At 69.7% G+C, this 56977-nt stretch carries 52 protein-coding genes, 1 tRNA gene and 1 pseudogene (1 of these 54 cut by a window edge); 16 read left to right on the top strand and 38 right to left on the bottom strand.

Annotated features, from left to right (window positions below):
* Window positions 1-890 carry the 5' portion of a methylmalonyl Co-A mutase-associated GTPase MeaB gene (gene meaB / locus ACZ7L9_RS17495; protein WP_471416040.1) on the bottom strand. The gene continues 67 nt to the left of window position 1, outside the view, so only the first 890 of its 957 coding nucleotides appear in the window; the start codon lies at window positions 888-890; its stop codon lies beyond the left edge, outside the window.
* 101 nt (window positions 891-991) lie between these two features.
* Window positions 992-2191, bottom strand: coding sequence for an acetyl-CoA C-acetyltransferase (locus tag ACZ7L9_RS17490; protein WP_471416039.1), 1200 nt, complete (start codon window positions 2189-2191; stop codon window positions 992-994).
* Window positions 2192-2326: 135 nt separating this feature from the next.
* On the opposite strand from ACZ7L9_RS17490, the gene mce reads away from it, so the two are divergent.
* The 7 genes from mce (at window position 2327) to ACZ7L9_RS17455 (ending at window position 11981) form a co-directional block, all read left to right on the top strand.
* Window positions 2327-2755: a methylmalonyl-CoA epimerase gene (mce, locus tag ACZ7L9_RS17485; protein WP_266748626.1), complete on the top strand. Its 429-nt coding sequence runs from the start codon at window positions 2327-2329 to the stop codon at window positions 2753-2755.
* Window positions 2756-2918: 163 nt separating this feature from the next.
* Entirely contained in the window at window positions 2919-6743 is a 3825-nt protein-coding gene (gene scy, locus ACZ7L9_RS17480) for a polarized growth protein Scy (RefSeq protein ID WP_471416241.1), read from the top strand.
* Window positions 6744-6928: 185 nt separating this feature from the next.
* Entirely contained in the window at window positions 6929-7867 is a 939-nt protein-coding gene (locus tag ACZ7L9_RS17475) for a coiled-coil domain-containing protein (protein WP_266748623.1), read from the top strand.
* A 97-nt stretch (window positions 7868-7964) separates the two neighbouring features.
* Window positions 7965-8957, top strand: coding sequence for an ABC transporter ATP-binding protein (locus ACZ7L9_RS17470; protein ID WP_471416038.1), 993 nt, complete (start codon window positions 7965-7967; stop codon window positions 8955-8957).
* Window positions 8958-8962: 5 nt separating this feature from the next.
* A complete protein-coding gene (locus tag ACZ7L9_RS17465; RefSeq protein WP_471416037.1) occupies window positions 8963-9742 on the top strand; it encodes an ABC transporter permease in 780 nt (259 codons plus the stop codon).
* Window positions 9743-9948: 206 nt separating this feature from the next.
* Window positions 9949-11103 carry an ATP-binding cassette domain-containing protein gene (locus ACZ7L9_RS17460; RefSeq protein ID WP_471416036.1) on the top strand — a complete coding sequence of 385 codons (1155 nt, stop codon included), beginning with the start codon at window positions 9949-9951 and terminating at the stop codon, window positions 11101-11103.
* The gene (locus tag ACZ7L9_RS17455) at window positions 11100-11981 is read left to right on the top strand and encodes an ABC transporter permease (protein ID WP_471416035.1); all 882 of its coding nucleotides are present in this window, start codon (window positions 11100-11102) and stop codon (window positions 11979-11981) included. The genes ACZ7L9_RS17460 and ACZ7L9_RS17455 overlap by 4 nt, the downstream gene beginning before the upstream one ends.
* A gap of 45 nt (window positions 11982-12026) precedes the next feature.
* Here ACZ7L9_RS17455 and ACZ7L9_RS17450 read toward each other — a convergent pair whose 3' ends face one another.
* The gene (locus ACZ7L9_RS17450; protein ID WP_471416034.1) at window positions 12027-12356 is read right to left on the bottom strand and encodes an ATP/GTP-binding protein; all 330 of its coding nucleotides are present in this window, start codon (window positions 12354-12356) and stop codon (window positions 12027-12029) included.
* A 210-nt stretch (window positions 12357-12566) separates the two neighbouring features.
* Between ACZ7L9_RS17450 and ACZ7L9_RS17445 the strand changes: the two genes are divergently transcribed.
* Entirely contained in the window at window positions 12567-13610 is a 1044-nt protein-coding gene (locus ACZ7L9_RS17445) for an LLM class flavin-dependent oxidoreductase (protein ID WP_471416033.1), read from the top strand.
* A gap of 406 nt (window positions 13611-14016) precedes the next feature.
* On the opposite strand, the gene ACZ7L9_RS17440 is transcribed toward ACZ7L9_RS17445, so the two are convergent.
* Window positions 14017-14409: an SCO5389 family protein gene (locus ACZ7L9_RS17440; protein WP_030971516.1), complete on the bottom strand. Its 393-nt coding sequence runs from the start codon at window positions 14407-14409 to the stop codon at window positions 14017-14019.
* Window positions 14410-14669: 260 nt separating this feature from the next.
* Between ACZ7L9_RS17440 and nucS the strand changes: the two genes are divergently transcribed.
* Complete coding sequence (gene nucS / locus ACZ7L9_RS17435) at window positions 14670-15341, top strand: endonuclease NucS (RefSeq protein ID WP_266748611.1); 672 nt, start codon at window positions 14670-14672, stop codon at window positions 15339-15341.
* 128 nt (window positions 15342-15469) lie between these two features.
* Here nucS and ACZ7L9_RS17430 read toward each other — a convergent pair whose 3' ends face one another.
* From ACZ7L9_RS17430 to ACZ7L9_RS17420, 3 genes are all read right to left on the bottom strand, one after another.
* Window positions 15470-17998 (bottom strand): ATP-binding protein, encoded by a 2529-nt coding sequence (locus ACZ7L9_RS17430; RefSeq protein WP_471416032.1) that lies wholly within the window; start codon window positions 17996-17998, stop codon window positions 15470-15472.
* Between the two features lie 230 nt (window positions 17999-18228).
* A complete protein-coding gene (locus tag ACZ7L9_RS17425; RefSeq protein ID WP_250967584.1) occupies window positions 18229-18552 on the bottom strand; it encodes an STAS domain-containing protein in 324 nt (107 codons plus the stop codon).
* Window positions 18553-18787: 235 nt separating this feature from the next.
* Window positions 18788-19636 carry a 3-hydroxyacyl-CoA dehydrogenase family protein gene (locus tag ACZ7L9_RS17420; protein WP_471416031.1) on the bottom strand — a complete coding sequence of 283 codons (849 nt, stop codon included), beginning with the start codon at window positions 19634-19636 and terminating at the stop codon, window positions 18788-18790.
* A 291-nt stretch (window positions 19637-19927) separates the two neighbouring features.
* Here ACZ7L9_RS17420 and ACZ7L9_RS17415 point away from each other — a divergent pair, with 291 nt between their 5' ends.
* Window positions 19928-20500 carry a cob(I)yrinic acid a,c-diamide adenosyltransferase gene (locus ACZ7L9_RS17415; protein ID WP_471416030.1) on the top strand — a complete coding sequence of 191 codons (573 nt, stop codon included), beginning with the start codon at window positions 19928-19930 and terminating at the stop codon, window positions 20498-20500.
* 78 nt (window positions 20501-20578) lie between these two features.
* Here the strand turns inward: ACZ7L9_RS17415 and ACZ7L9_RS17410 are convergent, their stop codons facing one another.
* On the bottom strand, window positions 20579-21121 hold the full coding sequence (locus ACZ7L9_RS17410; protein ID WP_471416029.1) for a hypothetical protein: 543 nt from the start codon (window positions 21119-21121) through the stop codon (window positions 20579-20581).
* Window positions 21122-21272: 151 nt separating this feature from the next.
* On the opposite strand from ACZ7L9_RS17410, the gene ACZ7L9_RS17405 reads away from it, so the two are divergent.
* From ACZ7L9_RS17405 to ACZ7L9_RS17395, 3 genes are all read left to right on the top strand, one after another.
* Window positions 21273-22469: a sensor histidine kinase gene (locus ACZ7L9_RS17405; RefSeq protein ID WP_471416028.1), complete on the top strand. Its 1197-nt coding sequence runs from the start codon at window positions 21273-21275 to the stop codon at window positions 22467-22469.
* Window positions 22466-23116: a response regulator gene (locus tag ACZ7L9_RS17400; protein WP_471416027.1), complete on the top strand. Its 651-nt coding sequence runs from the start codon at window positions 22466-22468 to the stop codon at window positions 23114-23116. The genes ACZ7L9_RS17405 and ACZ7L9_RS17400 overlap by 4 nt, the downstream gene beginning before the upstream one ends.
* 168 nt (window positions 23117-23284) lie before the next feature.
* A complete protein-coding gene (locus ACZ7L9_RS17395) occupies window positions 23285-25156 on the top strand; it encodes a glycosyl hydrolase family 18 protein (protein WP_471416026.1) in 1872 nt (623 codons plus the stop codon).
* Window positions 25157-25256: 100 nt separating this feature from the next.
* On the opposite strand, the gene ACZ7L9_RS17390 is transcribed toward ACZ7L9_RS17395, so the two are convergent.
* The 25 genes from ACZ7L9_RS17390 to ACZ7L9_RS17270 all read right to left on the bottom strand — a co-directional run bounded on the left by ACZ7L9_RS17390 (window position 25257) and on the right by ACZ7L9_RS17270 (window position 51385).
* Complete coding sequence (locus tag ACZ7L9_RS17390) at window positions 25257-25703, bottom strand: DUF2550 domain-containing protein (RefSeq protein ID WP_384454268.1); 447 nt, start codon at window positions 25701-25703, stop codon at window positions 25257-25259.
* A 141-nt stretch (window positions 25704-25844) separates the two neighbouring features.
* The gene (locus ACZ7L9_RS17385) at window positions 25845-26219 is read right to left on the bottom strand and encodes a F0F1 ATP synthase subunit epsilon (protein ID WP_471416025.1); all 375 of its coding nucleotides are present in this window, start codon (window positions 26217-26219) and stop codon (window positions 25845-25847) included.
* Window positions 26220-26330: 111 nt separating this feature from the next.
* Window positions 26331-27773 (bottom strand): F0F1 ATP synthase subunit beta, encoded by a 1443-nt coding sequence (gene atpD, locus ACZ7L9_RS17380; protein WP_471416024.1) that lies wholly within the window; start codon window positions 27771-27773, stop codon window positions 26331-26333.
* A complete protein-coding gene (locus ACZ7L9_RS17375) occupies window positions 27773-28687 on the bottom strand; it encodes a F0F1 ATP synthase subunit gamma (protein WP_471416023.1) in 915 nt (304 codons plus the stop codon). The genes atpD and ACZ7L9_RS17375 overlap by 1 nt, the downstream gene beginning before the upstream one ends.
* A gap of 3 nt (window positions 28688-28690) precedes the next feature.
* Window positions 28691-30262, bottom strand: coding sequence for a F0F1 ATP synthase subunit alpha (gene atpA / locus ACZ7L9_RS17370; RefSeq protein ID WP_471416022.1), 1572 nt, complete (start codon window positions 30260-30262; stop codon window positions 28691-28693).
* Between the two features lie 138 nt (window positions 30263-30400).
* Entirely contained in the window at window positions 30401-31216 is an 816-nt protein-coding gene (locus ACZ7L9_RS17365) for a F0F1 ATP synthase subunit delta (protein WP_471416021.1), read from the bottom strand.
* Complete coding sequence (locus ACZ7L9_RS17360; protein WP_471416020.1) at window positions 31213-31758, bottom strand: F0F1 ATP synthase subunit B; 546 nt, start codon at window positions 31756-31758, stop codon at window positions 31213-31215. The genes ACZ7L9_RS17365 and ACZ7L9_RS17360 overlap by 4 nt, the downstream gene beginning before the upstream one ends.
* Window positions 31759-31796: 38 nt before the next feature.
* Window positions 31797-32024: an ATP synthase F0 subunit C gene (gene atpE / locus ACZ7L9_RS17355; protein WP_030386954.1), complete on the bottom strand. Its 228-nt coding sequence runs from the start codon at window positions 32022-32024 to the stop codon at window positions 31797-31799.
* A 72-nt stretch (window positions 32025-32096) separates the two neighbouring features.
* A complete protein-coding gene (gene atpB / locus ACZ7L9_RS17350; protein ID WP_471416240.1) occupies window positions 32097-32933 on the bottom strand; it encodes a F0F1 ATP synthase subunit A in 837 nt (278 codons plus the stop codon).
* Between the two features lie 210 nt (window positions 32934-33143).
* A complete protein-coding gene (locus ACZ7L9_RS17345; protein WP_471416019.1) occupies window positions 33144-33581 on the bottom strand; it encodes a hypothetical protein in 438 nt (145 codons plus the stop codon).
* Window positions 33582-33843: 262 nt separating this feature from the next.
* Window positions 33844-35229, bottom strand: coding sequence for an MraY family glycosyltransferase (locus ACZ7L9_RS17340; protein WP_471416018.1), 1386 nt, complete (start codon window positions 35227-35229; stop codon window positions 33844-33846).
* Window positions 35230-35321: 92 nt separating this feature from the next.
* Window positions 35322-36587, bottom strand: a complete 1266-nt coding sequence (locus tag ACZ7L9_RS17335) for a serine hydroxymethyltransferase (RefSeq protein ID WP_471416017.1) — start codon at window positions 36585-36587, stop codon at window positions 35322-35324.
* 156 nt (window positions 36588-36743) lie between these two features.
* Window positions 36744-37385 carry an arsenate reductase/protein-tyrosine-phosphatase family protein gene (locus tag ACZ7L9_RS17330; protein WP_471416016.1) on the bottom strand — a complete coding sequence of 214 codons (642 nt, stop codon included), beginning with the start codon at window positions 37383-37385 and terminating at the stop codon, window positions 36744-36746.
* Window positions 37382-38029, bottom strand: a complete 648-nt coding sequence (locus ACZ7L9_RS17325) for an L-threonylcarbamoyladenylate synthase (RefSeq protein WP_471416015.1) — start codon at window positions 38027-38029, stop codon at window positions 37382-37384. Before ACZ7L9_RS17325 ends, ACZ7L9_RS17330 begins: the two co-directional genes overlap by 4 nt.
* Before the next feature lie 64 nt (window positions 38030-38093).
* A complete protein-coding gene (gene prmC, locus ACZ7L9_RS17320) occupies window positions 38094-38939 on the bottom strand; it encodes a peptide chain release factor N(5)-glutamine methyltransferase (RefSeq protein WP_471416014.1) in 846 nt (281 codons plus the stop codon).
* A 40-nt stretch (window positions 38940-38979) separates the two neighbouring features.
* A complete protein-coding gene (prfA, locus tag ACZ7L9_RS17315; RefSeq protein WP_471416013.1) occupies window positions 38980-40056 on the bottom strand; it encodes a peptide chain release factor 1 in 1077 nt (358 codons plus the stop codon).
* 153 nt (window positions 40057-40209) lie between these two features.
* Window positions 40210-40434: a 50S ribosomal protein L31 gene (gene rpmE, locus ACZ7L9_RS17310; protein WP_073214489.1), complete on the bottom strand. Its 225-nt coding sequence runs from the start codon at window positions 40432-40434 to the stop codon at window positions 40210-40212.
* A gap of 187 nt (window positions 40435-40621) precedes the next feature.
* A complete protein-coding gene (locus ACZ7L9_RS17305) occupies window positions 40622-41725 on the bottom strand; it encodes an LCP family protein (RefSeq protein WP_471416012.1) in 1104 nt (367 codons plus the stop codon).
* A gap of 420 nt (window positions 41726-42145) precedes the next feature.
* Window positions 42146-44173 carry a transcription termination factor Rho gene (rho, locus tag ACZ7L9_RS17300; RefSeq protein ID WP_471416011.1) on the bottom strand — a complete coding sequence of 676 codons (2028 nt, stop codon included), beginning with the start codon at window positions 44171-44173 and terminating at the stop codon, window positions 42146-42148.
* Between the two features lie 386 nt (window positions 44174-44559).
* Entirely contained in the window at window positions 44560-45477 is a 918-nt protein-coding gene (gene thrB / locus ACZ7L9_RS17295) for a homoserine kinase (RefSeq protein ID WP_471416010.1), read from the bottom strand.
* A 402-nt stretch (window positions 45478-45879) separates the two neighbouring features.
* Window positions 45880-46950 carry a threonine synthase gene (gene thrC, locus ACZ7L9_RS17290; RefSeq protein ID WP_471416009.1) on the bottom strand — a complete coding sequence of 357 codons (1071 nt, stop codon included), beginning with the start codon at window positions 46948-46950 and terminating at the stop codon, window positions 45880-45882.
* 6 nt (window positions 46951-46956) lie between these two features.
* Window positions 46957-48306: a homoserine dehydrogenase gene (locus ACZ7L9_RS17285; RefSeq protein WP_471416008.1), complete on the bottom strand. Its 1350-nt coding sequence runs from the start codon at window positions 48304-48306 to the stop codon at window positions 46957-46959.
* Window positions 48307-48433: 127 nt separating this feature from the next.
* The gene (gene lysA, locus ACZ7L9_RS17280) at window positions 48434-49825 is read right to left on the bottom strand and encodes a diaminopimelate decarboxylase (RefSeq protein ID WP_471416007.1); all 1392 of its coding nucleotides are present in this window, start codon (window positions 49823-49825) and stop codon (window positions 48434-48436) included.
* A 26-nt stretch (window positions 49826-49851) separates the two neighbouring features.
* Complete coding sequence (gene nrtL, locus ACZ7L9_RS17275; protein ID WP_471416006.1) at window positions 49852-50847, bottom strand: ArgS-related anticodon-binding protein NrtL; 996 nt, start codon at window positions 50845-50847, stop codon at window positions 49852-49854.
* Window positions 50848-50902: 55 nt separating this feature from the next.
* Entirely contained in the window at window positions 50903-51385 is a 483-nt protein-coding gene (locus tag ACZ7L9_RS17270; protein ID WP_471416005.1) for a response regulator, read from the bottom strand.
* A gap of 173 nt (window positions 51386-51558) precedes the next feature.
* On the opposite strand from ACZ7L9_RS17270, the gene ACZ7L9_RS17265 reads away from it, so the two are divergent.
* Together ACZ7L9_RS17265 and ACZ7L9_RS17260 are read left to right on the top strand one after the other, a co-directional pair.
* Window positions 51559-51630 (top strand) — tRNA-Arg (locus ACZ7L9_RS17265).
* A 239-nt stretch (window positions 51631-51869) separates the two neighbouring features.
* Window positions 51870-52532, top strand: coding sequence for a hypothetical protein (locus tag ACZ7L9_RS17260; protein WP_471416004.1), 663 nt, complete (start codon window positions 51870-51872; stop codon window positions 52530-52532).
* Here the strand turns inward: ACZ7L9_RS17260 and ACZ7L9_RS17255 are convergent.
* The 3 genes and pseudogenes from ACZ7L9_RS17255 to ACZ7L9_RS17245 form a co-directional block, all read right to left on the bottom strand.
* Window positions 52500-53596 (bottom strand): annotated as a pseudogene (locus tag ACZ7L9_RS17255) (IS1380 family transposase); the annotation flags it as partial. The gene ACZ7L9_RS17260 and the pseudogene ACZ7L9_RS17255 overlap by 33 nt on opposite strands.
* A gap of 158 nt (window positions 53597-53754) precedes the next feature.
* Window positions 53755-54513 (bottom strand): transposase, encoded by a 759-nt coding sequence (locus tag ACZ7L9_RS17250; protein ID WP_471416003.1) that lies wholly within the window; start codon window positions 54511-54513, stop codon window positions 53755-53757.
* A gap of 9 nt (window positions 54514-54522) precedes the next feature.
* The gene (locus tag ACZ7L9_RS17245) at window positions 54523-54924 is read right to left on the bottom strand and encodes a helix-turn-helix domain-containing protein (protein ID WP_471416002.1); all 402 of its coding nucleotides are present in this window, start codon (window positions 54922-54924) and stop codon (window positions 54523-54525) included.
* 85 nt (window positions 54925-55009) lie between these two features.
* Between ACZ7L9_RS17245 and ACZ7L9_RS17240 the strand changes: the two genes are divergently transcribed.
* Window positions 55010-55336 carry a hypothetical protein gene (locus ACZ7L9_RS17240; protein WP_471416001.1) on the top strand — a complete coding sequence of 109 codons (327 nt, stop codon included), beginning with the start codon at window positions 55010-55012 and terminating at the stop codon, window positions 55334-55336.
* Window positions 55337-55392: 56 nt separating this feature from the next.
* On the opposite strand, the gene ACZ7L9_RS17235 is transcribed toward ACZ7L9_RS17240, so the two are convergent.
* Together ACZ7L9_RS17235 and ACZ7L9_RS17230 are read right to left on the bottom strand one after the other, a co-directional pair.
* Window positions 55393-55875: a GNAT family N-acetyltransferase gene (locus ACZ7L9_RS17235; protein ID WP_471416000.1), complete on the bottom strand. Its 483-nt coding sequence runs from the start codon at window positions 55873-55875 to the stop codon at window positions 55393-55395.
* Between the two features lie 169 nt (window positions 55876-56044).
* A partial coding sequence (locus tag ACZ7L9_RS17230) for a transposase (protein WP_471415999.1) occupies window positions 56045-56977 on the bottom strand: 933 nt, incomplete at its 5' end.

Genomic DNA, 56977 nt, shown 5'->3' with positions numbered 1-56977 from the left:
ATGCGTTCGGCGAGCGCGCCGATGTGGCGGTCGCCGTGCAGATCGCCGATGCGCTCACGCAGCCGCGTGACGGCGATCGTCTCGACCTCGCGGGCCGCCCGGGCCGTGCGCCGCTCGGCGAGCACGCCGTGCTCCTCCATCCACGCCCGGTGCTTCTCCAGCGCCTCGACGACCTCGTCGATGCCCTCGCCCCGGGCGGCGACCGTCTTCACGATCGGCGGGCGCCAGTCGCCCGGACCGCGGGACTCGCCGAGGCCCAGCATGTGGTTGAGCTCGCGCGCGGTGGCGTCCGCGCCGTCGCGGTCGGCCTTGTTGACGACGTACACGTCGCCGATCTCCAGGATTCCGGCCTTCGCCGCCTGGATGCCGTCACCCATGCCGGGCGCCAGCAGGACGACGGAGGTGTCGGCCTGGGAGGCGATCTCCACCTCCGACTGGCCGACGCCGACCGTCTCCACCAGGATCACCTCGCACCCCGCCGCGTCCAGCACCCGGATCGCCTGCGGGGCCGACCAGGCGAGGCCGCCCAGATGTCCGCGGCTGGCCATGGAGCGGATGTAGACGCCCGGGTCGGAGGCGTGCTCCGACATCCGGACCCGGTCGCCGAGGAGCGCGCCGCCGGAGAACGGCGAGGACGGGTCGACGGCCAGGACGCCGACCCGCTTGCCCGCCCGCCGGTACGCCGAGACCAGCGCCGACGTGGATGTCGACTTGCCGACGCCGGGCGAACCGGTCAGGCCGACGACGTACGCGTTGCCCGTCAGCGGCGCCAGGGCCGCCATCACCTCGCGCAGCTGCGGCGACGCCCCCTCCACCAGGGAGATGAGCCGGGCCACGGCCCTCGGCCGGCCCGCACGGGCCTGCTCGACCAGGGTGGGGACGTCCACCATCACCGCTCCGTTCACTCGCTGCGTGCTCTCCGTGTACTACGCCGTGTATTACGTACTACGTACGGCTCGGCCGGGCCGTTCCTGCTCGGGAACCCCGGGTCCTACCTGGGAACACGGATGATCAGCGCGTCGCCCTGACCGCCGCCGCCGCACAGCGCCGCCGCCCCGGTGCCGCCGCCGCGCCGCTTCAGCTCCAGCGCGAGGTGCAGCACCACACGGGCGCCGGACATGCCGATCGGGTGCCCCAGCGCGATGGCGCCGCCGTTGACGTTCACCTTGTCCGGGGTGACCCCGAGGTCCTTCATCGACTGGACGGCGACTGCCGCGAACGCCTCGTTGATCTCGATGAGGTCGAGGTCCGCGACCTCCAGGCCGTCCTTCTTCAGTGCGTGCTTGATGGCGTTGGACGGCTGGGACTGGAGGGAGTTGTCCGGGCCCGCCACATTGCCGTGGGCGCCGATCTCGGCGATCCAGTCCAGGCCCAGCTCCTCGGCCTTGGTCTTGCTCATGACGACGACCGCGGCGGCGCCGTCGGAGATCTGCGAGGAGGTGCCCGCGGTGATCGTGCCGTCCTTGGTGAAGGCCGGGCGCAGCTTGCCGAGGGACTCCGCGGTCGTCTCCGGTCGGATGCCCTCGTCCTTGGAGAAGAGGACCGGGTCGCCCTTGCGCTGCGGGATCTCGACCGGGGTGATCTCGGCCTCGAAGATGCCGTTCTTCTGGGCGGCGGCGGCGCGCTGGTGCGAGAGGGCGCCGATCTCGTCCTGGTCGGCGCGGTTCAGTCCGAGCCGGGTGTTGTGCTTCTCGGTGGATTCACCCATAGGGATGTTCTCGTAGGCGTCGGTCAGACCGTCGTACGCCATCGAGTCGAGCATCTCGATCGCGCCGTACTTGTATCCCTCCCGGGACTTCGGGAGCAGATGCGGGGCGTTCGTCATGGACTCCTGGCCCCCGGCGACGACGACGTCGAACTCACCGGCACGGATCAGCTGGTCGGCGAGCGCGATCGCGTCCAGCCCGGACAGACACACCTTGTTGACGGTGAGCGCGGGGACGTTCATCGGGATGCCCGCCTTGACCGCGGCCTGGCGGGCGGGCATCTGGCCCGCACCGGCCTGCAGCACCTGGCCCATGATCACGTACTCGACCTGGTCGCCGCCGATACCGGCCCGGTCCAGTGCGGCCTTGATGGCGAAGCCGCCGAGATCGGCCCCGGAGAAGCTTTTTAGCGAGCCGAGGAGCCGGCCCATGGGCGTACGCGCGCCCGCGACGATCACTGAGGTTGTACCGGTCGTTCCTGACATGAGGCACGGCCCCTTGGGATGAGGAGTGAACGAGGGTTTACACGAATGTACTGAGCGGTACCTCACCCGTCATCCCGCAGCGGGTGTGATCGCGCGCACGTTGCGTAACCATCGGTGGAGCGCTGCACTGGTTGCATGCTGACGCGAATCGACCACATCGGGATCGCCTGTTTCGACCTGGACAGGACGGTCGAGTTCTACCGCTCGACCTACGGGTTCGAGGTGTTCCACTCCGAGATCAACGAGGAGCAGGGCGTACGGGAGGCCATGCTCAAGATCAACGATACGTCCGACGGCGGTGCTTCCTACCTCCAGCTCCTGGAGCCGACCCGGGAGGACTCGGCCGTGGGCAAGTGGCTCGCGAAGAACGGTGAGGGCGTCCACCACATCGCCTTCGGCACCGCGGACGTCGACGCCGACGCGGCGGACATCCGGGAGAAGGGGGTCAGGGTGCTGTACGAGGAGCCCCGGACCGGTTCCATGGGGTCCCGGATCACCTTCCTCCATCCGAAGGACTGCCACGGCGTCCTGACCGAACTGGTCACGTCCGCAGCGGAGCACTGACCTCCGGATACCCGGCCCGGTAGAGTGGGCGGTTCCGGGCCGGGGCCGGGTCGGGGCCGCGCCGCGTCCCCAGCCGTTGATCTGTCACCATTCCCCGGGGGACCGTTCACCGGTGAACGGTACTCGTTGGAGAGTTGCGACCAGGGGACGGATGGACCGCGCAGTGCGGGGCTACGAACGCCAGGAGAGCCACCGAGCTGACGACGACCATCTCTCGCGGTTCGAAGCCGAGATGGACCGGCTGAAGACCGACCGGGAGAAGGCCGTCCAGCACGCCGAGGACCTCGGTTACCAGGTCGAGGTCTTGCGCGCCAAGCTGCACGAGGCTCGGCGCAATCTCGCGACCCGTCCCGCGTACGACAGCGCGGACATCGGCTACCAGGCCGAGCAGCTGCTCCGTAATGCCCAGATCCAGGCCGAACAGCTGCGGACGGACGCCGAGCGGGAGCTCCGTGACGCCCGTGCGCAGACGCAGCGCATCCTGCAGGAGCACGCCGAGCACCAGGCTCGGCTCCAGGCCGAGCTGCACAACGAGGCCGTGCAGCGGCGCCAGCAGCTCGACCAGGAGCTGGCCGAGCGCCGCCAGACCGTCGAGTCCCACGTCAACGAGAACGTCGCCTGGGCCGAGCAGCTCCGGGCCAGGACCGAGTCCCAGGCCCGCCGGCTGCTGGAGGAGTCCCGTACCGAGGCCGAGCAGTCCCTGGCGGCGGCGCGCGCCGAGGCGGGGCGGCTGGCGGAGGAGACCCGGCAGCGGCTCGGTTCCGAGGCGGAGTCGGCCCGTGCCGACGCCGAGGCGATCCTGCTGCGTGCCCGCAAGGACGCCGAGCGGCTGCTGAACGCCGCCTCCAGCCAGGCGCAGGAGGCCACCAGCCACGCCGAGCAGCTGCGGACGTCGACGACGGCGGAGACCGAGCAGACCCGGCAGCGGACCGCCGAGCTGAACCGGGCCGCCGAGCAGCGCATGCAGGAGGCCGAGACCCAGCTGCGCGAGGCCCGGCTGGAGGCCGAGAAGGTCACCGCGGAGGCGAAGGAGGCCGCCGTCAAGCGGCTGGCCGCCGCCGAGTCGCAGAACGAGCAGCGCACCCGTACGGCCAAGTCGGAGATCGCCCGGCTGGTCGGCGAGGCCACCAAGGACACCGAGACCCTCAAGGCGGAGGCCGAGCAGGCGCTCGCCGATGCCCGTGCCGAGGCGGTCCGGCTGAGGTCCGAGGCGTCCGAGCAGGCCCGCACGGCGGCCGCCGAGGATGCCGCGGCCCAGCTCGCCAAGGCCGCCAGGGCCGCCGAGGAGGTGCTGACCAAGGCGTCCGAGGACGCGAAGTCCACCACTAGGACGGCGAGCGAGGAGGCCGACCGGATCCGCCGCGAGGCGGAGGCCGAGGCGGACCGGCTGCGCGGCGAGGCCGCCGAGCAGGCCGATCAGCTCAAGGGCGCGGCCAAGGACGACACCAAGGAGTACCGGGCCAAGACGGTCGAGCTGCAGGAGGAGGCGCGCAGGCTGCGCGGCGAGGCCGAGCAGCTGCGCTCCGAGGCGGTCGCCGAGGGCGAGCGGATCCGCGGCGAGGCGCGCCGCGAGGCCGTCCAGCAGATCGAGGAGGGCGCGAAGACCGCCGAGGAGCTGCTGTCCAAGGCGAAGGCGGACGCGGAGGAGCTGCGCACCACCGCGGGCACGGAGAGCGAGCGGGTCCGTACCGACGCGGCCGAGCGCGCCGGCGCGCTGCGCAAGCAGGCCGAGGAGGCCCTCGAGCGCGCCCGCGCCGAGGCCGAGCAGCTGCGTACCGAGGCCGAGGAGCAGGCCGGGTCCACCACCACCGCGGCCGAGCAGGCGGCGGCGGAGCTGCGCGAGGAGACCGAGCGTGCGGTCGCGGCCCGGCAGGCGGAGGCGGCCGACGAGCTGACCCGGCTGCACACCGAGGCCGAGACCAGGGTCACCACCGCCGAGCAGGCGCTCACGGACGCGCGCGCCGAGGCGGAGCGCATCCGGCGCGAGACGAACGAGGAGTCCGAGCGGCTGCGCGCGGAGGCCGCCGAGCGGCTGCGGGCGCTGCGGGAGCAGGCGGAGACCGAGGCGGAGCGGCTGCGCGACGAGGCCGCGGCGGATGCGTCGCAGTCGCGTGCGGAGGGCGAGTCCGTCGCCGTACGGCTGCGCGGCGAGGCGGCCGCCGAGGCGGAGCGGCTCAAGTCCGAGGCGCAGGAGAGCGCCGACCGGGTGCGTTCCGAGGCCGCTGCCGCCGCGGAGCGGGTGGGCACGGAGGCCGCCGAGGCGCTGGCCGCCGCGCAGGAGGAGGCGAACCGGCGTCGCCGGGAGGCCGAGGAGACCCTCGACGCGGCGCGCGCCGAGGCGAACCAGGAGCGCGAGCGGGCCCGCGAGCAGAGCGAGGAGCTGCTCGCCTCCGCCCGCAAGCGGGTCGAGGAGGCACAGGCCGAGGCGCACCGCCTGGTCGAGGAGGCGGACAGCCGGGCGACGGAGCTGGTCTCCACGGCCGAGCAGACCGCCCAGCAGGTACGGGATTCGGTCAGCGGACTGCAGGAGCAGGCCGAGGCGGAGATCGCCGGGCTGCGCTCCACCGCCGAGCATGTCGCGGAGCGGACCAAGTCCGAGGCGCAGGAGGAGGCGGACCGGCTCCGCGCCGACGCGCACGCCGAGCGCGAGCGGGCGGGCGAGGACGCGTCCCGGATCCGCCGGGAGGCGCAGGAGGAGTCCGAGGCCGCGAAGGCGATGGCCGAGCGGACCGTCGCGGACGCGATCGCCGAGTCGGAGCGGCTGCGGGCGGACACCGCGGAGTACAGCCAGCGGATGCGTACCGAGGCCTCCGACGCGCTGGCCTCGGCCGAGCAGGACGCGGCGCGCAGCCGGGCCGAGGCCCGCGAGGACGCCAACCGGATGCGTTCCGACGCCGCGACCCAGGCCGACCGGCTGGTCGGCGAGGCGACGAGCGAGGCCGAGCGGGTCCGTACGGAGTCGACGCAGCAGGCCACCCGGCTCGTCGAGGAGGCGACGCAGCAGGCGGCCCGAGCGATGGACGAGGCCGCCGACGAGGCGGAGCGGCTGCGTGCGGAGGCGGCGGCCACCGTCGGTTCGGCGCAGGAGCACGCGGCCCGCACCCGCGAGGAGGCGGAGCGGGTGCGCGCCGAGGCGGAGGCGGCGGCCGAGCTGATGCGCGCTCAGGCCCGCGAGGAGGCGGACCGGTTGCTGGACGAGGCGCGGGAGGCCGCGGCGAAGCGCCGGGCCGACGCTGCCGAGCAGGCGGACCAGCTGATCAACAAGGCGCAGGAGGAGGCGCTGCGCGCCGCCACCGAGGCCGAGGAGCAGGCCGACACGATGGTCGGCGCGGCCCGCAAGGAGGCCGTGCGGATCACCTCGGAGGCGACCGTCGAGGGCAACTCCCTGGTGGAGCGGGCCCGTACGGACGCGGACGAGCTGCTGGTCGGCGCGCGCCGGGACGCCACGGCCATCCGGGAGCGGGCCGAGGAGCTCAGGGCCCGGATCGAGGGCGAGATCGAGGAGCTGCACGACCGGGCCCGGCGGGAGACGTCCGAGCAGATGAGGACGGCGGGCGAGCGCGTCGACAACCTGATGAAGGCGGCGACCGAACAGCGCGACGAGGCGGCGGCCAAGGCCAAGGAGCTGCTGGCGGACGCGAATTCGGAGGCGAGCAAGGTCCGGATCGCGGCGGTGAAGCGGGCCGAGTCGCTGCTGAAGGAGGCCGAGCAGAAGAAGGCCACGCTGATCCGCGAGGCCGAGAAGCTGCGGGCCGACGCCGAGACCGAGGCGAAGCGAACGGTGGACGAGGGCAAGCGCGAACTCGACCTGCTGGTGCGCCGGCGCGAGGACATCAACACCGAGATCTCCCGCGTCCAGGACGTGTTGGAGGCACTGGAGTCGTTCGAGACGCCGGCCGCCGGCGGCAAGGGCGGCACTTCCACCGGCGGCGTCAAGGCCGGGGCCTCGGCGGGCGCTCGATCGAGTGGCAAGTCGTCCGATGGGTAGTCGCCCCGTCATCTCCCGTGCTTCGTCAGGAGCGTTCAACCTTCCGAGTGGCAAGGGTTACGGTGGGTCAGCCACTCGAAAGAGGTGTCATTCTCCAGATCAAAAGGGCATCCGCTCGATGACACGCCGTCCGCACCCCTAGGATTCCCTCTAACACCTCACCGGTCTCATTCGACAGGAACCCCATGAGCGACCCTTCCTCCCCCTTCGGCTTCGAGCTCGTGCGACGTGGATACGACCGCGGTCAGGTGGATGACCGCATTACCAAGCTCGTCGCCGACCGTGATAGTGCTCTCGGCCGCATCACGTCTCTGGAAAAGCGCATCGAGGAGCTCCACCTCGAAACGCAGAACGCCCAGGCCCAGGTCAACGACGCGGAGCCGTCGTACGCCGGTCTCGGTGCCCGCGTGGAGAAGATTCTCCGCCTGGCCGAGGAGGAGGCGAAGGACCTGCGCGAGGAGGCCCGTCGCGCCGCCGAGCAGCACCGTGAGCTCGCCGAGTCGGCCGCCCAGCAGGTGCGCAACGACGCCGAGTCGTTCGCCGCCGATCGCAAGGCGAAGGCCGAGGACGAGGGCGTCCGTATCGTCGAGAAGGCCAAGGGCGAGGCCGGCACGCTGCGTGCCGACGCCCAGAAGGACGCCGCGCAGAAGCGTGAGGAGGCGGACGCCCTCTTCGAGGAGACCCGCGCCAAGGCCGCCCAGGCCGCCGCGGACTTCGAGACCAACCTGGCCAAGCGCCGCGACCAGTCGGAGCGCGACCTCGCGTCCCGTCAGGCCAAGGCCGAGAAGCGCCTCGCCGAGATCGAGCACCGCGCCGAGCAGCTCCGCCTGGAGGCCGAGAAGCTCCGTACGGACGCCGAGCGCCGGGCCCGTCAGACAGTGGAGACGGCACAGCGCCAGTCCGAGGACATCGTGGCCGACGCGAACGCGAAGGCCGACCGGATCCGCAGCGAGTCGGAGCGCGAGCTGGCGGCGCTCACCAACCGCCGCGACTCGATCAACGCCCAGCTGACCAACGTCCGCGAGATGCTGGCGACGCTGACCGGTGCCGCGGTGGCCGCCGCCGGCACACCCGCCGACGACGAGCCGGTCACCCGCGGCGTTCCGGCTCAGCAGACCCGCTGACCCCGGAGTACCGCAGTCGTACGGCCCGTGTACCCCTCGCGCGCCCGGTTCCGCCTTTGTGGTGGCGCCGGGCGCGCGGCCGTTCTAGCGTGAACGCATGATCGAGCTTGATGGCCTCACCAAGCGCTTTGGCAACAAGGTTGCCGTCGACCGGCTCTCGTGCCGCGTCAGACCCGGAATGGTGACGGGCTTTCTGGGGCCCAACGGGGCGGGCAAGTCCACGACGATGCGGATGATGCTCGACCTCGACAACCCGACCAGTGGTTCGGTGCGCATCGACGGCAAGCACTACCGCGACCTGGAGGAACCCCTCAAATACATCGGTGCGCTGCTGGACGCCAAGTCGATGCACGGCGGACGCAGCGCGTACAACAACCTGCTCTGCCTCGCCCAGAGCAATCGCATCCCGGAGAGCCGGGTCGCGGAAGTCCTGGACACCGTCGGCCTGACCGCGGTGGCGAAGAAGAAGTCGAAGGGTTTCTCGCTCGGCATGGGCCAGCGGCTCGGCATCGCGGCCGCGCTGCTCGGCGACCCGCAGGTGCTGCTCTTCGACGAACCGGTCAACGGCCTCGACCCCGAGGGCATTCACTGGATCCGCAATCTGATGAAGGCACTCGCCGCGGAAGGCCGGACGATCTTCGTCTCCTCGCATCTGATGAGCGAAATGGCACTCACCGCGGACCACTTGATCGTGATCGGCCAGGGCAAGCTGCTCGCCGACACCTCGATGGCCGACTTCATCCACCAGAACTCCCGCAGTTACGTACGGCTGCGCTCCCCGCAGCAGGAGCGGCTGCGCGATGTGCTGCACCAGGAGGGGCTCGTGGTGGTCGAGACGGGGAACGGCACGCTGGAGATCGACGGCGCCACCACCGAGGCGCTGGGCGAGCTCGCCGCCCGGCATCAGATCGTGCTGCACGAGCTGAGTTCCCAGCGGGCCTCTCTGGAGGAAGCGTTCATGCAGATGACGGCGGATTCGGTGGAGTACCACGCGCACTCCGAGCTCGCCGGGGCGCCGCCTCCCGTGGGCCCGCACTGGGACGATCCGTACAGCCGGCAGACACCCACCGGCACCGGGAAGGGGGCGTGACGACGATGGCATCGGTACCCGCGGTCCTGACTTCCGAGTGGACCAAGATCCGTACGGTCTCGTCGACCGTCTGGACGCTGATCTCCGCGTTCGTCGTCACCGTCGCGATGAGCGCGGCGCTCTGCGCCCTGATGAACGCCCAGTTCAGCGACCTGCCGGTGGAGGAGCGGGCCACCTTCGACCCGACCTACATCAGCTTTTCGGGCATGGTTCTCGGCCAGCTGGCCATGGTCGTGTTCGGTGTGCTGGTGGTCGGTACGGAGTACAGCTCGGGCATGATCCGCACCTCGCTGGCGGCCGTACCACAGCGTGCTTCGTTCCTCTTCAGCAAGATCGCGGTGGCCGGCCTGCTGGCCCTGGTGGTCGGCCTCGCCACCAGCTTCGTCTCGTTCTTCCTCGGGCAGGCGCTCCTCGGCGACCACGGCACGGACATCGGTGCGGAGAATGTCCTCCGGGCGGTCGTCGGCGGTGGCCTCTACATGGGTCTGATCGGGATCTTCTCCATGGGCGTGGCGACGATGCTGCGCAGCTCCATGCTGTCCCTCGGCATTCTGATGCCGTTCTTCTTCCTGGTCTCCCAGATCCTGTCGGCGGTGCCGGGCGCGAAGAAGGTCGCCCGCTACTTCCCCGACCAGGCCGGATCCAAGATCATGCAGGTGGTTCCGGACGCCATGAACAGCAATCCGGCGCCGTACGGGCCGTGGGGCGGGTTCGGCATTCTGCTCGCCTGGGTGGCGGCCGCGCTGGTCGGCGGCTATCTCGTACTGAAGAAGCGCGACGCGTGACCGGTGGGCGGGACGCGTGACCGGAGTGCTCCGGGAGTGCACGTCCCGCCCCGGAAGCGCCCCCCCTTCACTCCGACGCGGGGGACGCGCTCGCGTAACGACTTGGCCGGAACCGTCAAGGCCTGGATATCCTCCTAACTCTTACGGGGGTGTGCGGCCTGACGGCCCGGGCCCCGACGACAGACAGAAGTCGATGGGGCTGGAGCATGATCGAGGCAGTCGGCCTGACCAAGCGCTACGGTGCGAAGACGGCCGTGCACAACCTTTCCTTCCAGGTGCGGCCGGGCGCCGTCACCGGATTCCTCGGTCCCAACGGGTCGGGCAAGTCCACCACCATGCGCATGATGCTGGGCCTGGACCGTCCGACTTCCGGTCATGTCACGATCGGCGGCCACCCCTTCCGCAGCCTGCCGAACGCCCCGCGTCAGGTGGGTGCGCTGCTGGACGCGAAGGCGGTGCACGGCGGGCGCAGCGCCCGTAACCATCTCCTGTCGCTCGCCCAGCTCGCCGGGATCCCGGCCGCCCGGGTCGACGAGGTGCTCGGCGTCGTCGGTCTGCACGACGTCGCGCGCAAGCGGTCCAAGGGCTTCTCGCTCGGCATGGGTCAGCGGCTCGGCATCGCGGCGGCGCTGCTCGGCGACCCGAAGGTGCTGCTCTTCGACGAGCCGGTCAACGGCCTCGACCCCGAGGGCATCCTCTGGGTCCGCAATCTGATGAAGACGCTGGCGTCGGAGGGCCGTACAGTCTTCGTCTCCAGCCATCTGATGAGTGAGATGGCGCTCACCGCCGACCACCTGATCGTGATCGGCCGCGGGCAGTTGCTCGCCGACATGAGCGTCAAGGAGTTCATCTCCGCCAACTCGGCCGACTTCGCCCGGGTGCGGGCCGCGGACGGTGTCCGGGAGCAGCGGGAGAAGCTGACCGCCGCGCTGACCGAGGCGGGCGGCCGGGTCATGCCGGAGCCGGACGGGGCCCTGCGCGTCACCGGCCTGCAGCTGCCGCGGATCAGCGATCTGGCCCACGAGTCGGACGTCCGGCTGTGGGAGCTCTCGCCGCACCAGGCCTCGCTGGAGGAGGCGTACATGCGGATGACGCAGGGCGCCGTGGACTACCGCTCGACGGCGGACCAGAAGGTGGGGCTGCAGCAGCCGGCGCACGGGTACGGCCAGCAGCCCGACTACGGGCCGCAGCCGGTGCCGGAGATGCCGCAGCAGGGCTGGTACGCCCCGCCGCCGCCCGGACAGAACCCGTACGCGCAGGCCCCGGCGGCCCCGGTCGCTCCGGTCGCACCCGCCCCGGCGGCGCCCGCCGCAGCCCCCGCAGACCTGACCAAGAGCGAGACCAGCGAGGACGCCCGATGACGACACCGCCGCCCCCGCAGGCGCCGTACCAGCAGGCCTCCGCCCCCGCCGGTGCCCCGCAGCAGAACTGGCAGGACGCCTCGGCCGGGCTCTACGACTCCCCGATCCCGCTGCGCGCCGCAAACCTCGGTGACGCGCTCGCCTCCGAGTGGACCAAGATCCGTTCGGTGCGCTCCACGATGTGGACGCTGGGCATCATGATCGTGCTGGTCCTCGGCTTCGGCGTGACGGCAGCGGTCCTGCTCAGCGTGTCCGGGGCCCACACCGACAGCGTCCCGAAGCTGAGCTTCGGTTTCTTCGGTGTACTCCTGGGCTCGATCTGTGTGATCACGCTCGGCGTGATGACCATCGCCTCCGAGTACGGCACGGGCCTGATCCGTACGACGCTCACGGCCTGCCCCAGCCGCGCCCGGGTGCTCACCGCGAAGGCGATCGTCTTCTTCCTGCTCACCTTCACGATCACGACCGTGGTGACCGCGGCGGTCGCCGCGGTGCAGTCGGCCATGCTGGACGGCAGGGCGCCCACCGGGGACGAATGGCTGCGCGCCACGGTCGGCGTCGGCCTCTACATCGCGACGCTGGGGCTGCTCTCGCTGGCGATCGGTGCGCTCATCCGGCATTCCGCGGGTGCGATCACGGTCATGATCGGGGTGGTGCTGCTGCCGCTCGTGCTGGCCCTGTTCATGTTCACGAAGTCGCTGGCCGGCCTGCAGCAGGCGCTCTTCGAGTACTCGATCCCCAGCCAGCTCAGTGCCTTCTACAACACCTCGGTCACCGGATCGGGGCCGACCGGCTGGGACCCCCTGTGGATCATGCTCGGGGTGACCGCCGTGGCCATGATCGGCGCGTACGTCACGCTGGAGAACCGCGACGTCTGACCGCTCGCCGGCCCGGCCCGCAGAAGACCCGGCCGGCCGCCGAGCTCAGTAGCGAGGCGCGTTCCTGGACCGCTGCACCTGTGTGGTGCGGCGGTCCTTCGCGTTCCAGCAGGCCTTGTGCCAGTGCCTGCGGTCGTCGATCCCGCCGTACTCGGACCAGGCCACCAGGTGCGGGACGCCGGACAGGATCTCCTGGTCGCAGCCGGGGCAGCGGTAGCGCTTGCCGGCCGCGCTCGCGCCGCTGACCGGGCGTACCGTCCACTCCTCGCCCCGCCACTCCTCGGTGCGCCCCCCGCCGCCGTACCGGGCCCCCGGCTCCACTGTGCTGTCGTAATGACTCTCGCCGCCTCGGGGGCGGTTGCGGCGCGGGGACACGTGACACCTCACGGGGCAGGCTGGGCAGTTCCGTCCAGCCTAGGGCCATTCGGCCGAGCCCCGGGTCCCGCACCGCACAGCCCGGCGCCCCGGACGGGGTGAGTTACCGGAAAATCGCAACAGCTTGCCGGCGGACCGTGCCCTTGGCACGTGTCAGACGTTGTTGCGGGTAGGGGAGAGCCCGCGTCGGCCGCAAGGAGGTAATTGGCGATGCGTGTGGGAACGTTCGTACTGGCAGCCCAGTTTCCGGGACAGGGGCCGGGTGAAGCGCTGCACCGCGCGATCCGGTCCACCGAAATCGCGGAGGAATCCGGCCTCGACTCGGTCTGGCTGGCGGAACATCATTTCGTGCCGTACGGGGTCTGCCCGTCCGCCGTCACACTGGCCGCACTGCTGCTCGGCCGCACCCGGAGAATCCGGGTGGGTACGGCGGTGAGCGTGCTCCCGAACCAGCATCCGGTCGCGCTCGGCGAACAGGCCGCGCTGCTCCACCTCACCAGCGGCGGCAGATTCACGCTCGGCGTCGGCCGGGGCGGCCCCTGGGTGGATCTGGAGGTGTTCGGCGGGGGCCTGGAGGCGTTCGAGAAGGGCTTCCCGGAGTCCTTGGACCTGTTGCTCGACTGGCTGACCGAACCCCGGGTCGCGGGCAACGGGGAGCGCTACGGCTTCCGCGAGGTGGCGGTGGTCCCCCGGGCCGACGAACTGCTCGGCCGGAACGACGGCGAGAGCCCCGGCGGCCCCGAGGTGGTCGTCGCATGCACCTCGCCGAAGACGGTGCGGCTCGCCGCGGAGAACGGTCTGCCGATGCTGCTCGGGATGCACTGCGGGGACGAGGAGAAGGCCGAGATGGTCGCCCTGTGGCGCTCCGCCGCACTCGCCGCCGGGCGCTCGCCCGAGAGCGTCCGGGAAGCCGGACATGTGTCCGCAGGGGTGGCCCAGATCGCCGATCGTGCCGAGGACGCCGTGGAGACGCTCGTGAAGACGATGCCCGGCTGGCTGCGACAGGGCCTGGACGCCCATGTGACGGTCGACGGCAGGCACCGGGTGATGCGCGACCCCGTCGCCTATACGGAGCTGCTGTGCGGCCTTCATCCGGTGGGCCCGCCCCGGCTCGCGGCCGACCGGCTCGCCGCCACCGCCGAGCGGACAGGCATCACCCGCTTCGCGCTCCTGGTGGAGGGTTCGGGAGATCTGGCGGCCACGGAGGAGAACGTAGCGCGGCTGGGCACCGACGTAATGCCACTGCTCACATGACACATCGTAACGACCTCCCCCACGATAGGGAGCGGGCTCCCGACGCCATGCGCCCCCGCTTGCGGCGTTGTCGTCAGTCAACGACGCTCCGCGTCGATTCCTTCCTCCGCCTTGCAATCGAAGCCGCATGACGCCGCTCGCTGATCCGCTCCCTATCGTCGGGGAGGTCGTAAGAGGAGCTCACAAAATGGGAGTCCGATCAGCTCGCGGCGTCTGGTGCGTGCGATCGCAAGGCGCTGGAAGGTCCTTGTAGCGGAGCTACTAGGGCGTTTCGGCAACGCAGCGAGCGTGCGTGCCAGGCGTCGCGAGCCGGACGCCCATTTTGCGAGCTCCTCTAAAGAGGCAACGGTGCTGCCGCCCCGGAGCCAGTTGCACCTCCTGCGGACCGGAGCGGCAGCAGAAGCGTTTAGCAGTCCCGTAGTTCGGGCGACTGATTGAGCAACTGGCCCCTCACCGAGGTGAATCGGGCCAGCCGCTCGTCGACCGAGGCATCCAGCGGGAACACCGCGACGCGGTGGCAGTTCTGGAATGCCAGACGCACCCCGAAGTGCCGCTGCAGAGCGCCGCGTATCGCATCACTCGCGAGCGCGCGCAGCAGCTGACCACGTGCCTGCTCGTCCGGCGGGGGCGTCTGGTTGTCGGCGAACTCTCCGCCGTCGACCTTCAGCTGAGCCACCAGAGAGCTGATCATCTCCCATGCGTAGGGCAGGGAGGTCCGGACGCAGTCGACGAAGTCGGCTTCGTCGACCTCGCCTCGCTCGGCCTGTTCCAACAGCGCCGGTGAGACGTCGAGCGACATGGGTTCTCCTCTCGCGACCCCGACGACGGGCCGGGGCCTTACGGGCAGGGAAGGAGGACGGCGACGCACTGTGCACGCACTGCGACCTCCTGCTTACACGGTAAGGGTGCAGTCCTGGCCGCACCAGGAGATTAGGAACACAACCGGCCAATAACGAAGGGGAGCAAAGAGGGGCAAGCCCGAAAGCCCTCGGTCCGGGTGATCGCGGGCGGAAGGGGAGAATCGCGTGGAGCACCCGTCGTCGAGTAGCGTTGCCGACCATGCGTCTCGTCATCGCCCGCTGCTCCGTGGACTACGCCGGCCGGCTCACGGCCCACCTGCCCTCCGCTCCCCGTCTGATCCTGGTGAAGGCGGACGGGAGCGTGTCGATCCACGCCGACGACAGGGCGTACAAACCCCTGAACTGGATGTCACCGCCCTGCACGCTCAAGGAGGGCACGGACGACACCGCGGGCATCTGGACCGTAGTGAACAAAGCGGGCGAGAAACTGATCATCACGATGGAGGAAATCCTCCATGACTCGTCCCATGAGCTGGGTGTCGACCCGGGCCTCATCAAGGACGGCGTCGAAGCACATCTGCAGGAACTGCTCGCCGACCGGATCGAGACACTCGGCGAGGGCTACACCCTGATCCGCCGTGAGTACTTCACCGCGATCGGCCCCGTCGACATCCTGTGCCGCGACGCCGACGGGCAGACCGTGGCCGTGGAGCTGAAGCGGCGCGGCGACATCGACGGCGTGGAGCAGCTGACCCGCTATCTGGAGCTGCTCAACCGCGATCCCCATCTGGCCCCCGTGAAGGGCATCTTCGCGGCGCAGGAGATCAAGCCGCAGGCGCGGGTGCTGGCGACGGACCGCGGGATCGGCTGTGTGGTCCTCGACTACGACGCGCTGCGCGGTATCGAGGACGACAAGCTGCGGCTGTTCTGAGATCTCCTCCGACCCTTCTCGGAGCTCTCGAACCTGCCCTGCGAGCTTCTTCTCCGGGCCTCGTCTCTGAACTTTTCGGACGCCGGACGTGCACGTCACGTCCGGCGTCCCACGTCTACGGGGGCGGTTCAGACCACCGCGGGACTGCTGTGTGCGCTCGCTGCCGCCGGTGACGACGACGTCAAGGAGGGCCCGCTCGCCGAGTCGGACGTGCCGGGCTCGGTCGGCTCGGGCTCGGTCGCCGTGTCCGTCGGGCTCGGGGAGAGGGTGTCCGACGGGCTCGGGGACGGGCTGCCCGGCTTCGTCGACGTGGGCTTCGTCGGGCTGGGCGACTTGCCCGGCCCGGTCGGCCCGTCCGACGACGGCTTGCCGCTGGACGGCTCGGCCGACGACGAGGTGTCGCCCGGCTCCGCCGAGCCACCGGACGGCGTACCGCTCGCGCTCGGCGTGACCTGGCTGCCCGACGGGCCCGGCGTCTCCACGGCGCCGCCGGCCCCCGTGTCCGCGGGGGCCGAACCATCCGTCGGCCCGTCGGCCGGGACCTCGTTCCCGCTGTCGTCCCGGCCCACCGACTCCTCGCTCGTGACCCCCGGATTCCCCTGGGCATCGCCGCCTGAGGTCAGTCCCAGCACCACCACCGTGCCGAGCACACCGGCCAGGAGCACGCCCGCGCCCGCCGCGACGGCATTACGACGGGCCTTGCCCAGCCCCGCCAGGCGGCCTCCCCGCGCACCTCCGGCGGCCGAGGGGGCGCTCTGCCGGGCTATCACCGCCGTGGCCTCCTCGTACGGCCGCGACAGCGTCTGCGTCACGCCTGTCGTCGCACCGACGGGCGGCCGTACCGGCTCTTCCGGCCACGGGACCGGCACCTCATCGCCCACCGGGGCGAGGACATCCGGCAGCGGGCCACCGGAACGGTCCGCGACCAGGGCGAGCGCGCGCCGCCCGGCCACCGCACCCGACTTGTCGGCGAGTGCCCCGCGCATGCTGATCGAGGTCTCCAGCTCCGTCCTGGCCCGGTCCGGATTGCCGGTGCAGAGCGCGAGAACACCCAACTCATGGTGGAAATACGCCTCTTCGGCGACCTCTCCAGCGATCCTGGCCGCCTCCTGACCGAGCCGCAGGGCCCTCTCCCAGGCACCCCAGTGCAGCCCGGCAGCGAAGGCGGGAGAGGCGCTGCGGGCCAGCAGCACGGCCGCGCTGGTCTGCCCCGCTTCGTCGCCGGGGACAAGCTGTGCCATGGCCGCGACGACGGCGTCGGCCTCGGCGGTCACCCGTGCGGGAGTGACCGAGGGGTGACCGGCCCACCAGGCGTAGTGCCGGGCCGCCGTCCGGGCCCGGTCGATGGCGTCCTCGCCGTATCCGGCGGCCGCCAGCTGGGCGGTGACTCCGGCGGCCAGCCGGTAGCGGGGGCCGGCCGGGGAGAGCAGTCCGCAACCGGCCAGTTCACCGAGCGCGGCGTCGGCGTGGGTGTCCCCCACGAGCGCCGGCAGATGCGCCTGGTGCGGCACCTCGCCGCCGAGTGCGACCGCGAAGCGCAGGGTGTCACGGGCGGGCCCGCTCAGCCGCGAGGCGAGCAGCGCGGCGGGCGCCGCGCCCTCGCCGAGGCCGGGCAGCGGTATGTGGACGCCGTCGATCTCCTCGTCGTGCCCGAAGGGTGCGTCGGCGGACCGGAGGTCGAGGCCGTCGTACGCCTCGGGGTCGGTGCGCAGCATGTCGCGCTGGCGCAGCAGGGCGCCCGCCTGTACGAAGCGCAGTGGCAGGCCCTCCGACTCGAACCAGAGGTCTCCCGCCCAGTTCGCCTCCTCGTCGGTGAGCGGTCGCTCGACGACCTGCTCCAGCAACTCGATCGAGGAGCCCCGTCCGAGGCCCGCGAGGAAGACCTCTTCGAGGTACGAGTCCGCGGTGGGTGCGGCGACATCCGGGGTCGTCGCGAACAGGAAGGCGCACTCGGGCGTGGCGTCGAGGAGCTCCTCCAGGGCGGCCCCGCCGAATTCCAGGTCGTCGAGTACGACAACGGCGCCGATGGTCCGGACCCGGTCGAGGAGACCGGCGCGGTCGGGCCGGTGCAGCGGCGCCTCGTACACGGCCTCGAAGAGCCCGTACAGCAGATCGGTGACGGTCCGCTTGTGGCCGCAGAGCCGTACGACCCCGTCCGGCGCAAGGTCCGCGCAGTCGGCGGCCACGGCGTCCAGCAGTGCCGTACGGCCGGATCCGGCCGGTCCGGTGAGCCGCACCGAGCGGCCGCGGGCCAGCAGGCGCACCAGCCGTTCGCGTTCTTCCGCGCGCTCCAGGAGGGGCAGTTGCGGGGCGGGCGGCCCCGGCGGCACGGGCGGTGCGGTGGCACGTTCGCGGTCGGTGCGCTCGGCCGCGGTGCGCCGGACCGGCGGGTCGGGCTGCTCTCCCGGCGGGCACAACTCGACCTCGCTGCCGTCGACCGGATTGAGGGTGAGGAGGTAGTCGCCCGATATGAGCCGGACGACGCGCGACTGCTGCGGCGTTTGCTGACCGAAATCCGGGGCAATGGGGCCTCCCCTGCCCGAACGGAGCTGAGAGCTCGGGGATGCATCGTGGGACGGCCGACGCCGACCGTCCGTCTCGCCGAAGCCGTCGTTGTCCCGGCCGTACTCCTCCGGCCCCCGGTGTGTCGGGTCCATCGCCAAAGCCCCCAGACGCGTCGCGCACGATTGCCCCTCCCGGCCTCGCACGCCCTGCTGTCGCTTCTGGTCCGGTGTCCGCCCGGTGGGTTCCGTCAATCGGCGGACGGCCGAACCCTAAACCGTCGCGCGGTGTCCCCGCACAGTCGGGGGGCCACGCCGCCCGAAGCGCACGTTCTCGTGCGGAATGTGCACCGCCGGTCACGCCGCGCGGCCGGGCGGAGGGGCCCCTACACGCGGGGCAGGGAGTCCGCGGCGATCCCGCCTTCGATGGCCAGGATGCGGTGCAGTCGGGTCGCCACCAGCAGGCGCTGCATCTGCGGCGGCACACCGCGGAGCACCAGCCGTCGTCCGGCCCGCCCGGCCCGGCGGTGTGCGCCCATGATGACGCCGAGTCCGGTGGCGTCCCAGGAATCCAACTCGGTCAGGTCGAGCACCAGGTCGCCGACTCCGTCGTCGAGGGCCGAGTGCAGGACCGTACGGGCGTCCGCCGCGCTTCGGACGTCAAGGCGGCCCCCGACGACCAGCTCGGCGTGGTCGCCCCTGATGTGCATATGCGCTCCCCGGGATTACTCCGTAGCAAGGTTCGTCTGTCTGTTCTGTCTCTCCCACAACTGACTGCGGCAGCGACAGGGAAGTTGCCGTCTGTAAGCGAACCGATACCGAATTCACTCCGTGGAGTGATCGAGGCCCGGCGCGGATCCGCGCGGATCCGCTGATTCCAGGTAACTCCCCCCGGCCTCCGGGCCTGACCGACGGCAGATCAGGCAACCGGAGGACCGAAAACGATCAGTACGTGTAGAAGCCCTGCCCGCTCTTGCGGCCGATGTCACCTGCATCCACCATCCGGCGCATCAGCTCCGGCGCGGCGAACTTCTCGTCCTGCGACTCGGTGTAGATGTTGCTCGTCGCGTGCAGCAGGATGTCGACGCCGGTCAGGTCCGCCGTGGCCAGGGGCCCCATGGCGTGGCCGAAGCCCAGCTTGCAGGCGGTGTCGATGTCCTCGGCCGAGGCGACGCCCGACTCGTACAGCTTGGCGGCCTCGACGACGAGCGCCGAGATCAGCCGGGTGGTGACGAAGCCGGCCACATCGCGGTTCACGACGATGCAGGTCTTGCCGACGGACTCGGCGAACTCCCGTGCGGCGGCGAGGGTTTCGTCGCTGGTCTTGTAGCCGCGTACGAGTTCGCAGAGCTGCATCATGGGGACCGGCGAGAAGAAGTGCACACCGACGACCCGCTCGGGGCGCTCCGTCACAGCCGCGATCTTCGTGATCGGGATGGCGGAGGTGTTGGAGGCGAGCACGGTGTCGTCCCGGACGATCTTGTCGAGGGCCCGGAAGATCTCGTGCTTGACCTCCAGCTTCTCGAAGACGGCCTCGACGACGACATCCGCGTCGGCGACCGCGTCGAGGTCGGTGGTGGTGGTGATGCGGGCGAGCGCGGCATCGGCGTCGGCCGCCGCCAGCTTCCCCTTGGAGACGAACTTGTCGTACGAGGCCTTGATGCCGTCGCGTCCACGGGTCAGGGCCTCGTCGGTGACATCACGCAGCACGACGTCCCAGCCCGCCTGGGCGGAGACCTGCGCGATGCCGGCTCCCATGAGTCCGGCTCCGATGACGGCGAGCTTCCTGGCCACGTGTACACCCCTCGGGTTGTGTTCGCCTCTGCAGCTGGTCCCTGCACGGCCGGTCCTAACGCTTGTTCACATGCTCTCCGGCGGAGATTAGTACCCGCGAGGGGCCCTGGGGCCATGAAGAGATGCGCGTCACGTCTCACATGACGGACATCACACCGGGACACGTCATTCGGCGGCGCGCCGGGCGCAGTTGAGGACCTTCTCGTACCCGGGGCGCCCGCCGCCGGACCGGGTGCGTATCCGGTGCCCCTCCCGGCTAGCTTTGCCCCGTAGCGTTACTAGGCTGGCGGCATGGTCAATCTGACACGTATCTACACCCGCACCGGCGATCAGGGCACCACCGCCCTCGGCGACATGAGCCGGACCGCCAAGACCGATCTGCGGATCTCCGCGTACGCCGACACCAATGAGGCCAATGCCGTCATCGGTACCGCGATCGCGCTCGGGCAGCTCTCCGAGGACGTCGTGAAGGTTCTCGTCCGCGTGCAGAACGACCTGTTCGACGTGGGCGCGGACCTGTCGACCCCGGTTGTCGAGGAACCGAAATACCCGCCGCTGCGGGTCGAGCAGAGTTACGTCGACAAGTTGGAGGCGGACTGCGACCACTACCTCGAGCAGCTGGAGAAGCTGCGCAGCTTCATCCTGCCGGGCGGTACGCCGGGGGCGGCGCTGCTGCACCAGGCGTGCACCGTGGTCCGGCGGGCGGAACGGTCCACGTGGGCGGCGCTGGAGGTGCACGGCGAGGTGATGAACGCGCTGACGGCGACGTATCTCAACCGTCTCTCCGACCTGCTGTTCATCCTCGCGAGGACGGCGAACAAGGAGGTCGGCGACGTGCTGTGGGTACCGGGCGGCGAGCGGTAGCCCTGCGCGGCGAAGACGCCGGACGGGTGCGGCGGCCAATGGTGCCGGACGGGTGCGGTCCCGAGCCCGTCCGGCCTCTCAGCGCCCGGCCGGCTCCCGTTTCGGGAACACCGTGTAGCTCCCCGCGATGACCACGTTGATCCCGATCACGAGCAGCATCTTCTGCTGCCACGACCGGAGCGACGTCACGTCGCCGTCCCCGGCCACGTACCAGACCGCCGCCTGGAGCAGGGCCAGTGCGACCGCCGCCGCGACCGTCCAGCGCGCCGCGACCCGCCACTCGTGCGCCGCCCTGGCCATTCCGTACCTCGGCGGCTTCACCGGCGGCGGGCCGCCCGCGAAACGGTGGGCGACCCGGGCGTCCACCCAGCGGATCGTGGAGCGGCCGAGCCCCACCGTGAAGCCGATGTAGACCGCGGCGAGCCCGTGCTTCCAGTCGGGCTCGGCCCCGTTCTTCAGGTCGATGGCCGTCACCACCAGGAGCACGACCTCCAGCAGCGGCTCGCACAGCAGCACGGCCGCGCCCAGGCGCGGCTTCTTCGCCGGGTACCGCAGCGCGAGCCCCGCGGCCAGCAGCACCCAGAAGGCGACTTCGCAGAGCACGATCAGCGTGACGATCACGGCACTTCTCCTTCTCGTTGCCTTCAGCCTTCCGGCCGAGGTGCCCGGAATCGTCGTCGGCAGTGACGAACCGCGACTGCATCCTTCGATGTACTCGTGCCTCACCCACGGTAGGGATGTCCGGCGCCGGGCCGCCGTGTTGGATGGGAGGGTGTTCTCCTTCGCCCGGCCGCACCGCCACGACGTGCTCATCGCCGCCACCGGTCTCTTCGGCGGTCTGTTCCTGTGGGTGCTCGGACTGCACATGCAGGGCGACCGGGCCTTCGTCGGGCCATGGGTCTCCCTGCTTCCGCTCGCCGTCGTCTCGGGGCTCGAACTGGTACGCAGGAACGCCCCGCAGACGGCGCTGGTCATCGGCACGCTCGCGCTGGTCGCGGACCAGTTCACGGTCGGGAATCTGGCGACGGTGCTGATGTTCACCGACCTGATGTACGCGGCCGTGCTGTACGGGACACCGGCCGCCGCCCGCCGCATCCCGGTGTCCACGTTCCTGATCACGGTCGCGGTCACGATCGGGTTCCTGGCGTGGTTCCGTGATCCTCAGGCGCTGCTCATCGGCGTGGTCACCGGCATGATCTCCTTCCTGCCCGCCATCACGGGGGTCAGCGTCCGCAACCACCGGGATGCCGCCGAGGCCGCCCTGCTGCGCGCCGATCAGACCGCGCTGCTCGCCGAGATGGACCGTACGCAGGCGGTGACCGCCGAGCGCGCCCGGATGGCCCGCGAGCTGCACGACATGGTGGCCAACCATCTTTCCGCCATCGCCATCCACTCCACCGCCGCGCTCTCCATCGACGAGCCGGACACCTCGCGCGAGGCGCTGGGCGTGATCCGCGAGAACAGCGTCGACGGCCTCGCCGAGATGCGCCGGCTGATCGGCCTGCTGCGTACCGGCGGCGCGAACCCGGAACCGAGCGCCTCGCCGACGCTCGCCTCGCTGGACGCGCTGATCGAGCAGGCCCGTACGAACGCCGCGGCGAGCGGTCTGACCTGTGTCTTCGAGGACACCCGCGGCGAGCGGGGCCCGCTGCCCGCGCCGGTCGAACTGGCCGCGTACCGGATCGTCCAGGAGTCCCTGACGAACGCGCTCAAGCATGCCGTGCCCGGCCCGGTGGTGGTGCGGCTCGGGTGGGCCGGGCCGCTGCTCGCCGTGGAGGTCAGCAGCGCGTTCGGTGACCGTGCCGGGCCGCGCGCGCCCGGGTCGGGGGCCGGTCTGGTGGGCATGCGGGAGCGGGTGGCGCTGCTGGGCGGAGCGATCGAGACGGGTCCGGTGCGCACCGGCGACGGAACGAGGATCTGGCGGGTACGGGCCGAACTGCCCGTGGCGGAAGGGAGTGTCAGGGCATGACGATCCGGGTGGTGGTTGCCGAGGACCAGTCGGCCGTCCGTGCGGGGCTGGTGCTCATTCTGCGCAGCGCGCCGGACATCGAGGTCGTGGGCGAGGCCGGGGACGGTGAGGAGGCGGTTCGGCTGGCGCGCGAGCTGCGGCCCGATCTGGTGCTGATGGATATTCAGATGCCGCGGCTCGACGGGGTGTCGGCGACCGGGCAGGTGGTGGCCGAGGAGCTCGCGGACGTGCTGGTGCTGACGACCTTCGATCTGGACGAGTACGTCTTCGGGGCGTTGCGTGCGGGGGCGGCCGGCTTCCTGCTGAAGAACACCGATGCGCGTGATCTGCTCGAAGCAGTACGTACGGTGGCGCGCGGCGAGGGGCTGATCGCCCCGGCCGTGACGCGCCGTCTGATCGCGGAGTTCGCGGGGACCACCCCCGTGCGGCCGGTGAACGCGCACGATCCGGCGGTGCTCGACTCGCTCACCCGGCGGGAGCGGGAGGTGCTCGGTTGTCTGGGCGCGGGACTGTCGAATGCCGAGATCGCGGTCCGGCTCTCGATGGCCGAGGCGACGGTGAAGACGCACGTCAGCAGGTTGCTGGGCAAGCTGGAGCTGCGCAGCCGGGTCCAGGCGGCGGTGCTGGCACAGGAGTTGGGAATCTGACGAAGAACAGGACTTTGGTCTGGACCTCTTGACGATTGGTCCAGACCTTCCTAATCTCGCCGAACACACTGCGGTGAGTGCGCCATGACAAGGCGTGCTCAGGACGGCGCAGGGTTTGCAGTCCACGGACCACCCCCCGTTTGTCCGGACCTCACCCGAGGAGCACCGTTGAGCACTGAAAACCCCCTACACCGGCCCCGATTCGGATTCGGCACCGGCAGAGCCACCAGATCCAGAGCCGTCGCGGGCCTCACCGCGCTGCTTCTTCCGCTCGCCGCCATGGTCGGCCTGGCCTCCCCCGCCGAAGCCGCCGCCTCGGCAACCGCCACGTACCTCAAGAAGTCCGACTGGGGCAGCGGCTTCGAGGGCCAGTGGACGGTGAAGAACACCGGCACCACCGCCCTCTCCTCCTGGACCATCGAGTGGGACTTCCCCTCGGGCACCGCGGTCGGCTCCGCCTGGGACGCCACCGTCACCAACTCCGGAACCCACTGGACCGCCAAGAACGCCGGCTGGAACGGCTCGGTCGCACCGGGCGCCAGCGTCTCCTTCGGCTTCAACGGCACCGGCTCCGGCGCCCCCACCGGCTGCAAGCTGAACGGCGCCTCGTGCGACGGCGGCAGCGTCCCCGGCGACAATGCCCCGTCCGCTCCTGGCACCCCCACCGCGAGCTCCGTCACCGACACCTCGGTCAAGCTGAGCTGGACCGCGGCGACCGACGACAAGGGCATCAAGAACTACGACGTGCTGCGCGACGGCGCCGTCGTCGCCACGGTCAGCGGTACGACATACACCGACACCGGCCTCACCGCGGGCACCGACTACTCGTACACCGTGCGGGCGCGTGACACCGCTGACCAGACCGGTCCGGTCAGCGGCGCGGTCAAGATCCACACCACCGGTGGTGGCGGCAACCCAGGCACCGGCGGCAAGGTCAACCTCGGCTACTTCACCGACTGGGGCGTGTACGGCCGGAATTACCACGTCAAGAACCTGGACACCTCGGGTTCGGCCGCGAAGATCACGCACATCAACTACGCCTTCGGCAACGTCACCGGCGGCAAGTGCGCGATCGGCGACTCCTACGCCGACTACGACATGGCGTACACCGCCGACAAGTCCGTCGACGGCGTCGCCGACACCTGGGACCAGCCGCTGCGCGGCAGCTTCAACCAGCTGCGCAAGCTCAAGGCGAAGTACCCGAACATCAAGGTCCTGTGGTCCTTCGGCGGCTGGACCTGGTCCGGTGGCTTCGGTGAGGCCGCGAAGAACCCGGCCGCGTTCGCCCAGTCCTGCTACGACCTGGTCGAGGACCCCCGCTGGGCCGATGTCTTCGACGGCATCGACATCGACTGGGAGTACCCCAACGCCTGCGGCCTGACCTGCGACACCAGCGGCCCGGCCGCACTGAAGGGCATCACCTCGGCGCTGCGCACGAAGTTCGGCAGCAACAACCTGGTGACGGCCGCCATCACCGCCGACGCCTCCACCGGGGGCAAGATCGACGCCACCGACTACGCGGGCGCCGCCCAGTCGCTGGACTGGTACAACGTGATGACGTACGACTTCTTCGGTGCCTGGGACGCGAAGGGCCCGACCGCCCCGCACTCCCCGCTCACCTCCTACAGCGGCATCCCGCAGGCCGGCTTCAACTCCGCCGACGCCATCGCCAAGCTGAAGGCGCAGGGGGTCCCGGCCTCGAAGCTGCTGCTCGGCATCGGCTTCTACGGCCGCGGCTGGACCGGCGTCACCCAGGACGCGCCCGGCGGCACCGCCACCGGAGCGGCCCCCGGCACCTACGAGGCCGGCATCGAGGACTACAAGGTCCTGAAGACCAGCTGCCCCGCGACCGGCACCGTCGCCGGTACCGCGTACGCGCACTGCGGCACCAACTGGTGGAGCTACGACACCCCGGCCACCATCGCGTCCAAGATGACCTGGGCGAAGGGCCAGGGCCTGGGAGGCGCGTTCTTCTGGGAGTTCAGCGGTGACACCAGCAACGGCGAACTCGTCGGCGCGATCAGCAGCGGTCTGAAGTAGTCCCCCACTCAGTACCGCGCACCACCCCGAAAAGCAGCCGGGGAGACAGGTCCGCCCCCTGTCTCCCCGGCATTTCGCGTGCTTCCCCCTGAAGGCCGACCTAAGCCACGTTGACCCGCTGGCCGGGCGGAGCCGCCTCCAGCCAGGCGAGGAATCCGGTCAGCGCGTCCTCGCTCATGGCCAGCTCCAGGCGGGTGCCACGATGGAGACAGCCGAGCACCACGGCGTCCGACAGGAGCGCCAGCTCCTCCTCGCCCTCGGGCAGCCGACGGGCGACCACCTCGATCGCGGAACGCTCCAGGCCCCGGCGTGGGCGAAGGGCGTACGAGAAGACCCGGAACCAGTCGATCCGGTCTCCGCTGTACCGGGCGACCCCGTACACCCAGCCCTTGCCCGAGAGGTCGGGCTCCTCAGGCACATTCCATCTCAGGCTGCAGTCGAAGGTCCCACCGGAGCGCTGAATCAGCCGCCGGCGCAGACCGAAGACGAAGAGTCCAACCGCGACCAGTGCGACGACCAGCCCGCCCACCCACAGCGCGAGGAACATCTCCACCGACCTCCTCGCGTCGTCGAGTAACGGATACCGCCAGAACTACAACCGCACCTGCATCGCCTCAGCCGCGGCACGGTCTGGAGTGGTCTCCAGCTCGGGCCGCGGCTGAGGGTAAAGCTACGTTGTCGCGGTGCGCTAGTGCTCCGACACCGCACGCAGTCGCACTTCGGCGCGCCGCTCGGAAGCGGCGTCCGTTTCCGACTTCGCACGCTCCAGCGCACGCTCGGCGCGCTTGACATCGATCTCGTCCGCCAGCTCCACGATCTCCGCGAGCAGCGAAAGCTTGTCGTCCGCGAACGAGATGAAACCGCCGTGCACCGCGGCGATCACGGTCTCACCGCCGCTCGTACGGATCGTCACCGGGCCCGATTCCAGCACACCCAGAAGCGGCTGGTGACCGGGCATGACGCCGATGTCGCCGGACGTGGTGCGCGCGACGACCAGGGTGGCCTCGCCGGACCAGACACTGCGGTCCGCGGCGACCAGCTCGACGTGCAGCTCAGCAGCCAAGGGTGGCTCCTCGGGTCACCACCCGGCCGTTCGAGCCGGGTGTTGGGTCAATTCTACGGGGCGTGGTGAGGGGGACGGGACGGACCCCGTCCCCCTCGGTGAGCCATGGGCTCAGGAGACGCCGAGCTCCTTGGCGTTGGCCTTGAGGTCCTCGAGGCCACCGCACATGAAGAACGCCTGCTCCGGGAAGTGGTCGTACTCACCGTCGGCGATCGCGTTGAACGCTGCGATCGACTCGTCGAGCGGAACGTCCGAACCGTCCACGCCGGTGAACTGCTTGGCGACGTGGGTGTTCTGCGACAGGAAGCGCTCGATGCGACGGGCGCGGAAGACCGTGAGCTTGTCCTCCTCGCCGAGCTCGTCCATACCGAGAATGGCGATGATGTCCTGGAGGTCCTTGTACTTCTGCAGGATTCCCTTGACCCGCATGGCGGTGTCGTAGTGGTCCTGCGTGATGTACCGCGGGTCCAGGATCCGGGACGTGGAGTCCAGCGGGTCCACGGCCGGGTAGATGCCCTTCTCGGAGATCGGACGGGAGAGCACCGTCGTCGCGTCGAGGTGGGCGAACGTGGTGGCCGGGGCCGGGTCGGTCAGGTCGTCCGCGGGGACGTAGATCGCCTGCATCGAGGTGATCGAGTGACCGCGGGTCGACGTGATGCGCTCCTGCAGCAGACCCATCTCGTCGGCCAGGTTCGGCTGGTAACCCACCGCGGACGGCATACGGCCGAGCAGCGTGGACACCTCGGAGCCGGCCTGGGTGTACCGGAAGATGTTGTCGATGAAGAAGAGCACGTCCTGCTTCTGCACATCGCGGAAGTACTCCGCCATGGTCAGACCGGCCAGCGCCACACGAAGACGCGTGCCCGGCGGCTCGTCCATCTGACCGAAGACGAGGGCCGTCTTGTCGATGACGCCCGAGTCGGACATTTCCTCGATGAGGTCGTTGCCCTCACGGGTACGCTCACCGACACCGGCGAACACCGACACACCGTCGTGGTTGTTGGCGACGCGGTAGATCATTTCCTGGATCAGAACGGTCTTGCCGACACCGGCACCACCGAACAGACCGATCTTTCCACCCTTGACGTACGGGGTGAGCAGGTCGATGACCTTGACGCCGGTCTCGAACATCTCGGTCTTGGACTCGAGCTGGTCGAAGCTGGGCGCCTTGCGGTGGATCGGCCAGCGCTCGGTGACCTCGGCCGAGGCCTCGGGCTTGTTCAGGATCTCGCCGAGGGTGTTGAACACCTTGCCCTTGGTGATGTCACCGACGGGGACCGTGATGCCGGCGCCCGTGTCGGTCACCGGGGCCTGGCGGACCAGACCGTCGGTGGGCTGCATCGAGATCGCGCGGACCAGGCCGTCGCCGAGGTGCTGGGCGACCTCGAGGGTCAGCGTCTTGAGCTTGCCGTCCTCGGCCGGGTCGGCCACCTGGACGGTCAGCGCGTTGTAGATGTCCGGCATCGCGTCGACGGGGAACTCCACGTCGACGACCGGGCCGATGACCCGGGCGACGCGGCCCGTGGCAACGGCCGTCTCAACTGTCGTCGTCATTACTTGTCACTCCCCGCGGTCGCGTCGGCCAGCGCACTGGCACCGCCGACGATCTCGCTGATTTCCTGGGTGATTTCGGCCTGGCGGGCCGCGTTGGCAAGCCGGGAGAGGCTCTTGATGAGCTCACCGGCGTTGTCGGTGGCCGACTTCATCGCGCGGCGGCGGGCAGCGTGCTCGGAAGCAGCGGCCTGCAGCAGCGCGTTGTAGATCCGGCTCTCGACGTACCGCGGAAGCAGGGCGTCGAGGACGTCCTCCGCCGACGGCTCGAAGTCGAAGAGCGGCAGGATCTCGCCCTGGCCGGCCTCCTCCTTCGCGGCGTCGAGGCTGAGCGGCAGCATCCGGTTGTCCACCGGGTTCTGCGTCATCATCGACACGAACTCCGTGAAGACGATGTGCAGCTCGTCCACGCGGCCCTCGGCGGTGTCCTTGGTGACCGCTTCGATCAGCGGGGCCGCGGCCCGCTTCGCATCCGCGTACGTCGGGCTGTCGGTGAAGCCCGTCCACGAATCCTCGATCTTGCGCTCGCGGAATCCGTAGTAGGCGACACCCTTGCGGCCGATCACATACGTGACGACCTCCTTGCCCTCACCGCGCAGACGCTCGGTCAGTCCCTCCGCCGCCTTGATGGCGTTGGAGGAGTAACCGCCGGCCAGACCGCGGTCGCTCGTGATGAGCAGGACCGCGGCCCGCGCCGGAGCGTCGGCCTCGGTGGTCAGCGGGTGCTTGGTGGTGGAGCCGGTCGCCACCGCGGTCACCGCGCGGGTGAGCTCGGTCGCGTACGGCGTCGACGCCGCCACCTGGCGCTGCGCCTTGACGATGCGCGAAGCGGCGATCATCTCCATCGCCTTGGTGATCTTCTTCGTGGCGGTGACGGAGCGAATGCGGCGCTTGTAAACGCGAAGCTGAGCGCCCATCGATCAGCCCTCGCCCAGGAGCTTGCCGTCCGAGGTCTCGAACTGCTGCTTGAAGGCGGCGACCGCGTCGGCGACCGACTGCAGCGTGTCGTCGGACATCTTGGCGCCCTCGGCGATGCTGGTCAGGAGCTCCTTGCGCTCACGGCGCAGGTACTCCAGCAGCTCGCTCTCGAAGCGACGGATGTCCGCGACCGGGACGTCGTCCATCTTGCCGGTGGTGCCGGCCCAGATCGAGACGACCTGTTCCTCGACCGGGTACGGCTGGTACTGCGGCTGCTTCAGCAGCTCGACCATGCGCTTACCGCGCTCCAGCGACGCCTTCGAGGCCGCGTCCAGGTCGGAACCGAAGGCGGCGAACGCCTCCAGCTCGCGGTACTGGGCGAGGTCCACACGGAGACGGCCGGAGACCTGGCGCATCGCCTTGTGCTGGGCGGAGCCACCGACACGGGAGACCGAGATACCGACGTTCAGGGCCGGACGCTGGCCGGCGTTGAACAGGTCGGACTCCAGGAAGCACTGACCGTCGGTGATGGAGATGACGTTGGTCGGAATGAACGCCGACACGTCGTTCGCCTTGGTCTCGACGATCGGGAGGCCCGTCATCGAACCGGCACCCATGTCGTCGGAGAGCTTGGCGCAGCGCTCCAGCAGACGCGAGTGGAGGTAGAAGACGTCGCCCGGGTAGGCCTCACGGCCCGGCGGACGGCGCAGCAGAAGCGACACGGCGCGGTAGGCGTCGGCCTGCTTCGAGAGGTCGTCGAAGATGATCAGGACGTGCTTGCCCTGGTACATCCAGTGCTGGCCGATGGCCGAACCGGTGTACGGCGCAAGGTACTTGAAGCCGGCCGGGTCGGACGCCGGGGCGGCGACGATGGTCGTGTACTCGAGCGCACCGGCCTCTTCCAGGGCACCGCGCACGGAGGCGATGGTGGAACCCTTCTGACCGATGGCGACGTAGATGCAACGCACCTGCTTGTTCACGTCGCCCGAGCGCCAGTTGTCGCGCTGGTTGATGATCGTGTCGACGGCCAGAGCGGTCTTACCCGTCTGACGGTCACCAATGATCAGCTGACGCTGGCCGCGGCCGATCGGCACCATGGCGTCGACGGCCTTGTAGCCGGTCTGCATCGGCTCGTGCACCGACTTACGGACCATGACGCCAGGGGCCTGCAGCTCGAGGGCGCGGCGGCTGTCGGTCGCGATCTCACCGAGACCGTCGATCGGGTTGCCGAGCGGGTCGACGACGCGGCCGAGGTAGCCCTCGCCCACACCGACGGAGAGCACCTCACCGGTGCGCTGCACCGGCTGGCCCTCTTCGATACCGCTGAACTCGCCGAGAACGATCGCACCGATCTCGCGCTCCTCGAGGTTGAGGGCGAGACCGAGGGTGCCGTCCTCGAACTTCAGCAGCTCGTTCGCCATGGCCGAGGGAAGACCCTCGACCTTCGCGATGCCGTCGCCGGCAACGCTGACCGTACCGACCTCCTCGCGCGAGGCCGCGTCCGGCTTGTACGACTGGACAAAGTTCTCCAGCGCGTCCCGGATCTCCTCCGGCCGGATCGTGAGCTCCGCCATCTGGGTTCCCTGCTCTCCTTGTTGGGCCCGAAGTTTCTTAAGGGGGTCTGGGGGCCGACCCCCAGGAATCTTCTGCAATTTCTGCACGGCCCAACCGGGCCGCTGGTCTTGCTCTGTTCTGTTGCTGCGCTGTGCTCGTCAGCCGGCCATGCGACGGGTCGCCTCTTCGAGGCGCTCCGCGACGGTGCCGTTGATGACCTCGTCACCGACCCGCACCGCGATCCCGCCGAGGACCGTGGGGTCCACATCGAGATTCAGGTGCATCGGCCGACCGTAGATCTTCGCCAGCGCGGCGCCGAGGCGCTGCTTCTGCTGATCGCTCAGCGGTACTGCCGAAGTCACCACGGCGACCATCCGGTCCCGGCGCTCCGCGGCAAGCTTGGAGAGGGACTCGAGTCCCGCTTCAAGGCTACGTCCACGCGGCTGGGTGACAAGCCGCACGACCAGGCGCTCGGTGGTGGGCCGTGCCCGGCCGCCGAGCAGGCTGCGCAGCAGCTCGCCCTTGGCCAGGGCGGACCCGGACCGGCCGGTGAGCGCGGCGCGCAGTTCCTTGTCGGAGGAGACGATCCGGCCGAACCGGAACAGCTCGTCCTCGACGTCGTCGAGGTCTCCGCTGCGCTGGGCGGCGGTGAGGTCGGCGATGTTCGCCAGTTCCTCGACCGAGTCGACCAGGTCACGCGACTGCGACCAGCGGGAGCGGACCATGCCGGAGATCAGGTCGACGGTCTCGCCGCCCACCTGACCGCGCAGCAGTCGTCCGGCCAGCTCGGCCCGGGCCTCGCCGGCCTGCGACGGGTCGGTGAGGACCCGTCGCAGTGAGACCTCGCGCTGGAGCAGCGCCGTGACGGCGGCCAGCTCCTCGGCGAGCTTCGCCGCGTCGACCGACGTGTTGTCGGTCAGCGCGTCGAGACGCTCACGTGCGGCAGCCAGTGCCTCGCGGCTCGCGCCGTTCATCGGACAGCCTCGGCCTTCGCCTCGAGCTCGTCGAGGAAACGGTCGACGGTGCCGCTCTGCCGGGCGTGGTCCTCGAGGGACTCGCCGACGAGCTTGCCGGCCAGGTCGGTGGCGAGCTTGCCCACGTCCTGACGCAGCGCGGAGGCCGCGGCCTTGCGGTCGGCCTCGATCTGGGCGTGGCCGGCAGCGATGATCTCCTCGCGCTGCCGCTGGCCTTCCGCCCGCATCTCCTGCAGGATCACAGCGCCCTGCTCCTGCGCCTCCTGGCGCAGGCGCGCGGCCTCGTGACGAGCCTCGGCGAGCTGAGCCTTGTACTGCTCAAGAACGCTCTGGGCCTCGGTCTGGGCCGCATCGGCCTTCTCGATACCGCCTTCGATGGCCTCGCGGCGCTCTTCCAGAACCTTGTTGATGTTCGGGAGGAGCTTCTTGGCGAGGAAGCCGAAAACGATGACGAAGGCGATCAGACCGATGACGAGCTCAGGGAGCGGCGGAACGAGGGGGTTCTCCACCTCGGAGGCCGCGAGCTGAACCACGGGGTTCACATCAGTGCCTTTCGTCGGAACGGACTAGTCGCGGTTCGTCAGCTGTAGACGAACGGCATGACCAGACCGATCAGGGCGAGCGCCTCACAGAAGGCGAAGCCGAGGATCTGGTTGGCGCGGATCAGGCCGGCAGCCTCGGGCTGACGGGCGAGAGCCTGCGTGCCGTTACCGAAGATGATGCCGACGCCGACGCCGGGGCCGATGGCAGCCAGGCCGTATCCGACGGAGCTGAGGGAACCGGTGACGGCGGCAAGGGTCTGGGACATGCCAGTTCTTCCTTCTCTTTCACGGACCGGTGGGGGTTGGCCACCGGACGACTGGGGGTATGGGAGGCGCGATCAGTGGTGCTCGGCGACAGCGCCCTGGATGAAGGCGCACGCCAGGAGCACGAAGACGTACGCCTGGACAGCCTGGATGAACAGCTCGAAGGCGGTCATCACGATGACCATCACGAACGACACACCCGCGTAGGCGATACCGATGCCGTTGAGCAGGTACCAGCTGGCGATGGTGAAGAGCAGGAGCAGCGTGTGCCCCGCGAACATGTTCGCGAAGAGTCGGACCGCGTGCGTGAAGGGACGGACCAGGACGTTCGAGAAGAACTCGATGACCATGACCAGCGGGAGCACCGGGCCGAGCGACTTGTCGTAGCCGGTCAGGTTCTTGAAGCCACCGACGAAGCCGTGCCTCTTGAACGTGATGCTCATCCAGAGGACGTAGACGATCAGGGCCAGACCCATGGGGTACGCGATGACCGACGTCACCGGGAACTGGGCGAGCGGGATGATCGACCAGAGGTTCATCATCCAGACGAAGAAGAAGATCGACACCATCAGCGGGACGTACTTCTCGCCCTCGCGCTTGCCGAGCGTCTCGTAGACAATGCCGCGGCGGACGAAGTCGTAGCCGGCCTCGGCGACCATCTGCAGCTTGCCCGGAACGACCTTCGGCTTACGGAAGGCGGCCCAGAAGAAGCCGACGATGATGACCGTACCGAGGAGCGCCAGCAGCATCGTCTTGTTGAAGTAGATGTTGCTGTCCGCGTCACCGAAGATCGGCTCGAACAGGAATGAGTGCAAGCCAGGACCCGGGAAACCACAACCGGAGAAGATGTGGCAATCGGTCTCGAAGGCGAGCACCTGGGTCGGGTCAGCACTCACCGCGGGCTCCTTCAGCGTGGCGCATAGGTACGGCAACCTCGTTGTGTCGGCGCGGCGCGCAGCCGCGGTTCGGCACTGGACTGGTGTTACGGATGTGTGAGCGGCAGTCAGGCATTGAGCCTCGCGATCGAGCAGGCGTCAGCTCACATGCCCGCGCCCGCAGTGCCGCAGTTGGAACCGGACGATAGCAGGGTCTTGAACCTGCACTTATCCCGCCCCTACCCTTCACGACTTCGAGCCCGTGTTCTTGGGCTTTTCCGCCTTGTCGGACTCGGGTTCGACGTAAAGGATCTTGGCCTTCATGTGCGCACGCGTCTGTGCGCCGATCCACACGAGGGTCATCACGACCAGGGTGATCGCGAAGGCCTTCGGGTTGAACATCGTCGTGTTCTTGAATGCGGCGACAAAGATGAACAGGAGGAGAAGCTGAGCCGTGTACAGCATCAGCCCCATCGCCTGGAACAGGTGAGGCAGGGACCGCGCGGTCCGTTGCAGGACCAGCAGTCCGATCCCCATGAAGAGGATCACCACGATCGTGGCAACGACCGAGCCCAGGGCTCCCTTGCCGCCCGCGACGCCACCGCTGACGGCGGCGGCAACAGCGCCGGCGACAGCGGTGGGTACGGCGGCCTGGAGGAGAGTCCGGACGTCGTTGGACGGCATGGCGGCAGCTCCGCTTGCAGGGGGTGGGCAGTGTGTCGTCATGGACGAGCGTAGGCCCGGTTCGAGTCGATGCCTCGGGCCGATGGACCGTGGCACTCAGGTCCTTCAACTCCGTCACCGGGCTTCGTGAACGGTATCACAAACTATTTGATGAGGTCTTTACCAAGAAAGTGTGCTTGCTGTCACACATGTGGGCGAACCTGCGCATGTGAGCAAGGCAACTCAATGTCTTGTCTGGTATTGCCCCTCGATGTCCGAATCGTCAATGCGTCGAATCAGCCGTGCCTCTGTCCGAAAAACGCGAACGGGGGCCGATTGCGGTCGCCCCGTTGACGCCGGATACTCCCACGGCGATCCGGGCCCTTTCCTGGAGCTCGTGCCCCTCCTGCCCCATCTGCGTATCCAGCGGCCGCTGTTGGGCCTCGTCCGGAGCCGATGGTTCCGCCTCGGGCATCTCGCCCTTGCCGCGGCGCCGGCGGTAGCGGGGCGGTACGAACCGTTCCGCCCAGTACGGCGCCTGCGGGGTGAACCGGGGCATCAGGAGCAGGACCAGGCCCAGCGCGCTCAGCCCCATGATGACCAGCACGATCCACAGGGACGTCGAGTGCACGGAGTATCCGACCGCGCCGAAGGCGATCAGGGCCGACCAGAAGTACATGATCAGCACGGCCCTGCTGTGCGAATGGCCGATCTCCAGCAGCCGGTGGTGCAGATGGCCGCGGTCCGCCGCGAACGGCGACTGGCCGTTCCACGTACGCCGCACGATCGCCAGCACCAGATCGGCGGCCGGGATCGCGATGATGGTCAGCGGCAGCAGCAGCGGGATGAAGACCGGCAGCATCGCCTGGGTGGCCTCGCGCTCACTGCCCACGAAGAGCTTCATCGTGTCCGGGTCGACCTGCCCCGTGACGGAGATCGCGCCGGCCGCCAGCACGAGGCCGATCAGCATCGACCCGGAGTCGCCCATGAAGATCCGGGCCGGATGCATGTTGTGCGGCAGGAAGCCCAGGCACATGCCCATCAGGATCGCCGTGAAGAGCGTCGCGGGAGCAGCGGCCTCGATCATGTGCCCGTACCAGAGCCGATACGTGTACAGGAAGAACGCCGCGGCGGCGATGCAGACCACGCCCGCCGCGAGACCGTCCAGACCGTCGACGAAGTTGACCGCGTTGATCGTGATGACGACCACGGCGACCGTGAGCAGCGTGCCCTGCCACTGGGTGAGCGCGACGGTGCCGACGCCGGGAATCGGCAGCCACAGGATCGTCAGGCCCTGGATGACCATGACCGCGGCGGCGATCATCTGCCCGCCGAGCTTGATCAGTGCGTCGATCTCGAACTTGTCGTCCAGCACACCGATCAGCCAGATCAGCGCGGCCCCGGAGAGCAGCGCCCGCGGCTCGTTGGAGAGACGAAAGACCCAGTCGAGGTTGTGCAGATGGGACGCGACGATCAGCCCGGCGCACAGTCCGCCGAACATGGCGATGCCACCGAGCCGCGGTGTCGGTTCTCGGTGGACGTCACGCGCACGGATCGCGGGCATCGCCCCGACCGCGATGGCGAACTTGCGCACCGGGCCGGTCAGCAGATAGGTCACCGCGGCCGTGACACAGAGCGTCAGCAGGTAATCACGCACGGGCTGCCCCACAGATTTCGCCGGCCATCTCAGCCCACACTTTAACGAGGTGGGGCTCATGGTTGAGGACACGGAGGACGGGCCGATGGTTGCATGGACCACGTCTACCCCGGATAGGGCGGATATTTCCGGGCCAGCTCACGGACCTCCGCCCCGATGTCGCCCTCCTCACGCACCGCCGCTCCGAAAAGCGCCGCCAGCCGCGCCATGTCGGTGTTGTCCATGCCCTGGGTGGTGACGGCCGCGGTGCCCAGCCTGACCCCCCGGGCGTCCCCGTACGGAAGCGCGCAGGTGTCCAGCACCAGGCCCGCCGCTGCCAGCCGGGCACGGGCGACCGGGCCGTCGACGCCGAGCGGGGCCGGGTCCGCGACGATCAGGTGGGTGTCCGTGCCGCCCGTGGTGATCTCGAAGCCCTCGGCCGCCAGACCGGCGGCCAGCACCCGGGCATGGGCGACCACGCGATGGGCGTAGTCCGTGAACGCGGGAGTGGCCGCCTCCCCGAACGCGACGGCCTTCGCGGCGACCGTGTGCATCTGCGCGCCGCCCTGTGTGAAGGGGAAGACCGCCCGGTCGATCCGCTCGGACAGCTCCGCACCACAAAGGATCATCCCGCCGCGCGGACCGCGCAGCACCTTGTGCGTGGTCGCGCAGACCACATCGGCGTACGGCACCGGGCTCGGCGCCGCTCCCCCGGCGATCAGTCCCATCGGATGCGCGGCATCGGCGATGAGATACGCGCCCACCTCGTCCGCGATGTCCCGGAAGAGTTCGTAGTCGGGATGGCGGGGGTACGAGATCGAGCCGCTGACGATCGCCTTGGGGCGGTGCGCGCGGGCCAGGGTGCGCACCTGCTCGTAGTCGATCAGGCCGCTCTCGGAGTCGACCCCGTATCCGATGAACTCGAACCAGCGGCCGGAGAAGTTGGCGGGCGAGCCGTGGGTGAGATGTCCGCCGTACGGGAGTCCCATCGCGAGCACCGTGTCGCCGGGGCGCAGCAGGGCCGCGTACGCGGCGAGGACGGCGGAGGAGCCGGAGTGCGCCTGGACGTTGGCGTGTTCGGCGCCGAAGAGCGCGGTGGCCCGTCGGCAGGCGATGCGTTCGGCGGCGTCGGCCTGCTCGCAGCCGCCGTGGTAGCGGGCGTCGGGGTAGCCCTCGGCGTACTTGTTGGCGAGCGGTGAGCCGAGGGCGGCGAGGACCGCGGGGGAGGTGAAGTTCTCCGCGGCGATCAGCTGCAGGGTGGTCGACTGCCGGTGCAGCTCGCCCAGGAGCACGGCGGCGATCTCCGGGTCCTCCCGGGCCAGGGCGCCGAAGTCCTGCGGCAGGGTGGTCCCGGCGTCGGAGGAGGGTGCGGCAGGAGTGGTGACCGGCATCTGACGGCTCCGGGCCTGGAGAGGGGTGCGCTTGGGTCAGCTCCAATGTAGGCCCGTGACGGGCCCCCTGCCTGCTGTGCGGCGACGCCGTCCACCCGCCCGGCCCAGGGTGCCGGGCCCGTGTGTACGGCCGTCAGAGTGGCGCAGGCACGCCCGTCAGTGCGGGGTGGGTACGCCGGTCAGGGCCGTGACGACCGGGTCGAGGGCCTGGTTGATCTCGTCGCCGATGGACCGGAAGAACGTGATCGGGGCGCCGTACGGGTCGTAGACCTCGTCCGCCTCGGCGGTGGGGGCCAGCAGCCAGCCGCGCAGCGCGGCCGCGGCGCGGACCAGTGCGCGGGCGCGTTCGACGACGCCCTCGTCCCGCGGGTCGGGCAGCGTGGCGGGATCTATGGCCCGGACCAGCCGGGTGAATTCCTTGAGGGTGAAGGTCCGCAGACCGGCCGAGTGACCCATCGAGATGACCTGGGCCCGGTGGTCGCGGGTGGCGGTCAGCACCAGGTCGGCGCGGATCACGTGCTCGTCGAGGAGCTCCCGGCCGACGAAGCCGGTGGTGTCGGCGCCGAAGTCGGCGAGGACGATCTCGGCGTTGGCCTCCATGGGGGCGCCTTCGTGGCCCCAGGTGCCCGCACTCTCCACGATCAGTCCGCCCTGCCGCGGATCGCCGAGGCGGTCCACCAGGGCGTGCCGGGTCAGCCGCTCGGTGATCGGTGAGCGGCAGACGTTGCCGGTGCTGACGTGGAGGATGCGGAAAGTGTCGGCCCGCCCCGTTATGCCACGCCCCTCAGGGGCGGTCAATTGGCCACCTCGAGGTCGGGTACCACCTTGCGCAGTTCCTCGACGGAGAGCGCGCCCGCGCGCAGCAGCACGGGGACCTTGGCGGTCACGTCGACGATCGACGACGGCACGATGCCGGGTGTCGGGCCGCCGTCGAGGTAGACGGAGACGGAGTCGCCGAGCATCTCCTGGGCGGCGTCGCAGTCCTCGGGAGCCGGGTGTCCGGTGAGGTTGGCGCTGGAGACGGCCATCGGGCCGACCTCGGTGAGCAGTTCGATGGCGACCGGGTGCAGCGGCATCCGGATGGCGACGGTGCCGCGGGTGTCCCCGAGGTCCCACTGGAGCGACGGCTGGTGCTTGGCGACGAGCGTGAGGGCGCCGGGCCAGAAGGCGTCGACGAGTTCCCAGGCCTGCTCGGAGAAGTCGGTGACCAGTCCGTGCAGGGTGTTCGGGGAGCCGATCAGGACGGGGGTCGGCATGTTGCGGCCGCGGCCCTTGGCGTCCAGCAGGTCGGCGACGCCCTCGGAACTGAAGGCGTCCGCACCGATCCCGTACACGGTGTCGGTGGGCAGCACGACCAGTTCGCCGCGGCGGACGGCCGACGCGGCCTCACGCAGACCCGTCGTACGGTCGGTCGCGTCGTTGCAGTCGTATCGCCGTGCCATCAGCCGGCCTCCTCAAGCGTGTACGGGTAGGGCGGGTACGGGTCGTGCGGGTGGTGGCCGCCGGTCACGGCGTGGCCTTGCGGGCCGTGGCGAACCGCGGCCTGTTGTTCAGGTCGGGGTGGTCGGCCGCGTCGGCCCAGCCGCGTTCCTCGGTGAAGATCCACGGCACCTGGCCGCCCTGGGTGTCGGCGTGCTCGATGACGACGAGGCCGCCGGGGCGCAGCAGACGGTGTGCGGTGCGTTCGATGCCGCGGATGGTGTCGAGGCCGTCCTCGCCGGAGAAGAGGGCCATCTCCGGGTCGTGGTCGCGGGCCTCGGGCGCCACGTACTCCCATTCGGTGAGCGGGATGTACGGCGGGTTGGAGATGACCAGGTCGACCTGGCCGTCGAGCTCGGGGAGGGCGGTGAGCGCGTCTCCCTGGTGGACGGTGACCCTGGACCCCTCGGCGTTCTTCCTGGTCCACTTGAGGGCGTCGTCGGACAGCTCCACGGCGTGCACGCGTGAGCGCGGCACCTCCTGGGCCATGGCCAGGGCGATGGCACCCGATCCGCTGCAGAGGTCGACGACGACCGGTTCGACGACGTCCATCGCGCGCACCGCGTCTATCGCCCAGCCGACGACCGATTCGGTCTCCGGGCGGGGGACGAAGACGCCGGGGCCGACCTGGAGTTCCAGGTAGCGGAAGAAGGCGCGTCCGGTGATGTGCTGGAGCGGTTCGCGGGCCTCGCGGCGGGCGATGGCCTCCCAGTAGCGGGCGTCGAAGTCCGCGTCCGGCACATGGTGCAGCTCGCCCCGCTTGACGCCGTGCACGAACGCGGCGAGTTCCTCCGCGTCGAATCGCGGCGAGGGCACACCGGCGTCGGCCAGCCGCTGAGTGGCCTGGGCCACCTCGGCGAGCAGCAGGTTCATCGCGGTTCTCCGTACGGGTTACGGGCGGGGCGGGCTTTGCTTATGCGGCGGCGAGCTTGGCGGCGGAGTCGGCGTCGACACAGGCCTGGATCACGGAGTCCAGGTCGCCGTCGAGCACCTGGTCCAAGTTGTACGCCTTGAAGCCGACGCGGTGGTCCGAGATCCGGTTTTCCGGGAAGTTGTACGTACGGATCTTCTCGGATCGGTCGACCGTACGCACCTGGCTGCGTCGTACGTCCGAGGCTTCCTGCTCCGCGGCTTCCTGGGCGGCCGCGAGCAGGCGCGACCGCAGGATGCGCATGGCCTGCTCCTTGTTCTGGAGCTGGCTCTTCTCGTTCTGGCAGGAGGCGACGACTCCGGTCGGCAGGTGGGTGATGCGAACCGCAGAGTCCGTGGTGTTGACGGACTGGCCGCCGGGGCCCGAGGAGCGGTAGACGTCGATACGGAGATCGTTGGCGTGGATCTCGACATCGACCTCCTCGGCCTCGGGCGTGACGAGCACGCCGGCGGCGGAGGTGTGGATGCGGCCCTGGGACTCGGTGGAAGGCACCCGCTGCACGCGGTGGACCCCGCCCTCGTACTTCAGCCGGGCCCATACGCCCTGGCCGGGCTCGGTGGCACCGTTGCCGCCCTTGGTCTTCACTGCGACCTGGACGTCCTTGTAGCCGCCGAGTTCGGACTCGGTGGAGTCGATGATCTCGGTCTTCCAGCCGATGCGCTCGGCGTAGCGCAGATACATGCGCAGCAGATCGCCGGCGAAGAGGGCGGACTCGTCGCCGCCCGCGCCCGCCTTGATCTCCAGGAGCACGTCCTTGTCGTCGCTGGGGTCGCGGGGGACCAGGAGGAGGCGGAGCTTCTCGGTGAGCTCTTCGCGCTGCTTCTCCAGGTCCTTGACCTCGGCGGCGAAGTCGGGGTCGTCGGCGGCCAGCTCGCGGGCCGTCTCGATGTCGTCCCCGGCCTGCTTCCAGGAGCGGTACGTGGCGACGATCGGGGTCAGCTCGGCGTAGCGCTTGTTGAGCTTGCGCGCGTTGGCCTGATCGGCGTGGACCGACGGGTCCGCGAGCTTCTTCTCAAGATCGGCCTGTTCACCGATCAGTTCCTCGACCGCCTCGAACATCTTCGGGCTCCTGGTTCCTTCACTCAAACGTGCCTGCTGGACGGCGTGATGCTGTCCGGGCGGCGTGGGGCACGGCCCCGTACCCCGGGCCGGAAAAAACGCCGGCCTCGACGCCCCCGGGAAGAGGGCGCCGAGAACCGGCGCAGTGGCTCGCTACTTGCTGGCGGAGCCGGCAGCCTTGCCGAAGCGGGCCTCGAAGCGGGCCACGCGGCCACCGGTGTCGAGGATCTTCTGCTTGCCCGTGTAGAACGGGTGGCACTCGGAGCAGACGTCGGCGCGGATGCTGCCGCCGTCGATGGTGCTCCGGGTCGTGAACGACGCGCCACAGGTGCAGCTGACCTGCGTCTCGACGTACTCGGGGTGGATGTCGCGCTTCAAGGGTTTCTCCTAGATTCGGGAGGGCACCGGGTCGTACGCGCGGATTGCGCGTCCGTGAACCGGGGCCGACGTACCAGTCTGCCAGGACCGGCCGTATCTCCCAAAACCGGGGGCGGGCCGCACCTATTCCCGGCCGGCGCTCCCGACCCGCATTCCGGTCCGTGTTCCCGGCCTGTCCGGCCGCCGGTCACCGGACGATGCGGCCCGCGGTGCCCTTGTCGCCCGCCGACTTCTCGGTGGCGGAGGCGGGGATCGCCTTGTCCTGCTTGAGCGCCGTCCAGACCTGCTGGGCGGACTTCTCCAGCGGTACGACGCGGTTCGGGTCGGCCGGGTCGTACTGGACGGGCATGGTGACCATGTGGACGTTCTTCGAGCCGAGCCCCTTGAGGCTGTTCGCGAAGCCGGTGAGCTGCTGGACCGAACCCAGGTCGGAGTCGGTGGTGATGGCCTTGGTCGCCGTGTCCGCGAGGTCGAAGAGCGTCTTCGGGTTCGAGTACACGCCGACGCTCTGGGCCTGTTCCATCAGCGCCTTGATGAACGCCTGCTGGAGCTGGATGCGGCCGAGGTCACTGCCGTCGCCGACGCTCTTGCGGGTGCGGACGAGGCCCAGCGACTGCTCGCCGTCGAGGGTGTGGGTGCCGGGTTCGAGATTCAGATGGCTCTTGGGGTCGTGGATCGCCTCGGTGGTGGTGATCTTCACGCCGCCCAGCTGGTCGATGAGCTTCTTGAAACCGGTGAAGTCGACTTCGAGGTAGTGGTCCATGCGGATGCCGGACATCGACTCGACGGTCTTGACCGCACAGGCCGGCCCGCCGACCTCGTACGCCGTGTTGAACATGGCGCGCTGCTGGCCCGCGACGGTCTTGCCGGTGGTGTCGCTGGTGCAGTCGGGCCGGGTGATGAGGGTGTCGCGCGGGATGGAGACGACGGAGGCCGTCTTGTGGCCCTTGTTGAGGTGGACGACCATCGCGGTGTCGGAGCGGGCCGTGCCTTCGTCGGCACCGTACGCGGAGTTCGCGCCGGAGCGGGAGTCCGAGCCGAGCACGAGGATGTCCTCGGAGCCGTTGTCGACGTTGTCGGGGCGGTTCTTGCCGAGCGCCGCGTTGATGTCGACGGCCTTGAGATTGCCGTTGAGCTTGAAGTAGGCGTATCCGAGCCCGCCACCGCCGACGACCACGGCGGCGGCCAGGGTCCAGGCACCGATCACCGTCGCCCTGCGGCGACGGGAAGGCTTCTTCCGGCGTTTGCCGGTGGGGCGTATTCGGCCGCCGCTCCCGCTCTGCTCGGTCATCCGTCTCCTTCGGTCGTCAGCTGTTCCCGGACAGGCCCTCCCGTGCAGCGGCGTTCGGGCACTGGTTCCTCGGCATTTTCACTGGCTTTGGCGACTTGTCGGTACTTCGTACGACGCCGTGGCCCGAAGAAGGGTTGCACAGCGACCTGTCACGTCCTGGTGAGAGCGACATGGGGACAAAGGGGATGTACGCCATGGATTGAACGACCAGCGATCCCGCGCTCACCTGCGGTTTCTTGCCCGCTGCAGCCATTGTGGCGGCACCCGTCGCGGCGGCCGGCATGTGGCGAAGGTCTCGAATCGGCCGAAAGTGCCGAATCGGCTGCGTCACACCCGCGCGGCCCGACAAGCACAGGGCCGCCCCCGTCACCGAAGTGGCGGGGGCGGCCCTGTGTGGAAACAGCCGATCCGGTACGGCGGTCAGTCGTTGCCGTTGCCCGGAGCCGGTGTCGTCTTCTGGATCTGGAGCAGGAACTCCGCGTTGGACTGGGTCTTCTTCATCCGGTCCAGGAGAAGCTCGATCGCCTGCTGCTGGTCGAGCGCGTGCAGCACCCGGCGCAGCTTCCAGACAATGGCCAACTCGTCACTGCCGAGCAGGATTTCTTCCTTACGGGTGCTGGACGCGTCGACGTCCACCGCCGGGAAGATGCGCTTGTCCGAGAGCTTCCGGTCGAGCTTGAGCTCCATGTTGCCGGTGCCCTTGAACTCCTCGAAGATCACCTCGTCCATGCGCGAGCCGGTCTCGACGAGCGCCGTGGCCAGGATGGTCAGCGAACCGCCGTCCTCGATGTTGCGCGCGGCACCGAAGAAGCGCTTCGGCGGGTACAGCGCGGTCGAGTCGACACCACCGGACAGGATGCGGCCGGAGGCGGGGGCCGCGAGGTTGTACGCACGGCCGAGGCGGGTGATGGAGTCCAGCAGGACGACCACGTCGTGACCCAGCTCGACGAGACGCTTGGCGCGCTCGATGGCCAGCTCGGCGACGGTGGTGTGGTCCTCGGCGGGACGGTCGAAGGTCGAGGAGATGACCTCGCCCTTCACCGACCGCTGCATGTCGGTGACCTCTTCCGGACGCTCGTCGACCAGGACGACCATCAGGTGGCACTCGGGGCTGTTGACCGTGATCGCGTTGGCGATCGCCTGCAGGATCATGGTCTTGCCGGTCTTCGGCGGGGCCACGATCAGGCCTCGCTGGCCCTTGCCGATCGGGGCGACCAGGTCGATGATCCGCGTCGTCAGGACGTTGGAGTCGGTCTCCAGACGGAGCCGGTCCTGCGGGTAGAGCGGGGTCAGCTTCTGGAACTCCGGGCGGCCGCGGCCGGTTTCGGGCGCCATGCCGTTGACGGAGTCGAGGCGGACCAGCGCGTTGAACTTCTCGCGGCGCTCGCCGTCCTTGGGCTGGCGCACCGCACCCGTGACATGGTCACCCTTGCGCAGGCCGTTCTTGCGGACCTGGGCGAGCGAGACGTACACGTCGTTCGGGCCCGGCAGGTAGCCGGAGGTCCGGATGAACGCGTAGTTGTCGAGGATGTCCAGGATGCCCGCGACGGGGATCAGGACGTCGTCGTCGGAGACGGGAACCTCGCTGGCGAAGTCCTCCCGGCCACGGCGGCCACGGCGGTCGCGGTAGCGGCCCCGGCGACCGCGACGGCCGCCCGCCTCGTCGTCGTAGCCGTCGTCCTGCGGGCCCTGCTGGCCCTGGCGCTGCTGGCGCTGGCCGCCCTGCTGGCCCTGGCCGCCGCCCTGCTCGTCGCCCTTGCCGCGGCGGTCGCGCTGCCGGTCGCGGCGCTCCCCGCGCTCGCCACGCTCCTGGCGGTCGCCCCGGTCGCCGCGGTCACCGCGCTGACCGCGGTCCTGGCGGTCGCCCCGACGGCCCTCGGCCGTGTCGGCGGCGGCCTCGGCCTTGGCGTCGGTGCGGTCGTCACCCTTCGGTTCGGCCTGCGTCTCCGGCTTGGCCTCGGCGGCCGGCTTGCTCTCCGCCTTGGTCTCCGGGCTGCCCGCCTGAGCGGTGGCCCGGCGCCGACGGCGCTCGCCCGTGGGCTGGTCGTCGCTGGCCGGCTGGCCGGGAATGTCGATCTGCTGCTGGGCCGCGGCCTTCTCGGCGGGCGCGGCGGCAGCGGACGCGTCCCCGGTCCGCGCCTTGGAGGTGGCGCGGCGCTTCGGCTTGGTCTCGGCATCCGAGGCGGGCGCGGCGGCCTTGGGCGCGGCGGAGTTACCTGCCTGCGCCTCCTTGATGACCTCGATCAGCTGGCCCTTGCGCATCCGCGCAGTGCCCTTGATGCCGAGGCCGGACGCGACCTGCTGCAGCTCGGCCAGGACCATGCCGTCAAGGCCGGTGCCGGAGCGGCGGCGCCGTGTGGTGGTGCCAGTGGCAGCACCTTCGGCGGGCGCGGCGCTGTCGACGGTCTTGTCGGCAGTCACGCCCATCAGATCGGTGGTGTCGCTCACGAAGGGTCCTTCCCTGGAGCGGACGTCGGCCTTCTGGCTCGGCGACCGGTTGTGCTGTCCGACTGCGGTCTTTTTCTTGCGGACCGAGCCGGGGCGGTGGTCCGCCGCGGGTACGGCGGAGAGATGAAAGTGTGCATGGGTCCGGCGCGAGCATCCCCCTGCTCGGCCCACTCCTGGACCAGCGAGGGGTGTCGTGCCGGTTCCGGAGCGTGCACGAAACTGCTCAGGCAGGCTGCTCAGGCAGTTGGGAGGCTCCCGGAAGAAATGGTGGTCCCGGAAAGGGACACGAAGCAACGCGCCACGTAGACGTCGATCGCTGACTTGAGGTTAACACTACCGGCTCCAACAAACATTCCCCCTCTCATTCACCGGCAACCGCTTCTCGGCTACGGGGCGAGCGGCAGCACACTCGCGCCCGGGGCGTCGAGAGCGAGCCGATTGGCCGCCCATCCCTCGCCCGCCAGCCGTGCGACCTTGTCGGCCGCACCGTCCTCGGCCAGTGCGAGCACGGTCGGCCCGGCACCGGAGATGACTGCGGGTACGCCGTCGGCGCGCAGTCGGTTCACGAGTTCCACGCTCTGCGGCATCGCCGGGGCGCGGTACTCCTGGTGCAGCCGGTCCTCGGTGGCGGTGAGCAGCAGTTCGGGGCGGCTGGTCAGGGCCTCGACCAGGAGTGCGGCGCGGCCGGCATTGAAGGCCGCGTCGACATGCGGGACCGTGCGCGGCAGCAGTCCGCGGGCGGTCTCGGTCAGGACCGGCTTACTGGGGACAAAGACCACCGGAACGATGGAATCTGCGGGATCCATCCTGATCGCGCGGGCGGATCCGCCGTCCATCCAGGCAAGGGTGAAACCGCCGAGCAGGCAGGCCGCGACGTTGTCGGGGTGACCCTCGATCTCGGTGGCGAGCTCCAGCAGCGCGGCGTCGTCGAGCCGGGCGTCACCGCCGGTCGTCACGGCGCGGGCGGCGACGATGCCGGCGCAGATGGCGGCGGACGACGAGCCGAGGCCGCGCCCGTGCGGGATGCGGTTGGCGCAGACGATCTCCAGGCCGCGGGGCTGTCCACCGAGCAGGTCGAAGGCGGTACGCAGGGAACGTACGAGCAGGTGGCTCTCGTCGCGGGGCAGCGTGTCCGCACCCTCACCCGCGATGTCGATGTGCAGTCCGGCGTCGGCTACGCGGACGACGACGTCGTCGTACAGCCCCAACGAGAGGCCGAAGGCGTCGAAACCCGGGCCCAGGTTGGCGCTGGTCGCAGGGACGCGCACCCGGACGGCGGCGGCTCGGAAGGCGGGACCGGCCATCGGTTGGACGACTCTCCTTGTAAGGCGGCGGGGGTGGTGAAGCGTTTTCTCGACGGTGGCGGGACGTCGTGACGGCGGGGAGTGGAATTCCGGGGAAACCGACGGCCACAACGACCCATGCGCCGCAGCAGATGCGGCGGGGTGGATTGGGTACAGCTTATCGAAGGAAGGTTCTGTCGCGACATAGGGCGCACAGGAGGCGCACGATGCGTGTCGCCCGCCTCCTATGCGCTCTCCGCCCCGAAAAGGGACGGTTGAGCTGGGTTCTTGCCGACAGATGACCGGGCTTCCGGCGGCAGTGGGCCGCGGCGTCGGGGCGTGGCGTCGGAGTCGTACGGGCAAGCAGTGCCGCCGCCCGCGTCCCCCGTCCCACACCCCTGCCCGAGGTCGGGGTCCCGGTGGTTACGCGAGGCCCAGCTTCTGTGCGGCGGTGGCCGCGTCGACCGGGACCGTGACCGGCTGCGGGGCGCCCGCGACGGCCCAGTCGGGGTCCTTGAGGCCGTTGCCGGTGACCGTGCAGACGATCTTCTGACCCGGGTCGACCTTGCCCTCTTCCGCGGCCTTCAGCAGACCGGCGACGGACGCGGCCGACGCGGGCTCCACGAAGACGCCCTCCTGCGAGGCCAACAGCCGGTAGGCGGACAGGATCTGGCGGTCCGTCACCTCATCGATGAAACCGCCCGATTCGTCCCGCGCGTCCAACGCGTACTGCCAGGAGGCCGGGTTGCCGATCCGGATCGCGGTGGCGACGGTCGACGGGTCCTTGACGATCTCGCCGCGGACGATGGGTGCGGAGCCGGAGGCCTGGAAGCCCCACATGCGCGGGGTGTGCGTGGACATGCTGTCCGCCGCGTACTCCTTGTAACCCTTCCAGTACGCGGTGATGTTGCCCGCGTTGCCGACCGGGAGGACATGGATGTCGGGGGCGTCGCCGAGCGCGTCGACGATCTCGAACGCCGCGGTCTTCTGGCCCTCGATACGGACCGGGTTGACCGAATTGACCAGCGCCACCGGGTAGTTGTCCGACAGCGAACGGGCCAGTGTCAGGCAGTCGTCGAAATTGCCGTCGACCTGGAGGATCCTGGCGCCGTGCACGAGCGCCTGGCCCATCTTGCCGAGCGCGATCTTGCCCTGCGGCACGAGGACGGCGCAGACCATGCCGGCCCGTACCGCGTACGCGGCGGCGGAGGCGGAGGTGTTGCCGGTGGAGGCGCAGATGACGGCCCGTGCGCCTTCCTCCTTGGCCCGGGTGATGGCCATCGTCATGCCGCGGTCCTTGAAGGACCCGGTGGGGTTGGCGCCCTCGACCTTGAGGTGCACCTCGCAGCCCGTGCGCTCGGAGAGGACCTGAGCGGGGACGAGCGGCGTACCGCCCTCACGGAGCGTGACGACGGGCGTCGCGCTCGTGACCGGAAGGCGGTCCCGGTACTCCTCGATGATGCCGCGCCACTGGTGGGTGCCCTTGCTGGTCATGGGTCCTTACTCCCCTTCAACACGCATGATGCTGGCGACACCGCGAACGGTGTCGAGCTTGCGCAGCGCCTCGACGGTCGCCGAGAGGGCGGCGTCGGGCGCGCGGTGGGTGACGACGACGAGAGAGGCCTCGCCGCCCTCCCGTCGCCCGCCGCCACCCTCGGCGGAGGCGACCGCGTCGCCGCTGCTTACATTTCTACCCTGCTGACGGACGGTATCGATCGATACGCCCTGTTCGGCGAAGACCGTCGCGACCTGAGCGAGTACGCCAGGCTTGTCGGCCACGTCGAGGCTGATGTGGTACCGCGTGACGACCTCGCCCATGGGGCTGACCGGCAGGCGCGTGTACGCGGACTCGCCGGGGCCGGTGGCCTCGTTGAGTTTGTTGCGGCAGACCGCGACCAGGTCGCCGAGGACCGCGGAGGCGGTCGGCGAGCCGCCGGCGCCGGGACCGTAGAACATCAGCTGTCCGGCCGCCTCGGCCTCGACGAAGACCGCGTTGTACGCCTCGCGCACGGAGGCCAGCGGGTGACTCAGCGGGATCATGGCGGGGTGCACCCGCGCGGTGACGGACTGCCCGTCGGCGGCGCGCTCGCAGATGGCGAGGAGCTTGACGGTGCAGCCCATACGGCGGGCGGAGACGATGTCGGCGGCGGTGACCTCGGTGATGCCCTCGCGGTGCACATCGCCGATCCTGACCCGGGTGTGGAAGGCGATGCCGGCGAGGATCGCGGCCTTGGCGGCGGCGTCGAAGCCCTCGACGTCGGCGGTCGGGTCGGCCTCCGCGTAGCCGAGGGCGGTGGCCTCGTCGAGCGCCTCGGAGTATCCGGCTCCGCTCGTGTCCATCCGGTCGAGGATGAAGTTGGTGGTGCCGTTCACGATGCCGAGGACCCGGTTGACCTTGTCACCGGCGAGGGACTCGCGCAGCGGCCGTACCAGCGGGATGGCACCGGCGACGGCGGCCTCGTAGTAGAGGTCCCGGCCGTACTGCTCGGCGGCGGCGTGCAGTGCGGCGCCGTCCTCGGCCAGCAGCGCCTTGTTGGCGGAGACGACGCTCGCGCCGTGCTCGAAGGCGGTGGTGATGAGGGTACGGGCGGGCTCGATGCCCCCGATGACCTCGATGGCGACGTCGATGTCGCCCCGTTTGACCAGCGCTGTCGCATCGGTGGTGACCAGCGCCGGATCGATGCCTTCCCGCACCTTGGAGGGCCGGCGCACGGCGACACCGGCGAGCTCGACCGGGGCGCCGATGCGCGCGGCGAGGTCGTCGGCGTGCGTCGTCATGATGCGCGCCACCTCTGAGCCGACCACTCCACAGCCCAGCAGCGCCACCTTCAGCGGACGCGTACGCATCATCCGACCTCGTTTCCTCTACCTCTTGATGTGTGGTCCAGTCTCACTCACCGGACGGGGGGTTCCTGCCACCCGTCCGGATCCTGAGACATCTATGGGGGTCCGGGGGCATACCCCGGGAAAAACGACATCATCCGACATCCAGACGCAGGAGATCTTCCTCCGTCTCGCGCCTGACGATCACGCGCGCCTCCCCGTCGCGCACGGCGACGACGGGCGGGCGCAGGGCGTGGTTGTAGTTGCTCGCCATGGAGCGGCAGTACGCACCGGTGGCGGGCACGGCGATCAGGTCGCCGGGCGCCAGGTCGGACGGCAGGAACGCGTCCTTGACCACGATGTCGCCGCTCTCGCAGTGCTTGCCGACGACCCGGACGAGCATCGGCTCCGCGTCGGAGGTCCGCGAGGCGAGCGCGACGCTGTACTCGGCGTCGTACAGCGCCGTGCGGATGTTGTCCGACATCCCGCCGTCGACGCTGACGTACGTACGCAGCCCCTCCAGGGGCTTGACGGTGCCGACCTCGTACAGCGTGAAGGCGGTGGGGCCGACGATGGCGCGCCCCGGCTCGACGGAGATCCGGGGGGTGGCGAGGCCGGCCGCCTCGCACTCGCGGGTGACGATGTCGCCGAGCGCCTTCGCGATCTCGTGCGGCTCGCGCGGGTCGTCCTCGGAGGTGTAGGCGATGCCGAGGCCGCCGCCGAGGTCGATCTCGGGCAGCTCGACGCCGTGCTCGTCGCGCACCTCGGCGAGCAGCTGCACCACGCGCCGGGCGGAGACCTCGAAGCCGGCCATGTCGAAGATCTGCGAGCCGATGTGCGAGTGGATGCCGATGAGCTCCAGCCCGTCCAGGGTGAGGGCCCGGCGCACCGCTTCCGCGGCTTGTCCGCCGGCCAGCGCGATCCCGAACTTCTGGTCCTCGTGGGCAGTGGCGATGAACTCGTGGGTGTGTGCCTCGACGCCGACGGTCACCCGGATCTGTACGCGCTGCCGCTTGCCGAGCCGCTGCGCGATGTGCGCGACCCGGGCGATCTCCTGGAAGGAGTCGAGCACGATCCGCCCGACGCCGGCGGTGACCGCCCGTTCGATCTCCTCGACGGTCTTGTTGTTGCCGTGGAAGGCGATGCGTTCGACGGGCATTCCGGCGTCCAGCGCGCAGGCCAGCTCGCCCCCGGAGCAGACGTCGAGGTTGAGCCCCTCCTCCTTGAGCCAGCGCACGACGGCGCGCGACAGGAACGCCTTTCCGGCGTAGAACACATCTGCGTCCCGCCCGAAGGCGTCGGCCCAGGCCCGGCAGCGGGCCCGGAAGTCGTTCTCGTCGAGGAAGTAGGCGGGGGTGCCGAACTCCTCGGCCAGCCGCGTCACTTCGATCCCGCCGACGGTGACCGCGCCGTCCTCGTCGCGGGTGACGGTACGGGCCCAGACCTTCGTGTCCAGGACATTGAGGTCGGCGGGCGGGGCGGTGTAGTGCCCTTCCGTCATGACATCGGCGTGACGGGGCCCGGCGGGGTGTGCGGATCGGCTCATCGTGTTGCTCTGCTCTCTCGGGTCTCTCAGAGGACTTCGGGTGCGCTGATGCCGAGCAGGGACAGGCCGCCTGCCAGCACCGTCCCGACGGCTTCGGCGAGGGCGAGCCGGGAACGGTGGGCGGCCGAGGGTTTCTCGTCACCGACGGGGAGCGGGCGGGCGCGGTCATGGAAGTCGAGGAAGGCCTGCGCGACCGCTTCCAGCTGCCGGGCGACCCGGTCGGGCTCGCGGTGGCGGGCGGCGGCGGCGAGCACCTCGGGATGGTCGGCGAGGAGCGTTGCGAGGGCGGCCGCGTCCACGCTCTCCTCGTACGCGGCACGGAACCCGAGCTGCTCGGCATTCCGGCTCAGGGCACGGGTCCGGGCGTACGCGTACCGCACCCGGAACAGCGGGTTGCTCTCCCCCTGTACGAGGAGCTCGTGGCTCCCCGTGCACCGGGCGCGGTCGTGCGGGGCGGCCCGCAGCAGCGCCCAGCGCGCGGCGTCGCTCCCGAGCCGCTCGAAGAGATAGCCATCGGCGGCGGGCACGGGCACCACGTGCAACGCTTCCCCGCCGGCCGTCCGCTCCCCGACCTCGGCCCCCTGGGCCCTCAGCAGCCGCTCGACCGTCTCGGTGACGACCCGGGCACGCAGCTCGCCGGCGGGTGCGAACGAGGCGGTCACGCCGAGGAGGCCGTCCCCGTGCCCGTACTCCGTACCGCGAGCGTCGACGGCCCTGACAAGGGCAGCCAGGCCGTCGTCACCGTCCAGGGTGAAGTTCAAGAACCCGGGCCCGGTGACCTCGACACCGCCGATCCCCGGCACGCCCTGCACCCGCTCCCGAAGAATCTCGGCCACTTCCCGGGCCGGCAGCGCGGCGGGCCCGGCCAGCTGGAGGGCGACGGCGCAGGCGTACTCCCCACGCCCGCCGGGCCGGGTCCGCTCCACCCGCACGCGCGCGGGCACCGGCGCGCGCAAGGCGTCCTCGTCGACCGCGCGGCGCACGGCGTGCAGCACGGTCCTGGAGAGATCGGCGGGGGTCACAGGACAAGCGTATGGGAGGACGGGGGCTGCCTCGCGACCCGGTTTCGCCATCCGGTCACCCGGCGGCGCGCTCCGCCCTCCCGGCGCCCTGTCTGCCGTCGAGCGCCGACGGGTCCTTCCGGGCCATCAACTGCCGTACGAGCCGCACCAGCTCACCCGGCTCGAACGGCTTCGCCAGGAACGCGTCGACCCCCGCGTCGACTCCGTTGTCCGCCTCGTAGGGCGTGCAGGCGCTGACGATCGCCACGGGCACATGTCTGGTCCGCGGATCGGAGCGCAATCTGGTGGCGGTCTGCACACCGTCCAGCCGGGGCATCACGACATCGAGCGTGATCACGTCGGGACCGATCCGATGCACGAGATCCAGACACTCGACACCATCGACCGCGGTCACGACCTCGAAGCCCTCAAGCTCAAGGTTGACCCTGATCAACTGCCGGATGACCTTGTTGTCGTCGACAACAAGCACACGGCCACATGCCCCTGACACGCTTCGAGCGTAGGCGGGACGTAGGGGCTGCGTCCGGGTTTTGCCCATTTCCGGCCCCCGACGAGTGGTGCGGGGAGGTGGCCGGATGTACGCAGGACCTTCCGCCCTCCCGCTCCCAGGGGGCCCGCGCAGCCACCCGCCGGCGGCACCGAAATACCTGTTCACGGACACCCGGCGGAAGCTGGTAGTGTTTCTCCCGTCGCCGAGCAACACAGCGATACGCCCTCGTAGCTCAGGGGATAGAGCATCGGCCTCCGGAGCCGTGTGCGCAGGTTCGAATCCTGCCGAGGGCACTTCGAGTGGAGTGCATAAAGACCCCGTCATCAGCGGAAACGCTGAGGCCGGGGTCTTCGCGTATGTGCAGCCGGATGCGGCCCGAAGCGGCTGCATGTCGGGGTCTGTGGACGAGGCGTGGACGGGATCTTGGGACATTGCCGCAGGTGAGCCACGCTCCACGGTTCCCAGGTCTGATGAGACAGTCACGCGCCAGGCAAGAACCTGACGTGTCAGAGGCGTGCGCTTGGATGAACGGGTGACCGTTCAAGACGTTGCTCGGCAGCTGCCTGAGATAGCCGTCCTCCGTGAGCACTGCCGTTCCCTGGCCGTGCTGGAGGCCATCCTGAGCCCTGAGTGGGCGAACCGCCACCACTCCTTCAACGACCACTGGTCCGAGGGAGAGTCGATGGCCTCGATGCAGAACGGAGCGGGCGACGAGTACTCAATCGTCTTCTCGGCCGCCGGCGCCTACGTCCGTGGATTCGATCACGAATCACCTATGAGCCCCTACGCAGAGGACGGGCCATGGCCCGGAGTGCTCGACGAGGTTCCCGACGTTTTCCGGCCGTGCGTTGAGGAGCCCGCATTCTCCGATGACGGGATGCCTTGCATCACTGCGTGTACGTGGCGAGAGACGGGAGACAGCGGCTGGAGAACAGGGACGATCGACTTCCCCGACGAGGAAACGGAAGACCCCGACGGCGCCGGGTACCTCTTCCAACTGTTGGTGGACCGCTCGCCGGAAGCGTTTCAGCAGTGGGCCGAGGACTACTACGAGGTCCCTGTCAACGTGGAGGCCGTTCGTCACGTCTTGTCTTCGCGTCCTCTGACTGAAGAAGTGGTCCGCGCGTTGAACTCAGAGATCGTCCTGGCAGACCTCGCAGAGGACATTGCGGAGATCGGCTATCCGATGAGCTGAGATATAGAGCAACGACGAGGCCCCTGGACGCTCGAGCGCGGCGATCGCGCTGTCCTTGGTGTTGGTGGCGAACGCCGTCAGGCGCATGCCGTCAGTGTCGGTGAAGCGCAACTGGGCTCCGGGGTGCGGGCGTTCCTTGCGGACGATCAGCCGCATGCCCTGCGGCCAGCCGTCCAGGACATCTCCGGCGAGTTCGGCGACCCAGGCACCGTCACGGATCTGGCCGCCGGGCTCGACGGCCGGTGTCCATGCCGAGTCGGGAACCCTCAGTACGGCCTGGTGGATCTGCTCGGATGGTCATACCGACCGAGTACGACAGCCACCGTCCGCGCGCGGTGAGCCAGTCGAGGAACGTGTCGGTACCGCCTGCGGAGTCGGTGCGGATCAGGGTGCGCCGGCCACCGGAACTTCCTCGGCAGCTGGGCCAGCGCCAGGCGGGTGGTCTGGATGTGGTCGGCGGCGGTGTTGCTGCCCGCCCTGCCCGGCCGCAGCAGTCCCGCGACGGGCTCTCCCGTGCCGCCCCGTCCGTGGTCGACGAAGGCCATGAGCGGGTGGTGGCCGTAGGTCTTCTTCCAGGTCCGTGTGGCGTCCCGCTTGTCGGAGTGGGCTAGCACTAGCACGCCGTCGATGTCCACGGTCACCTGCCCGTCTGCGTGCGGAGCATCGGGCCCGACCAACTGCCATGTACGGTCGCGGACTTCGGCCCGTGCCACGCGGATGGCGGCCGGTGCCCGAGAGCCCGCCGCGCCGAGCGTGTCGACCAGACGGGAGACGGTCGGGTCAGAGGCCACCCGCCCGAAGAGGGCCGGTTCGGCCCGCAACATGGCGACATCGGCCAGGCAGTCCCCGCCCAGTGCGACCGCGAGCGCGAGGTCGAGAAGGATTTTGCCTGGGTCGTGCACCGCCCGCGGCTTACGCCACGGCGCGAGCGCTGCCGACAACGCGGCATCCAGGCCGCTCTTGCGGACCGTCTCTACCAGCAGGACCACCCCGGCTAGCGAGACCACCGCACGGCCATTGCCCTCAACTCGGACAGGCGAGTACGCCCCGCTACACTTCTTCACCCGGGGAGTGCTTCTTTCTTGGCGACGAACAGGACCTTCAACAAGCCCTATCGTCCCAGCTCAGAGGCACTCCTCGCTTATTTGATCATCCTTCGGACGGCCGCCTTCGTGGAAGCCCGAGGCTAAGTGGTCGACGCTTGAAGTCCTTCGGGGGTTGATCATGCTGCGAGTGCAGCGGGGGATTCTTGTTGTCGGTCAGCGGGTGTGTGCCGGTCGAGCCGGGCCAGCAGATCGTCCAGGTCGGAGGTGGTGAACTTCCACTGGAACGGCTGTGCTGTGGCGTTGTAGCGGTCTTCGAAGGCTCGGAGTCGGTCCCCGACCTGGGCAAGGTCGGTGAAGTCGTTGGGTGAGACGACCTTGCGTTGGACGACGGAGAAGTAGATCTCCACCTGGTTCAACCACGACGCGTGAACTGGAGTGTGGACCGTGATCGCGTTTGGGAAAGCGCTGGTCAGCCGGTCGGCGGCCTTCCGCCCGCGGTGGGAGGAGCCGTTGTCCACGACCCAGAACACCCGTTTGCCGCTTGTGTAGGGCTCCTGGCTCATGACCTGGGCGACCAGGTTCATGAACGGGTCGATGCCGGTCCTGGGCTCGGTGCGGCCGAACACCCGGGCATGGTGGACGTCGTAGGCGGCGAGGTAGGCCAGGGCACCTCCGCGGCCGTAGGTGTGGTTCACCCGCATGGCCCGAGCCTGCCCGGGGGCCAGGGTGGGGTGGCAGCGGCAGCGGGCCTGGATGGAGGTCTTCTCATCCGCGCTGATGACGTACTCGTCCGGTCCGAGTGGCCGGCCTTGCCAGGTGCGGGCGTACAGGTCCAGCACGCGGGTCGCCCTGGGTGCGAAGGCAGGGTCGGTGATGAAGATCCAGGAGCAGTGCTGCCAGGGCTTGAGTGCGTCCTGGGCCAGCCAGCGGCGCACGGTGGAGGCCTACACGGCTGGGGCGATGCCCCGCTGCACGGCCTCGCGGGCCAGCTCCGGGCACGACCAGCGTGAGAGCGGGACGCCGGTCTCGGCGGGCAGTTGGCAGGCCAGCGCCTTGACCTGGGCGGCCTGCAGCGCGGTGAACGAGGGCGGCCGACCGGGGCGTCGACGGTCGGCCAGCCCGGACAGACCCTCTTCGGCGAACCGGCCTCGCCAGGTCCGTACGGTGTCCAGATGCAGACCCGTCTCGCGGGCGATGCGCGCGTTGGAGCGGCCCAGCGCCGCGCGGAGCACGACGTGCGCGCGCATCCGGCTCTGGTGGGGAGTCTTGTGGCCGTAGGCCATCTTCTTCAGCCGGTGCCTCTGCGAGGCGGTCAGCGATATCGGGCAGGCAGCAGCAACGGGCAAGGCAGGCAGGCCGATCAGCAGAAGTGGATCTTACCGGCTGGAGCCTGCCGCGCCACTGATGCCGCAGACCAGGCAGGATGACCCCATGCCCACCGTGCCGGAGTCGACCAAGACCTCCCTCGCCCAGAAGCTGACCGCGCGAGCCCGTACCACCTGGCCCAAGGTCGCCGGCCTGGACGTCCGATATCGAGGCCAGTTCAGCTACGTCGACGGCGAACTCACCGACGGCGAGCCCATCAAACTCATGCGTCTGCGCTACGGCGGCTCCGCCAGCACCTGGGGCTTCGCTCTCTACCTCGCCAGCACCGACAAGTACGAAGACACCATCCTGCCCACCGGCAGCTTCGCCGGCACCCCGGAAGAAGCCTTGGACTGTGCCTGCGGCCTCTACCTCACCACCCCTGACGTCTGAAGACGCAAGGTTTCCTATGCAGGCTGGATGATCCGCCGGGCTCGTATGTCGTCTCGTCAGCGAAGCTCCTTCACCATCACCCGTTCCCTGGTCGCACCATCGGCCAACAGGTCTCCGAGCTCTTCAGTGACGATGAAGCCGTTGCGCTGATACAGCGCGATGGCCGGCTCGTTACCCGGGATCACCGCGAGTTTCAGCGTCGTAGCACCCGACCGGAGGGCCCACCTTTCGACTGCCGCTATCAACCGGTCTCCGATGCCGCAACCCCGCGTCTGGGGGCTGACCCACACCGACCTCAGCTCGCATGCACCGTCGTCCCCAGGAAGGCCGCTGGCCACCGCGACCGTTCGACCACCCAGCAACGCAATGATGTTGTAGGCGTCGGGCATCTCCAAGCGCTCACGCCACCGCTCCTCCCCGCCGCTGTGCCAGTCCGCAAGCCGAGCTTTGAACGCCTGCGGCGCCTCGCCCAGCGCAGCAAGGCGAACCTCCCGCCACAACGGCCAGTCGCCTTTCGTGAGAACACGCAGGTGCACCATGCCGAGGAGTCTGCCGCGAGGCCCGCGGAGAAGTCCATGACATCAACCTCGACGCCACTCGGCCTTCGGAAAGACTCAGTGGCGATCCGGCAAGTCCTGACACCAGGCACCACACCGGCTCCGGAGTCAACCCCCGAAGGACTTCGAGCGCAGACCACTAACTTGATCTTTAACCTGTGCGGCGTGGACGTGGGGTCGTTGACTTCTTCTTTGTGCGTCGCGTTGCGGGGCCCGGTTTCCCGACGGTGTGCACGTCGTAGCGTGTGGTGGGTTCGTTGTTTCTGCGGCCGGGTGGCCGTCCTGGGCCGGGTCGTGAGGATTTCGGTGCTCCGGCAGGGCAGGCGGCCTTCGGGCGGAGGTGCCGAAAAGCGCGACGGACTCGTGCGGGGGTCAGTTTGTCCGGCGGGCTCGGCTTCTCCCACGGTCGGTGCAGATCGGCTGCCAGTGGGCGGGCGAGCCGGAGCTGGGTGAAGACCACGAGGGTCAGCCAGGTCCAGCGGTCTGCGGCTTCAGGGCTGCGGATCTTCGGGCAGGTCCAGCCCAGGGTCTGCTTGAAGAGACGGAAGGTGTGCTCGATGTCGAAGCGCCGCAGGAACGCCTGCCAGAGCAGGTCGACTTCGCCGGCGGTGGCGTCGGTGCCTGACCACCACAGCCAGACCGGCTTGGGTGTCGCGCCGCTGGGCAGGTGCTCGACCTGCAAACGGATCACGGTTCCCTCGATGACCGGCAGGACGCCGAGCTGAGCGGTCCAGGCCGAACGGTGAGTCAGCCTCGGGTGGAGCCGGTCCCAGGCTCGTGCGGTGGCAGTGCCGTAGAGACGGGTCTCGGTCACCGTCCGCGCATCGGGGGCGCCCCAGGTGGACTGGTCACCGAACACGAACTCACCGCCGTGACGGGGCGGGCGCCCCCGAACCCCGGACTCCCGCGCCGGAACTGCACGGCGCAGGACACGGTCCGAGCGCATCCGGCCCAGCACCTGCACCGGCAGATCCTTCAGCAGGAAGGCCAGACGGGGCACGTCATAGCCGGCGTCCACCACGATCAGGATCTCCGGGTCTTCGTCCTTCCACTGCCCGGCCGCGATCAGCCGCTCGACGAGCTC

The sequence above is a fragment of the Streptomyces sp. NPDC111516 genome (genome assembly GCF_055635345.1).
The sequence above is the reverse complement of the archived record's forward strand: the minus strand, read 5'-3'. Positions and strand labels throughout refer to the sequence as shown.

Excerpts from the sequence above, each read along its gene's own strand:
- ACZ7L9_RS17490 (WP_471416039.1), bottom strand. The coding sequence starts at position 2,191 with ATGTCAGGAACGACCGGTACAACCTCAGTGATCGTCGCGGGCGCGCGT.
- mce (WP_266748626.1), top strand. The coding sequence starts at position 2,327 with ATGCTGACGCGAATCGACCACATCGGGATCGCCTGTTTCGACCTGGAC.
- ACZ7L9_RS17475 (WP_266748623.1), top strand. The coding sequence starts at position 6,929 with ATGAGCGACCCTTCCTCCCCCTTCGGCTTCGAGCTCGTGCGACGTGGA.
- ACZ7L9_RS17470 (WP_471416038.1), top strand. The coding sequence starts at position 7,965 with ATGATCGAGCTTGATGGCCTCACCAAGCGCTTTGGCAACAAGGTTGCC.
- ACZ7L9_RS17465 (WP_471416037.1), top strand. The coding sequence starts at position 8,963 with ATGGCATCGGTACCCGCGGTCCTGACTTCCGAGTGGACCAAGATCCGT.
- ACZ7L9_RS17460 (WP_471416036.1), top strand. The coding sequence starts at position 9,949 with ATGATCGAGGCAGTCGGCCTGACCAAGCGCTACGGTGCGAAGACGGCC.
- ACZ7L9_RS17455 (WP_471416035.1), top strand. The coding sequence starts at position 11,100 with ATGACGACACCGCCGCCCCCGCAGGCGCCGTACCAGCAGGCCTCCGCC.
- ACZ7L9_RS17445 (WP_471416033.1), top strand. The coding sequence starts at position 12,567 with ATGCGTGTGGGAACGTTCGTACTGGCAGCCCAGTTTCCGGGACAGGGG.
- ACZ7L9_RS17440 (WP_030971516.1), bottom strand. The coding sequence starts at position 14,409 with ATGTCGCTCGACGTCTCACCGGCGCTGTTGGAACAGGCCGAGCGAGGC.
- nucS (WP_266748611.1), top strand. The coding sequence starts at position 14,670 with ATGCGTCTCGTCATCGCCCGCTGCTCCGTGGACTACGCCGGCCGGCTC.
- ACZ7L9_RS17430 (WP_471416032.1), bottom strand. The coding sequence starts at position 17,998 with ATGGACCCGACACACCGGGGGCCGGAGGAGTACGGCCGGGACAACGAC.
- ACZ7L9_RS17425 (WP_250967584.1), bottom strand. The coding sequence starts at position 18,552 with ATGCACATCAGGGGCGACCACGCCGAGCTGGTCGTCGGGGGCCGCCTT.
- ACZ7L9_RS17415 (WP_471416030.1), top strand. The coding sequence starts at position 19,928 with ATGGTCAATCTGACACGTATCTACACCCGCACCGGCGATCAGGGCACC.
- ACZ7L9_RS17400 (WP_471416027.1), top strand. The coding sequence starts at position 22,466 with ATGACGATCCGGGTGGTGGTTGCCGAGGACCAGTCGGCCGTCCGTGCG.
- ACZ7L9_RS17390 (WP_384454268.1), bottom strand. The coding sequence starts at position 25,703 with ATGTTCCTCGCGCTGTGGGTGGGCGGGCTGGTCGTCGCACTGGTCGCG.
- atpD (WP_471416024.1), bottom strand. The coding sequence starts at position 27,773 with ATGACGACGACAGTTGAGACGGCCGTTGCCACGGGCCGCGTCGCCCGG.
- ACZ7L9_RS17375 (WP_471416023.1), bottom strand. The coding sequence starts at position 28,687 with ATGGGCGCTCAGCTTCGCGTTTACAAGCGCCGCATTCGCTCCGTCACC.
- atpA (WP_471416022.1), bottom strand. The coding sequence starts at position 30,262 with ATGGCGGAGCTCACGATCCGGCCGGAGGAGATCCGGGACGCGCTGGAG.
- ACZ7L9_RS17365 (WP_471416021.1), bottom strand. The coding sequence starts at position 31,216 with ATGAACGGCGCGAGCCGCGAGGCACTGGCTGCCGCACGTGAGCGTCTC.
- atpE (WP_030386954.1), bottom strand. The coding sequence starts at position 32,024 with ATGTCCCAGACCCTTGCCGCCGTCACCGGTTCCCTCAGCTCCGTCGGA.
- ACZ7L9_RS17345 (WP_471416019.1), bottom strand. The coding sequence starts at position 33,581 with ATGCCGTCCAACGACGTCCGGACTCTCCTCCAGGCCGCCGTACCCACC.
- ACZ7L9_RS17335 (WP_471416017.1), bottom strand. The coding sequence starts at position 36,587 with ATGCCGGTCACCACTCCTGCCGCACCCTCCTCCGACGCCGGGACCACC.
- ACZ7L9_RS17325 (WP_471416015.1), bottom strand. The coding sequence starts at position 38,029 with ATGGCACGGCGATACGACTGCAACGACGCGACCGACCGTACGACGGGT.
- prmC (WP_471416014.1), bottom strand. The coding sequence starts at position 38,939 with ATGAACCTGCTGCTCGCCGAGGTGGCCCAGGCCACTCAGCGGCTGGCC.
- prfA (WP_471416013.1), bottom strand. The coding sequence starts at position 40,056 with ATGTTCGAGGCGGTCGAGGAACTGATCGGTGAACAGGCCGATCTTGAG.
- ACZ7L9_RS17305 (WP_471416012.1), bottom strand. The coding sequence starts at position 41,725 with ATGACCGAGCAGAGCGGGAGCGGCGGCCGAATACGCCCCACCGGCAAA.
- thrB (WP_471416010.1), bottom strand. The coding sequence starts at position 45,477 with ATGGCCGGTCCCGCCTTCCGAGCCGCCGCCGTCCGGGTGCGCGTCCCT.
- thrC (WP_471416009.1), bottom strand. The coding sequence starts at position 46,950 with ATGACCAGCAAGGGCACCCACCAGTGGCGCGGCATCATCGAGGAGTAC.
- ACZ7L9_RS17285 (WP_471416008.1), bottom strand. The coding sequence starts at position 48,306 with ATGATGCGTACGCGTCCGCTGAAGGTGGCGCTGCTGGGCTGTGGAGTG.
- lysA (WP_471416007.1), bottom strand. The coding sequence starts at position 49,825 with ATGAGCCGATCCGCACACCCCGCCGGGCCCCGTCACGCCGATGTCATG.
- ACZ7L9_RS17270 (WP_471416005.1), bottom strand. The coding sequence starts at position 51,385 with ATGGGCAAAACCCGGACGCAGCCCCTACGTCCCGCCTACGCTCGAAGC.
- ACZ7L9_RS17240 (WP_471416001.1), top strand. The coding sequence starts at position 55,010 with ATGCCCACCGTGCCGGAGTCGACCAAGACCTCCCTCGCCCAGAAGCTG.
- ACZ7L9_RS17235 (WP_471416000.1), bottom strand. The coding sequence starts at position 55,875 with ATGGTGCACCTGCGTGTTCTCACGAAAGGCGACTGGCCGTTGTGGCGG.